The organism is Flavobacterium sp. SOK18b, assembly GCF_014156605.1.
Lineage (GTDB): Bacteria > Bacteroidota > Bacteroidia > Flavobacteriales > Flavobacteriaceae > Flavobacterium > Flavobacterium tiangeerense.
This window is the reverse complement of the sequence record NZ_QKNZ01000079.1, coordinates 1-57,671: the sequence shown is the minus strand read 5'-3', so window position 1 is coordinate 57,671 and position 57,671 is coordinate 1. Positions and strand designations below refer to the sequence as shown.

Genomic DNA, 57,671 nt, shown 5'->3' with positions numbered 1-57,671 from the left:
TTTATATCCTGAAGGTGACGAGTTTCACTTTATGAACACGGAGACTTTTGAACAAATTACATTGAATAAAAATATTTTAGATTCTCCTGATTTATTAAAAGAAGGTGAAAACGTGATGGTAAGTATTAACACTGAAACTGATTTGCCATTATCTGTAGATATGCCAGCTTCTGTTATTCTTGTAGTTACGTATGCTGAGCCGGGAATAAAAGGAAATACTGCAACCAATGCTACTAAATCTGCTACGGTAGAAACAGGTGCTAGTGTAAATGTACCTTTATTTATCAATGAAGGTGACAAAATTAAAATTGATACAGCAAGTGGTTCTTACATGGAGCGCGTGAAAGAATAAGTTCTTACTTGTTCTATTTTTCAAAATATTTTGATTTTAATAAAAAATAGTTAATGAAGTTCCAAAAAAGACATGCTTTACAAGAAATAGCAAGCATCATCAATTGTAAATACATTGGTGATGCTGATTTTCCTGTTTACGGTATGAATGAAATTCATGTTGTAGTACCAGGAGATATCGTTTTTGTTGACCATCCTAAATATTATGATAAAGCATTACAATCTGCGGCAACCATAATATTAATCAATAAAGAGGTTGTTTGTCCTGAAGGTAAAGCATTGTTATTATCTGATGATCCGTTTCGAGATTTTAATATTTTAACAAGGCATTTTAAACCCTTTCAATTTTCTAATGTTTCTATTTCTAGTACTGCTGTAATTGGTGAAGGAACAGTTATTCAACCCAATACTTTTATTGGAAATCATGTTGTCATTGGAAATAATTGTTTAATACATTCTAATGTTGCTATTTATGACCATACTGTAATAGGTAATAATGTCATAATACACGCTGGTACTGTTTTAGGGGCTGATGCTTTTTATTATAAAAAACGTCCAGAGGGTTATGATCAATTGGTTTCTGGCGGTAGGGTTGTTATTGAAGACAATGTTGGGATAGGTGCTCTTTGCACCATTGATAAAGGAGTGACTGGAGATACAAGTATTGGTGAAGGAACAAAAATTGACAACCAAGTGCATGTAGGGCATGATACCGTTATTGGTAAAAAATGTTTAATTGCATCTCAAACTGGTATTGCAGGTTGTGTAATTATTGAAGATGAAGTAACCATGTGGGGACAAGTAGGTACTACAAGTGGAATCACAATTGGTACAAAGGCAGTAATAATGGGTCAAACTGGAGTAACAAAATCTGTTGAAGGAGGAAAGTCATATTTTGGGACTCCAATTGAAGAATCAAGAGAGAAATTAAAACAGTTGGCCAACATTAAAAAAATTCCCGAAATTTTAAATAAAATTAAATAATATGTCTGCTAAAGAAATTGTTCAGAATTTTTACAAATCAGATGCTTTTATTGATAGTACAGTTTTAAAAGATTTTTTGCATCCAGAAATTGTTTTAGAATGGAATAGTAGCAAAGGATTTGTAGAACACAATTTTGCGTCTTTACTGTTACTTTCGGATGAATTAAGTAAAGCCTATGTACGATCAAAAGTTCGAATAAATCATGTTGTTGCTGAAAATGATTTAGTATCTGTGCGTTATTCGCATTTTGTAAAAACAATTGAAAACCCTAGAGAAGAGATGCTTTTGGCACATTTTATTGTGATTTGGCAAATTAAAGACGATAAACTCTATCGCGGTTTTCAAATGAGCCAATTATCATAATATTTAGTGTCAAAAAAAATATTTTTGAATACCAATTACTGATTAGTATTTTATACTTTTGCATAACGATTTTAAAAACTACATAAATAATATATCATGAGTGTTTTAGTTAACAAAGATTCCAAAATAATAGTTCAAGGTTTTACAGGAAGTGAAGGGACTTTCCATGCTTCTCAAATGATTGAGTATGGTACTAATGTTGTAGGTGGTGTAACTCCTGGTAAAGGAGGAACAAGTCACTTAGACAGACCTGTATTTAATACTGTAAAAGATGCTGTTGACCAAGCGGGAGCTGACACAACTATCATTTTTGTACCACCAGCTTTTGCTGCTGATGCTATTATGGAAGCTGCTGATGCTGGAATTAAAGTAATCATTGCAATTACTGAAGGAATTCCTGTTGCTGATATGATAAAAGCAAACAGTTATGTAAAAGAAAGAAATGCAAGATTGATAGGACCTAACTGTCCTGGAATTATTACTCCAGGTGAAGCTAAAGTAGGGATTATGCCAGGCTTTGTTTTCAAAAAAGGAACTGTAGGTATTGTATCTAAATCAGGAACATTAACCTATGAAGCTGCTGATCAAGTTGTAAAACAAGGATTAGGAATAACAACTGCTATCGGTATTGGTGGTGATCCAATCATTGGAACAACTACAAAAGAAGCTGTTGAATTGTTAATGAATGATCCAGAGACTGAATGTATCGTAATGATAGGTGAAATTGGGGGTCAACTTGAAGCTGATGCTGCAAAATGGATCAAAGCTGATGGAAACCGTAAGCCAGTTGTAGGTTTCATTGCAGGAGTTACTGCTCCAGCAGGACGTACAATGGGGCATGCAGGTGCTATTGTTGGTGGTTCTGACGATACAGCTGAGGCTAAAAAACAAATCATGAGAGAATGTGGTATTCACGTTGTGGATTCACCAGCTGAAATTGGTAAAAAAGTAAAAGAAGTTTTAGGATAATCTAAGCTTTTTCTAAATAATAGTAAAGCCTCACAATTTGTGAGGCTTTTTTATGATAAATAGAATTAAAAAAAATACCTTTGCACTTTATTGAAAATCTGATTTTATATCAAAATCAATAAAATACAAATGAACTTGTTATGGTTTATTTTACAACTTGTAAGGTAATGTTCATGGCTAGTTCCTAATAAATAATATATATGTACAAAGAATTAGAAAAATTCAAAGTTACCAATCAATTTTCTTTCACAATCGAAGATAGTCTTGCTGAAGTTTGCAATGCTTCGGATGGATCGGGTGTATTTTTAGTATATGCTATAGGTGATTCAAAAGAGTTAATTATGGTAGGTTCTACAGGAACTGTTCAAAATAATGGAACCTTGAAAATTAAAAACGGTGGTCTTAACGAAAAAATTGTTGAAGGTCATCAATTTGCAAAAACGGGAAGAAAATATTCTTGGCCTGCACAAATGAAAATTGAAGATATCACCACACTTGAAGTAGTTTGGTATGAAACATTTAATACAGACTCAAAAGGAATTCCAACTGCAGTTGAAGGTGTAATTTTACAAAATTTCTTTGATGAAAATGGAAAATTACCAAGATGGAATGTAGCTTTCTAAGTTCATTTTGATTAATAATTAAAAGTCCCCAAAGGTATATTTGGGGACTTTTTTATTATTTGAAAGGTGTTGACCATTTTGCGTCTACATAGACATTTGTTCCAGTTAAGGTTTTTACAAAGGCGATTAAAGCATCTACTTCTGTGGCTGTTAAATTCAATTTTTGACCAAAACCATTTGGCCTTAACCTAGGATCTAGATTTGTATTTCCAGGGGCTAGGTTTATTGTGCCGTAATGGCCTATTACATTTTGAAGCGTATTCAAATTTGCGGTATGCATGAAAGCTCCATTGCTACTTCCATCTGCTTTTACCAAGTCTCTAAGTGATGGAGATTTAGTATTTGTGATGTCAATTCCATTTCCATTTAGTATCCCGATTATTCCATTATTTCTACTGTTTGGGTCAATACTAAATTCAGGAGCTTGATGACAACCTGCGCAGCCTACTCCTCCAGCAATTCTATTTCCAGTAGCATCAAATACTGGAGGTGTTAAAAATAAGTTTTTACCTTGGTTTTCTTGTGCAGTAAAATTAGGAAACTGTTGATTGTCATTTGCAACAAGTGCTCGGCCAGCATCATATTTCGCATCGAATGATTGAATACTTCTTACAAATTGTGATAATGCTAACTGAATTTTATTTTCGGTAATATCTTCTGATCCATATACAAACTTGAACAATTCTTTATAATATCCTATGTTTTGTAGTTTAGTAATTAATGCAGTAAAGTTGCCATCGCCTAATGTCCCGCTAAACCCCATTTCAATATGATCTTGAATAGGTTGGGTTACTTGATTTTCTAAAGTTGAAGCTCTCTCATCCCAAAAGAATTTATTTTCATTTGAAAATCTAGTATTTATTAATCTCATGGAGTGTCTACTAGTTGTCCCGTTTACTCCAGTACTAGCTGCTGCAACATCTCCAAAAGCATTTGCTTGTATGTGACATGAAGAACATGAAATTGTGTTTTTTGATGACAGATTCTTATCGTAAAATAAAACCCGACCTAATGTTGCGCCTTTATCTGTAATGGGGTTCCCTGCAGTATTGTCTTTAGTTATATAATTAGGAATTGTTTGACTAGCATAATTATCCAGTTTGTTAACATTTATTTTTCCGGTAAATGTTGTTGTAATATTAGGATAGGGATCGATTGCTACATAGTTATTTGCATCGTCATTTTTACTGCAACTTGAAGCGAAAATTAAACATATTATTAATAAAACTTTTTTCATAAATATTCTACTAGTGTTAATATTTCAATAATTATATCTTTTATTTGGATGTTTATTAGACTATGTTTATCAAAAATAGTTTAATTAACGATAATATTTAATTTTACAACTCTTTTTTTTGATAAATTGTTGATTTTACAATAAATTTCCGTTTGTTAAATATTGCATAATATTTTAAATTTCAGAGTGTTTGTTTAATATATGATAAAATTTTAATTACTTTTGCACCCGTTATCACGAATCCTTAAATAGGATAGCAACCTGCAACAACAAGCAAGGTGCTAAAACGATAAGCCAAATCTTTTGGAAAAAATGTTGTTTACATTCCCAATACCAGCTTTGTTTTTCGTCATAACGCTTAATTTAAAATTATTTTTATGACAAAGTTTACTAAGGAATCTGGAAATCCTTTTGCATTGATTCCGCTATTTATTTTTATTTTTACTTTTTTAGGAGCAGGTATTTTACTTAATGATTTTTATGCTTTTCCTTCTCCTGTTGCTGTTTTGGTAGGCATTGTTGCTGCTTTTATTTTATTTAAAAACAGTACAGAAGACAAAGTTGATACTTTAATTGCTGGTTGTGGTGATAGTAAAATTATAACCATGTGTTTGATTTATTTATTTGCAGGCGCTTTTGCAGTTGTTAGTAAGGCAATGGGTGGAGTTGATGCAGTAGTGAACCTAGGTATTAATACCATTGATGTAGCGTATTTTCCACTGGGAATTTTCTTGATAGCCTCGTTTTTATCAACTGCTACAGGTACATCTGTTGGAGCTATAGTTGCAATAGGACCTATTGCTATATCACTTGCTGATAAAAGTGGTGCTTCTATGCCATTGATAGCAGGCGCTTTACTTGGTGGCTCTATGCTAGGAGATAATTTATCAATGATATCAGATACTACTATAGCTGCCACTCAATCCCTAGGTTGTGATTTAAAAGATAAGTTTAAGATCAATTTGTTTATCGCACTTCCGGCGGCAATTGTTACTATTTTAATTTTCTTTTATTTGGGATTTAATTCAGATGTTATTTCTGTGGATATTGCAAAAAGTGATTATTCATTATGGGCTATCTTGCCTTATGTTTTAGTGATAATTTTAGCAGTTGTAGGTGTCAACGTTTTTTACACCTTACTATTAGGTACCATAATTGCGGGTTTTATTGGTTTTTATAATGATTCTTTTACAGTAATGGAGTTTACTCAGAAAATTTATGAAGGATTTACGAGCATGACCGATATTTTTCTACTTTCAATGCTTACAGGTGGATTAGCAGCTATGGTGGACAAGGCTGGTGGTATAACATGGGTTTTGAATCAGATAAAGAAAAGAATTAAAAGTAAAAAATCAGCACAAACAGGAATTGGTGTTTTAGTAGGTTTTGCAAATTTAGCTATTGCAAATAATACGGTTTCTATTGTTATTACGGGGCCCATAGCAAAGGAAATTAATGATGAATATGGGTTGAGTGCTAAAAAATCGGCTACTATATTAGATATTTTTTCGTGTGTAATACAAGGGATATTGCCATATGGTGCTCAGATATTGTTGATATTAAACTATGCAAATGGTAAATTAAATTTTATAGATATTTTAAGTAATGCGTGGTATCATTTGTTTTTGCTAGTATTTACATTGATTGCCATTTATGCTGCTTTTTGGGATAAACTAGCATATCGTTTTTTGAAGGTTTAATTGTAAAAATTATTGTTCATAATCAAAGCTAAATTTTTTTTAAAAAAGGAAATAGTATATATTTGGCAAGTCGTTTTTAGCCCTGATAGCAACGGAAATCCTTTTGGGTACGCGACAGCGGACCTAAAAGATTGCAGTGAATAGCAGGAATAGCTTCAAATAAAAAATAAACTAATTTTTGAATATGAAATTACTAGAAGGAAAAGTTGCCATTATCACAGGCGCAAGTCGCGGAATTGGAAAAGGGATTGCAGAAATTTTTGCTAAACATGGAGCCAATGTTGCTTTTACATATAGTTCATCAGTAGAATCTGCGATGGCTTTAGAAAATGAGTTAAACGCTCTAGGTATTAAAGCAAAAGGATATCAATCAAACGCTGCAGATTTTAACGAAGCGCAAACATTTGTGGATGCTGTTTTGGCTGATTTTGGAACGGTTGACGTATTGATTAATAACGCTGGAATCACAAAAGATAATTTATTGATGCGTATGTCTGAAGAAGATTTTGACAACGTGATGGATGTGAATTTGAAATCAGTTTTTAATATGACAAAAGCGATTCAACGTACTTTTTTAAAGCAACGTGCCGGATCGATTATTAATATGAGTTCAGTAGTAGGTGTAAAAGGTAATGCAGGACAAACGAACTATGCGGCATCTAAGGCTGGAGTTATTGGTTTTTCAAAGTCTGTAGCACTGGAATTAGGATCTCGTAATATTCGTTGTAATGTAATTGCACCTGGATTTATTGAAACTGAAATGACTGCCAAACTAAATGAGGATGTTGTAAAAGGCTGGAGAGATGGAATTCCGTTAAAAAGAGGTGGTTCTACCGAAGATGTAGCTAACGCTTGTCTTTTCTTTGCATCAGATATGAGTGCTTATGTAACAGGGCAAGTATTGAATGTGTGTGGAGGAATGCTTACCTAGGTTAGTGAAATGAGTATTTAATTCATTCTACACTTTTATTGAATTCTGGATTACATTTAAGTTTTCAAATTTAAAATATTTTAATAAACACTACATGACAACATCTACCTTGCTACTATTAGTTTTATCATTATTAATAGCGGGCATATTGTCATATTTTCAATATTTATATAAAGCTAAAAACAAGTCAAAATTGAGTTTGTTTTTAGCTTTTTTTCGATTTGCCTCTATTTTTTGTCTGTTTTTATTATTGTTAAATCCAATAATTACTCGGGATAATTTAGTCATCACAAAGACGCCTCTTGCTGTTGTGGTTGATAATTCAAGTTCTATAGCTTTTCTTAAAAATGAAAAGAAAACTAAAGCAATTCTCCAAAATATTCAGAGCAATACGGCTTTGAATGATAAATTTGACGTTCAAGTTTTTCAATTTTCTGAGGATTTTAGTCCGTTATCAAATATTGATTTTAAAGGCAGTCAAACCAATATTGATCTTGTAGCGAACAATCTAAAAAGTATATTTAAAAATACAGTTTTCCCAACGGTTTTGCTTACTGATGGAAATCAAACATCAGGTAACGACTATGTTTATAGTTTTGATCCATCAAATAGGGTATTTCCTCTTGTAGTAGGAGATACTGTTACTTATCTTGATTTTAAAATCAATCAGTTGAATGTTAATAAGTATGCTTTTCATAAAAATAAATTTCCAGTAGAGGTGTTTTTACAGTATTCAGGTTCAAAAACTATGGATGCTGATTTTTCATTGTCTCAAGGAAAAACTATTTTGAATAAGCAAAGCATGCGTTTTTCTCCTTCAAAACGAACACAATCCCTAACGTTGTTTTTACCTGCGGATAAAATTGGACTTCAACTTTATAAAGCGACAATTACTTCAAAAGTAAAAGAAAAAAACACCTTTAATAATGTAAAGAATTTTGCAGTTGATATTATAGATCAAAAAACAAATATTGCAATAGTCTCAGCAATAAATCATCCGGATTTAGGAGCTTTAAAACGAGCAATAGAAGCTAATGTACAGCGTAAAGTTACTGTTGTTAAACCAAACGATATTAAGGATTTAACACCATATTCGGTTTTGATATTGTATCAGCCAAATTCAGAGTTTAAATCAGTTTTTGATGCCAATACAAAATTGAAAATTAACAGCTTTATTATCACTGGTAATAGCACGGATTTTAATTTTTTGAACAATCAGCAAACGTCTCTTAATTTTAAAATGAGTGGACAAAAAGAGGATTATTTACCGGTTTTTAATAATCAATTTAATTTGTTTGCTGCTGAAAATATTGGTTTTGAAAATCTGCCTCCCATTCAAAATCCATTTGGCACTATAACTACAAATGCTGGTGTTACCGTATTGTTATCGTCAAGAATTAGAGCAATTGATACGCAAATGCCTTTACTGGTTTTTGCAGAAAGTCAATCCGGTAGAAATGCTTTTTTAATGGGAGAGAATAGCTGGAAATGGCGTTTACAGTCTCATGTGACTAACAAATCTTTTGAAAAATACGATTTATTCCTTGATAAAATTATTCAGTTTCTAGCTTCAAACAATTCCAAAAAATCATTGGTGGTTGAGCATGAACGTTTTTACAACTCAGGAGAACCTATTGAGATAACGGCTCAGTTTTTTAATAAAAATTATGAGTTTGATGAAAAAGCTCGACTATCTATTTCTTTAAAAAATAAAAGCAATAAGCAAACTAAAAATTACGATTTAGTTAAAGGGAACAATACTTATAAAGTCAATCTTGATGGTTTAAAGGCAGGATCTTATGATTTTGCAGTTCAAGAATTGAATTCTAAAACATCTTACACAGGTAGTTTTGAAATTTTAGATTTTGATATTGAAAAGCAATTTGTAAATTCAGATGTTGAAAAACTAAGCCAATTAGCAACTCATACTAGTGGAAAAGTATTTTTTGCAAATCAAGAAGAACAATTAATAAAAACCCTACTCGATAGCCAAGAATACAAAGCCATTCAAAAAAGCAATAGTGTTAAAACACCATTAATTGACTGGATTTGGTTACTCATAATTATTGCTATTTCACTTGCTACAGAATGGTTTGTACGTAAATATAACGGTTTACTATAATTCAGATTTATTATGGATTTTAGACTAAAAGTTTTTTATACCGTTGCCAATCGATTGAGTTTTACTAAAGCTGCAGCTGAATTATTTATAACTCAACCTGCCATTTCAAAGCACATACAAGAGTTAGAAGAACAATACGGAATTAAATTATTTGATAGAAACGGTTCTAAAATAGCATTGACACACGCTGGAACTGTATTGTTAAAACATGCCAAAAATATTTTTGAAATGTATCGTGAGATCGATTTTGACATGAGCACGCTTATCAATCAGCGCTCAGGATTGTTGCGATTGGGTGCGAGTACAACAATTTCACAATATATTATCCCGCCATTATTAGCTAAATTTCATTTAAAACTAAAGGACGTTAAAGTAAGTTTGTTAAATGGCAATACAGAACAAATTGAGCACGCATTGGTACAGCAAGAAATTGAAATGGGCATTGTAGAAGGGCAGTCTAAAAATAAATTAATAAAATACATACCATTTTTAAAAGATGAATTGGTTTTAGTTTGTAATATTTTAAATCCGCTGGTGCAACGAGATGAGATTGAGCTAACTGACCTTAAGAAAATGCAATTTTTAATGCGTGAACAAGGTTCAGGAACACTTGAAGTAATTGAGCATGCTTTAAAACCTTTTGAAATTAAAGGTTCTGATTTGCAAGTAGAAATGCAATTGGGAAGTACTGAAAGTATTAAATCGTATTTATTGAACTCTGACTGTGTTGCTTTTATGTCAATTCATGCGGTGCAAAAAGAGCTTCAAAACAATGAATTGGCTATTCTAGACATTAAAGACTTAGTAATCGAACGTTATTTTTATATCATTACATTACAAGGAAAAACAGATTCTTTGTCTGAATTGTTTATTCAAAATATTTCGAACCATTATAATTTAAAGTTATAGTAGATTATAATTTGCAATTGGTGCTTTTAGATTATTGTACGCACCTTTGTAAAGTACTAATTCAACAACTTTACATTGGAAACTCCTCATAAACATATTCATAAACAATCCTATTTGTTTTTTAGCGAAAGTAGTAACCTTATACAACAACTTTTTTTTGTTGGGATGCTTTTACTTTGTACCACCGTTTTTGTTTCTCCTCCAATTGCTTTAGGATTAGGCTTGATTGTAGCTAATGTATTTGGGCATCCTTTTTTAGCATGGAATCAAAAAGCCACCAATTACTTATTGCAATTTTCAGTTGTTGGTTTAGGATTTGGTATGAATGTTCAAAGTGCAATAAGTGCTGGAAAAGAAGGCTTTTTATTTACCATTATTTCAATCTTAAGCACATTAATTTTAGGAACATTGTTAGGTAAATGGTTTAAAGTTGAAAGTAAAACATCACATTTGATTTCTTGTGGAACAGCAATTTGTGGTGGAAGTGCTATAGCAGCAATTGCACCAGTAATCAAATCTGACGAAAAACAAACCTCAGTATCTTTAGGAGTCATATTCATATTAAATTCGGTTGCTTTATTTCTATTTCCAGCTATAGGTCATTATTTTAATGTGTCTCAAAGTGATTTTGGAATGTGGTGTGCCATCGCAATACATGATACCAGTTCTGTAATTGGCGCAGCAAGTAAATACGGTCCAGAGGCTCTACAAATAGCGACAACCGTAAAGTTAGCTCGGGCATTGTGGATTATTCCAGTTGCTTTATTCACCGCTTTTGTATTTAAAAACAAATCGGGTAAAGTTAAAATTCCATACTTTATAGGATTCTTTATTTTAGCATTAGTTGCTAATACTTATCTCCCAGAGGTACAAACTTTTGCACCGCAATTGGTTTCCGTTTCTAAAATAGGACTAACGATTACTTTATTTTTGATTGGAGCAGGTTTAAATAGAAAGGTTTTAAAATCGGTTGGATTTCGACCCCTTTTGCAAGGAATAACACTTTGGGTATGTATTGCGAGTTTTACTTTTATATGGATTGTCTTGTTTTAAATTTAAAAATATATATTTAGCTAATCATTATATTTCAATCAAATTTTTTTAGAAATGATTTAACATAATCTCAAAATGTTTTTCTTTATTATCACAAATTAATGAAATACATTTGCTTTTCTAAAAATATAATATTTAATGAAAAATTTTAAATTTAAAGCTACATTTATTGCATTATCGTCAGTTGGACTTGCATTTTTTTTAATTTCATGGGGCGTTATCGGTCATGAGCGTATCAACAGAGCAGCGGTGATGGCATTGCCAAAACCATTGCAAACTTTCTTTTACAATCATATTGATTTTATTACTCAGGAATCTACTGTTCCGGATTTAAGACGCAATGTTTTAAATGATAAAATGGAACCACCACGTCATTATTTTGATATGGAAAACTTTGGTGATGCAGCTTCTTTTCCTAAAACAATGGAAGAAGCTAAAGGAAAATATGATGAAAAGTTTTTAACCAAAAATGGAATCTTACCTTGGCACATTCAAGATTTAATGGTAAAATTAACAAAGGCATTCAAAGAAAAGAGAAAAAACGAAATCCTTTTTATTGCAGGTGATTTAGGGCATTACATAGCAGATGGTCACATGCCTTTGCATACTTCAGACAATCATGACGGTCAAAATACAAACCAAAAAGGAATTCACTCTTTGTGGGAAAGTCGTTTGCCAGAGTTGTTTGCCAAGGATTATAAATTCAATGTTCCTCAAGGTGTTTATTTAGAAAATGTGGAGAAAGCTACTTGGGATCTGATTTTTGACACACACAGTTTAGTAGAGCCGTTATTAGCCATTGATAAAAAATTAAGAACTGCTACGGCTGAAAACAAAATATTTGTTACCGATACTGCCGGTGAAATTGTAAAAAATAAATACGGAGGAACCCTCTATTCCGATGAATATGCTAAACAATTGCATGCTGATATGAACGGAATGGTTGAAAAGCAAATGCGAAAAGCCATAACCGTTACGGCAAGTTTTTGGTACACGGCTTGGGTAAACGCTGGTAAACCTGATTTGAGTGGTTTAGATACTCCAGAATTGACTAAAAGAAACAGCAAATTGCTAAAAAAAGACGTGAAGACGTACTTGAAAGGTAATCTTTTCGGACTAACGAGCGATAAAGAATAAAGCTGTATTAATTAAAAAAAAGCGGGTGATACATATGTTTCACCCGCTTTTTTATGCTAATATATTTTTTGATACCTTTTGTTCTTTAGTATATCGGATGCTGATTGGTAATAGGAAATTGTTTCTTTAACAAGATCGGTTCTCTCTTTCTTTATTGGAAGTTGGTCGTAATAAATTTGAAAAATTGGATCCACTTTTTGGTCTGTTTTTAAATGTAACTCAAATTGTTTAACCCTCTGTTTTGGTGAAATAATGGTTAGAACGTTATCTTTAATTAATCCTAAATCTTGATACGTAGCAATCAAAGCTCTTGGTTTATAGTCTGCTTTTAGTACGTCTTGTCCATAAAATTTACTTTGGTAATCAAAATTTAGAAGTCCAAATACCGTAGGCATAACATCTATTTGTGACATTAGGTTAGTGTATTGAGCTGGTGCAATATAACCAGGACTGTAAATCATAGCAGGAATACGGTATTTATCAACCGGTAATTCTGTTTTTCCTGCACTTGATGCACAATGATCAGCTAGAATTACAAAAACCGTGTTTCCAAACCAAGGCTGTTTTTGTGCCATTTCAAAAAATTTGCGCATAGCATAATCCGTATACTTCACGCCGCCATCACGAGATTTAGCATCGCCAGGAATGTCAATTTTACCATTCGGATACGTAAATGGCCTGTGATTGCTAACAGTCATGATGTGATTGAAAAACGGTTTCCCTGTTTTTACTTCCTGATTCATTATTTTAATAGCCTTGTGATACATATCTTCGTCACAAACGCCCCAAATATTGGCAAAAGTGATTTCTTTAGGTTCAAATGTTTTTTTATCTACAATGTCATAGCCATTGCCTGTGAAAAAATCCTCCATATTATCAAAAAAAGCATCACCTCCATACATGAATTTAACTGCATATCCCTTTTGCTTGAAAATGCTCCCTGTTGAAAATTTATTTTTATTGTCTTCGCGCTTCACAACACTTTCGCCTGCAGTAGGAGGAAAGCATAGGGTTACGGCTTCAAGGCCTCTTACGGTTCTATTTCCAGCCGCATAAAGATTGGTGAAAACCAAACTTTTTGTCGCCAAACTATCTAAAAAGGGAGTAATACCATTTTCGTTACCATACATTTTCATAAATTCAGCACTGTAACTTTCAATCGTTATTAAAACAACATTTTTATTTTGTTCAGCAGCTACATTTTGAATGTCTCGTAAAGAGCTATTGTCTGTAATATTTGGAATTTGTTGCTTTAGCTGAGAAAATGCTTCTTGAGTTGGTATCGTTTTATAAAATTTGAAGTAATCCAATTCGCTGTGTACGAAAGCAAAATAAAATTTATAAATGCCGTTGGCTTGTAGCTCATTCGCAAATACATTTCTCGAATTTTCTTTCGTCGATAAATAAGGCAAAGCAAGCAATGCAACACCAAAAAGGAAGAGATAGATTCCTGATATTTTAATTTTTTGTGTAAAAGTAGGAATGTTTTCTATATAACTTTTTGTTTTTTGGACAATGAAATACGTAATGATACCTGCTAAAGCGAACAAAGCTGAAAACAAGGGGATAACGGGATAAGATTCCATTATATTTCCAATTACTTCATTAGTATAAATTAAATAATTGACTGCAATAAAATTGTAGCGAACACCAAATTCATTCCAAAAGAAGTATTCACTGATTCCATTTTGCAAAATCAACAGAACATATAGTAAAATAACAAAAGAGAACAACCAAAACCGAATAGTATTGCGATATTTCGGTAGAAAAAGTAAAAGGCCAAAAAGGAGCGTTTTGATAGAAAGAAAACCAATTGCAATTTTTGGTAACGCGCTACCATATTCGTTCAAAATAGTATTTCCAAAAGCTACGTAACAAAGTAGCGCCACAAAGAATCCCAAAATTACATATCCGTATGGGGAATAGTATTTCGCATTTGATATAAATATAAGGTAAAGCCATAAAAATAAACTTAAGAGCACAAAAATTAATGCATCCGATAGAAATCCTAAAATGAATATTGAAAAAGTTTCAATAACAGTAAAGGAGGTTTGAGTAATTGGATGAAAAAATAAAATCAACCGGACTATAAAGCTAATACTGACAAAAAACAATACTAAATAGTTGAAAGGCGACGTTATCTTAAAAAGCTTCATATTTTATTTTTTATCGTAAAAGTAACTTTTATTAATGTAGTATTATTTTAAGATTTGCTTAATGTTAGTAATAAGATTAATATTAACTTAAGAATAGCCGTTAGGCAAACTAGTAATCAATAAAATAAATAATTTTACAAAGAATTCAAATTCAAGTTCAAATGAAAAAATGCAGTATTGTTTTATTCCTTATGATAGGAACAATAGGTTTTTCTCAAAGCTGGAAAACATCTTTTACAGAAGCGAAAGTTCAGGCAGCTGCCGAAAACAAAAACATACTTTTAGTTTTCTCAGGATCTGATTGGTGTGCTCCTTGTATAAAATTAGACAAAACCATTTGGCAATCGGAAGAGTTTAAAAGTGAATCTGCTCAAAAATGGGTGATCTATAAAGCTGATTTCCCAAAGAAAAAAGCCAATTTATTACCAGCAGAGTTAACGGAAAGCAATAAAAAGTTAGCTGAACAATATAACAAAGCAGGGAATTTTCCGCTAGTTCTTTTATTAAATCCTGCAGGTTCAGTATTAGGAATTAGTGGTTATAAGAACGTGAGTCCAAAAGAGTATATTCAATTGATTCATTCTTTCGAACAAAAATGAAAAAAATAGTCTTCTTAATAGTAGTTATTTGTAGTCTTTCGGCACAGTCACAAATCATTCACAAACGCAAGTTGTTTATGTTAGGGAGCCCGTTTGAGGTTACTGCTGTTGCAAAAGATACAATTGCTGCCAACGAATATATTGATTTGGCTATAGCTGAATCAAAACGAATTGAGAATTTAATCTCAGATTGGATTCCCACCACCCAAATTTCTCAAGTCAATAAGAATGCGGGCATAAAACCCGTTAAAGTCGATGCTGAAGTTTTTGAATTGGTCGAAAGAGCTATAAAAATTTCGAAGTTAACTAATGGAGCTTTTGATATTTCCTATGCCTCTATGGATAAAATCTGGAAGTTTGATGGGTCGATGAAAGTAATGCCAACAGAAGAAGCAATCAAACAATCAGTATCGAAAATTGGGTATCAAAACATTATATTAGACCCTAAAGAGCAGACTATTTTTCTGAAATTTGAAGGAATGAAATTGGGTTTAGGAGGAATAGGACAAGGATACATTGCCGACAAAATAAAAAGTTTATTATTTTCTAAAGGATGTTTGTCAGGAATTATAAATGTTTCGGGAGATATTAATGCATGGGGAAAGCAACCTGACGGGAAACCATGGACAGTAGGAATTGTAAACCCCGTAAATAAAAATAAAATTTTCGCTACTTTTCCACTTACCGATAGTGCTGTTGAGACTTCAGGGAGTTACGAGAAATTTGTTGTTTTTAATGGCAAAAGATATTCACATATTATCGATCCAAGAACCGGTTATCCTGCCACCGGAATTGTAAGTGTTTCTGTCTTTGCAAAGCAAACAGAAATTGCAGATGCATTAGCTACCGGAATTTTTGTGCTAGGAGTGGATGTTGGCTTGGACTTAGTCAATCAAATAAAAGGAATAGAATGCATCATTGTAGATGATACAGGTAAAATTTATTCATCAAAAGGAATAGATGCAAAAAATACAATCAATTAAATAGTAATGCGATGATAAAGAAATTAGGATTAATGCTGGTAGGATTGTTTGTTTTGCAATCCTGTACTGCCGTAAAGGAATATGAAAAAGAAAAGATTAACGATCCTGATATGAAACTATCAGCGAGAATGGCAGAGCGTTACGAAACTTCTTTTCAAATCTACCGGGAAGCTTCAGCTGGAGCGAATGGCGGTAAATCAGGTGGTGGTTGTGGTTGCAATTAAAATTGCAAATATTTGACTTTAATATCAATTCAATTAAAAATGAAGATAAAAATTGTAGCACTTTTGCTAATTGGAACGGCAACTGCATTTGCGCAAGATACAGCCAAGGAACCAGTATTTAAAAAACGCGTATTAGAAACTACCGAAGTTGATTTTTTGGCAAGTTACTATGCCCAAGATGGTTCAAGATCTGCTGTTTCTGGTGGACTTGGTTCTGAAAAACTTACTGATGTAGCTTCAAATATTGTAGTAGCAATGCCATTAAATGATGACGATGTCTTGACTATTGACCTTGGTATTTCGGCTTATTCGTCAGCGTCTTCTAGTAATATCAATCCGTACGATACTGCAAACGGCACGCCTTGGCAAGCTTCCTCAGGTGCGTCACAAAGTGATCAACTTACATCTGTCGTAGCTAATTACAGCCATAGTAGTGACTCACGAGATGTTATTTGGAACGCGGATGTATCCTTTTCTAATGAGTATGATTACACTTCTGTTGGAGTAGGTGGTGGAGTAGCACGTTTGTTCAATGAAAAAAACACAGAACTTAGCGTAAAAGTTAATGCATACTTGGACCAATGGAGACCTATTTACCCAAAAGAATTATCTGATTTTGATAGTAATGGCGCTGGTTTTTTAAACCAAGGTATTTTTAATGGTAGAACTATTTGGGATCAAAACGGACAAGCATCGACGGCTTATTTACCAAGTGCCTTTAAGCCAGTTACGGCAGTTAATAGAAATTCATTTTCGGCTTCATTTGGATTTTCACAGGTTTTAACCAAGAAATTACAAGTTTCATTTTTCTTTGACGTTTTACAACAGCAAGGACTTTTATCTTCACCCTATCACAGAATGTATTTTGCGGATAAAGCAAACTTTTATGTGGGACAGCCACAATTTATTGCTAATTACACCAATGAAAACAACAAAGGAGCGTATCAATTAGCCGATGATATAGAGCGATTGCCTGATACTCGTTTTAAACTTCCAGTTGGAGCACGATTGAATTATTATGTAAATGAACGTGTTGCTTTGCGGACCTATTACCGTTATTATTCAGATAATTGGGACATTCAATCTCATACCGCGAGTATTGAAGTTCCAGTAAAATTGACGGAGAAGTTTACGGTATTCCCAATGTACAGGTATTATACACAAACACAGTCTAAGTATTATGCGCCTTACGAAACCCATTTGTCAACTGAAAAATTTTATACCTCAGATGCTGATTTAGCTACTTTCGATGCCAATCAATATGGTTTTGGAGTGAATTATACAGATATCTTTACAGGTGCAAAAGTTTGGAAATTTGGACTAAAAAATATTGATTTTAGATTCAATCATTACAAGCGAAGTGACAATCTAACAGCCGATATTGCAACCGTTGCATTTAAATTTATAATGCAATAAAGCTTAATTTTACAAAAAAAAGAAACATGCACTTATTAATTGTAGAGGATGAGGCTGGGATTATTCAGTTTTTGCAACAAGGCTTAGAAGAAGAAGGCTATACCGTGAGCAGCGCTGTTGATGGGAGTCTTGCATTTGAGAAAATCCAAAAGGAAAATTTTGACCTCATTTTATTAGATTGGATGCTGCCCAAAATGACAGGTTTAGAGCTGTGCAAAGCCATTCGGTTAAAAAACAATACTACACCTATTATTTTTTTGACAGCTAGAGATACGGTTCAAGAAACCATTGAAGGGTTGAAAGCAGGAGCTAACGATTATATTAAAAAACCATTTAGTTTTGACGAATTATTAGAACGAATTAAGATCCATTTTAGGAATCAAGGTGAGATAACAAAACTGACCTTGGGAAGTATAACAATTGACTTAGCGCAGCATAGGGTTTTAGTAAACGATGCGGAGGTTGCCTTTACACAACGTGAATTTGAGCTTTTGACATACTTAATTAAAAATAAAGGTAAAGTTTGTACCAGAACACAAATTATTGAAGATGTTTGGGACATTCATTTTGAATATGATACTGGTGTTATTGATGTTTTTATGAATGCTATTCGTAAAAAATTGAATTTAAAAAATGAACAAGACAATATAAAAACTGTCCGAGGAGTAGGCTATATTGCTAATGATTAAATAAAAATGCAACAACTTTCATTTAAAAATAGAATTGCTTTCAATTATATTGTCACCACTGCTTTATTGATTTTTGTAGTGTTTTGTATAATATATTCTATTGTAAGATTTAGCGTGTATAGTCATGTCAATACTGATATTAATAGCGAAGCGGACAAACATTTAAGTGAAATTGAAACAGTTGGCGATTCATTTCATTTGATTCACAAAGAGGAGTGGAAGGAGCGCGAACACAATACACTTGATGTGAATCCCGTTTTTATTCAATTTATAGATCAAAATGGAAAATTAATAGAAAAATCACCGAATCTTAAAAAAACTACTTTGTCTTTTAATTCAAAGTATGGTGCAAATGTACTTTTTGACACCACTTTAGCCAATAGTGCCATCAGGCAAATACAAGTTCCTATTTACAATAAATCTAAAATTATTGGATATTTAATCGTTGCTATGTCTCTTGAGGATTCAACAATGGTACTCGAAAATATATCCGAAGTATTGATTATTACTTATCCCATAATTTTAATTGTACTTTTTTTTCTAGCTCGTTTTATTGCTGGTCGTTTTATAAAGCCCATCAGTTCAATTATAACAACCTCCAATGATATAACAAAAGACAATCTATCATCGCGTATATCGCTACCTCCACAGCAGGATGAATTATATGTTTTATCGCAAACCATCAATAATTTATTAGATCGTATTGAAACCGCGGTTGAACGTGAAAAACAATTCACTTCAGATGCTTCGCATGAACTTAGAACTCCGTTAACGGTGATTAAAGGAACGCTCGAAGTTTTAATCAGAAAACCGAGAGAACATTCTGAATATACAGAGAAAATAAACTTTTGTGTCAATGAAGTAAATCGATTGAATAACTTGGTGGATCAATTACTTTTGTTAGCCCGTTTTGAAAATCAAAAACAAACGCTAAAAACAGAAAAAGTATATTTAAATGCCTTATTTTTAGATACTATTTCTCGATTTTCATCGATCATTCAAAGCAAGAAAATCAATGTTAGCACCAATTTTACTGCGGAACATTACACAGAAACAGATGGTTATATATTTTCGATAGTAATTAATAATTTAATTTCGAACGCTTTAAAATATTCAAATCAATTCGGAAGCTTAACAATAGTTTTAAAAGAAGTTAACTCTATAATTGAATGCCACATTAGTGATACCGGGATAGGAATTCCTGCTGAAGATGTGGATAAAATTTTTAATCAATTTTACCGATCTCAATCCAGTAGTCATCCCGAAATTAAAGGGACTGGTTTAGGACTTTCTATTGTAAAAAAACTATGTACTTTACTCAACATTGATATTGCAATTAGCAGTCAAGAAAACAAAGGAACCACTATTATTTTAAGATTATTTGAAGCATAACTTAAGTAGTTCTTAAGGAATTTGTTATCTTTCAACCTTACTTTTGGGTTATAAAAAAGATCAATAATGCTTGAAAAAATAATTGCTTTCAGTTTAAAAAACAAACTCATTGTTTTACTATTCACACTCGGAATTTTTGGATTTGGTCTCTTTTCTGTTTTCCAAATTTCAATCGGTGCTGTTCCAGATGTGACCAATAACCAAGTACAGGTAATTACAACTTCACGTAACCTTTCTACACAAGACATTGAACAATTTATCACTTATCCGGTTGAAATTGAAATGGCTAATTTGCCTGGGGTAAAGGAAATTCGATCGATTTCGAAATTTGGTTTGTCTGTTGTTACCATTGTTTTTGATGAAAATTTAGGAACGTATCTTCCACGACAACTTATCGCAGAGAAAATTAAAACGGCTTCGGAAAAAATCCCTCAAGGTTTTGGAACACCAGAAATGGGTCCAATTACCACTGGACTTGGTGAAATTTACCAATATACATTAGAAGTAAAACCAGAATTTAAGAATAATTATTCTGTAACAGATTTACGCACCATTCAGGATTGGGTAGTAAAACGCCAGTTATCTGGAATCAAAGGTGTTGTAGAAATTAATACTTGGGGAGGATTTTTAAAACAATATGAAATTGCAATTAGTCCATCGAGTTTAAAAGCCATGAATATTTCGACCGCTGATGTTTTCACCGCTCTCGAAAAAAACAACAGTATTGCGGGTGGTGCCTATATTGAAAAAGTGAATCAAAGTTATTTCATCAGAGGTGAAGGAAAAGTAAATTCATTGGTAGATATTGGCAATATTGTAGTCCAAAACAATAATGGTTTGCCTGTATACATCAAGAATGTAGCGCAAATTCGTTACGGTCATGCCAACCGTTTTGGTGCCATCACTGGCAATGGCGAAGGTGAAAAAGTTTTGGGACAAGTAATGATGCTCAAAGGCGGAAACTCTAAACAAGTTATTGATGATGTTAAGAACAGAGTTGCCGAAATCCAAAAATCACTGCCTGAAGGGGTTTACATAAACGGATTTTTAGAACGAAGTGAATTAGTAGGAAAAACAACTTTTACCGTTGCCGAAAACTTGATTTTAGGATGCTTAATTGTGATTTTTGTTGTGGTGCTATTGCTAGGAAACTGGCGTTCTGGTTTGGTAGTGGCCTCTGTAATTCCGTTGTGTTTGTTGTTTGCTATTTCGTTCATGAATATATTTGGTATCGATGCCAATTTAATGAGTCTAGGAGCGATAGATTTTGGAATTATCATCGATGGTGCTGTTATTATTGTTGAATTTATTGCCTTTCAAATAGCCAGCAAATCCGCTCATTTAGGGAATCTTAGTAAAGAAGAACGCCAGCTAGAGATTGATCAAATTACCTATAAAAGTGCTTCCAAAATGATGAATTCGGCTATTTTTGGCCAGTTGATTATTCTGATTGTTTTTATTCCAATTCTATCCTTATCTGGAATCGAAGGTAAAATGTTCAAACCAATGGCACTGACGTTTAGTTTTGCTTTGTTAGGCGCCATGATTTTTTGTTTTACCTATGTTCCTGTGGTTTCTTCATTGTTTTTGAAACCAAAAGAGGAAAATCCAAACTCTATTTCAAATAAGTTAATTCATAAGTTGAATTCGTGGTATTTGCCTATTATTACTTGGGCTATAGCCAATACCAAAAAGGTTTTATATGGTGCTCTTGGTTTATTATTGCTGGCTGCGGGTCTTTTTGCAACAATGGGAGGAGAATTTATTCCCACATTAGATGAGGGTGATTTTGTGATTCAGCCCGTTTTAAAAACAGGAACGTCATTGACTAAGACGATTGCAATAACTACAAAAATTGAAAAAATAATCCTTAAAAATTTTCCAGAAGTTACACAGGTTGTCAGTAGAATTGGTGCTGCCGAGGTACCTACAGATCCTATGTCTATGGAAGAAAGCGATGTCATTGTGAAATTGAAACCCAAATCTGATTGGACTTCGGCTGCTACCAAAGATGAATTGGCAGATAAAATAAAAGAAGCTTTAGAAAATCAAATTCCGAATATGGAAATCGAATTTACCCAGCCGATAGAAATGCGTTTCAACGAATTAATTTCGGGAACCCGATCTGATGTGGCGGTTAAAGTTTTTGGCGAAGACTTGGGTATTTTGGCTCAAAAAGCAGAGGAAATTAAAAATGCTATTGCAAAAGTAGAAGGCGCTTCGGATATTATCATCGAAAAAACGGAAGGCTTACCGCAAATGTCCGTAGTTTATGATCGTTCTAAAATTGCCCGTTATGGGTTGAATATTGCCGATTTGAACGAAATGATTGCTCTTGGCTTTGCCGGAAAAACCGTTGGAACTGTTTTTGAAGGCGAAAAACGTTTTGATATGGTCGTGCGTTTGGATCAAACCAACCGACAAGACATTGAGGATTTACGTAATTTGTATGTTTCAACTCCAAACGGCGAACAAATTCCGTTACGCGAGTTGGCTTCGATCGAATATACTGAAGGTCCCGCAAAAATTTCTAGAGATAATACGAATAGAAGAATTGTAGTAGGAATCAACGTTAGGAATCGTGATTTACAGAGTGTAGTTACTGATATTCAGAAAATTGTTGAAAGCAAAATCAAATTACCATCAGGCTATTACGTGAAATATGGTGGACAATTTGAAAATTTACAAAGCGCTAAAGCCCGCTTGATGATAGCAGTTCCTATCGCATTATTTTTGATTTTTATCCTTTTGTATTTTGCATTTGGCTCTGTGAAAGAGGCGTTAATGGTCTATTCAGCAATTCCTTTGTCAGCAGTAGGTGGAGTCTTGTTTTTATGGATGCGCGATCTGCCGTTCAGTATTTCAGCAGGCGTTGGTTTTATTGCACTTTTCGGAATTGCAGTTTTAAACGGAATAGTGCTCATCGAACATTTTAAAGAACTCAAACACCAAGGAATGAAAGATATTGATGCATTAATTTTAAAAGGTACTACAGATAGATTGCGTCCGGTATTATTGACTGCAGCTGCTGCCGCACTAGGATTTTTACCGATGGCAATATCATCCTCTGCAGGAGCGGAGGTGCAACGACCTTTGGCAACGGTTGTCATTGGAGGATTGTTTACGGCAACTATTTTAACGATGATTGTGTTGCCTATTTTATACAAAGTTTTTGAGAATCAGTCTTTCAAAAAAGCGAAACTAAAGAAAACTCAAAATGCAACTTTTGTCATTATGTTAATGCTGAGTTCTTCATTTGCTTTTTCACAAAATACTAATCCAGAATTAGATAGTTTATTGTCCAAAGCAATGCAAAACAATAAAGGTATTAAAGCGGCTCAACTGCAAGTCGATAAGACTAAAGCCAATATCAAATCGGCCAATACCTTTGATAAAACTAATATTTATTACAGTTACGATCAAAATAATTTGGCACTCAATAACCAACCTTTGCGTGTTTTTGGTGTGCAGCAACGTTTCGCTTTTCCAACGGTTTACGGAGCGCAGAAAAAAGTATTTTCTTCTGAATACGAAAAGGAGAAAGCTAGTTTTGAAATTCAAAAAAACAAACTTTCTTTGGCTGTAGCCAAATCTTATCAGCACATTGTTTATTTGCAACATCAAGAAAAACTGTATCAGTATTTAGATAGTTTGTACCAAAATTTCTCGAAAGCCAGCGACAGACGTTTTGAATTAGGAGAAACAAATTATCTGGAAAAAATTACGGCTCAGGCCAAGTTTAGGCAAATAAGAGCCAAGCTTTCACAAATTGAGAATGACAAAAAAGCACAGTATGAACTGTTGCAATCCTTACTTCAAACTGATGAAACTATTGTGGTAAAAAGCAACAAAATTACACCTTTACAATCTTCTATAAATGAAACAAGTAAAACATTATATACTGCGTATTTAGAAAGTATTACATCTAATTATAAAAGCCAAATTATTTTGCAAAAACAACATTGGCTACCGGATATTAACGTGGATTATTTTCAAGGAAAAAATAACGGATTGTCGCAGTCTTTGTATGGTTTTCAAATCGGAGTTGCTATACCAATTTTATTCTCGGGACAGGTTGCAAAAAGTAAAGTAGCACAACTTGAATTGCAAAGTTGGGAGCAACAAAAACAAAATGAAGCCATAAAAATAGAGAAGTACATCACTCAAAAAAAGAATGAATTAGCGAAACATCAGGAGGCTATAAACTACTACAATTCATACGGTAAAAAGTTATCGGATGAGATTATAAAGGTGGGAAATAACAGCTACAAGCATGGTGAGATCGATTTCTTTCAATACATCCAAAGTTTAGAAAATGCCACTACTATTCAGGTGGATTACTTAGATACTATTTTGCAATTCAATCAAACCCAATTAGATTTACAATACCTCAATTTTTAATATTTTACCAATGAAAAATGCACTCTATATAATTGCTATATCTCTTTATTTATTTTCTTGCAAAGAAGCGAAAACGGAAGAATCAGAACCAAAAGATAATGGTTTAATCACAGTATCTGCCACTCAATTCAAAACCTCAGGCATGGAGATTGGGAGTCCAACAGAACAGGATTTTGATGTTACCGTAAAAGCATCCGGGAAAATTGATGTACCGCCACAAAACCGAGCTAAAGTGAACACTTTTATGGGCGGTTACGTAAAATCAACGACGCTTTTGGTAGGAAATAAAGTAATTAAAGGACAAGCTTTATTGACTTTACAAAACACCGAATTTTTAGATATTCAAAAAGAGTATATGGAAGTGGCGGAGCAACTTAATTTCTTGAAATCAGAATACGACCGCCAAAAAACCTTGTACGATGAAAAAATTACTTCGCAAAAAAACTACTTAAAAGCTGAAAGCGAGTATAAAAGAGCCAAAGCCATGCATCAAAGTTTGCGAGCCAAATTGTTGCTTTTGAACATTAATCCTAAAAATGTGGAGAGAGGAATTTTGACTTCAACTATCACTATTTTTTCTCCAATAACAGGTGATATTGTGATTATGAATGCCAATGTAGGTATGTATGTAGCGCCTTCGGATGTGATTTTAGAAATTGTTGATACGGATCACTTGCATTTAGAATTAGCTGTTTTTGAAAAAGATATTTTGAATGTGAAAATTGGACAAAAAATACATTTTAAAGTTCCAGAAGCATCCAAAGATGTTTTTAATGCCGAAGTACATTTGGTAGGAAAATCAATTGAAGGAAACGACAGAACGATTAATATTCATGGACATTTAGACGATGTTATAAAGCAAAAACTGTTGACAGGCATGTTTGTAGAATCTGAAATAATTATCGATTCTAAAAAAGGCTTAGCGATTCCTACTGAGGCATTGGTGACAGAAAACAATAAAAATTTTGTACTTTTAGTCAAGAATGAAAAAAACGGGTATTCGTTCCAGAAAGTAAGTGTTACTATTGGATCGAAGTCTGAAAAGTTTGTCGAAATACTGCCAAATGCTTCAATATCTGCTTCATCAAGACTATTGACAAAAGGAGTTTTTGATTTGGTTAATTAATAAAAAATGAAATAATGGACTTGAATAAACTTAAAGATCAATTGCAAACAGAGGTTGATACCGCCTTTTTGTACGATAGTATTGCTGCCATTCAGTCTGATGAAAATCTTTCAAGAGTTTTACTTAGTTTAAGTGAAATCGAGAAAGGACACGCAAAACACATGTTAGATAAAGTTCGTACCATAGAACCGAATTTCAACATGCCTTTGCCATCTGGTAGAGCCAAATTTCAATTGAAGTTGGGTAAAATTTTTGGATACAGTTCCATAATTAGCTCCTTATCCTCAATAGAAAAACAGTTTGCCGAAAATTCGGTTCGAAATAAAATTAAAACGGGTGAAAAACCAACCGGTTTTGAGCACAATCATCTAAATATCATTGAAGCTGTAAATAATAATGATGCTCTAAATGTTTCTGGGGGGCTGTTGTCTAAATTTGAAAGCAGGCATAAATCCGTTGGAGGAAATGCCTTGCGAGCGGCAGTTTTAGGTTCTAATGATGGATTGGTTTCTAATATGAGTTTGGTCATGGGAGTTGCAGGAGCAGCCGTTTCTAATGATACGATATTGCTAACCGGAATTGCAGGACTTTTGGCCGGTGCGATATCAATGGCACTAGGCGAATGGCTTTCGGTACAAAGTTCCAGAGAATTAAACCAGCGCCAAATTGATTTGGAAACCGAAGAATTAGAAGCTTCTCCCGAAGAAGAGAAAAAAGAATTGGTTTTATTGTATCAAGCCAAAGGAATGAGTGCAGTCGAAGCACAAAAATTGGCTGACAAAGCTTTTGAAAATCCACAAACAGCGATTGATGCCATCATTACCGAGGAATTAGGAATTGACAAAGAAGAATTAGGAGGATCAGCCTGGGAAGCAGCTACAGCATCGTTTGTGCTCTTTGCTATCGGAGCGATTATTCCATTATATCCGTTTATGTTTTTAGACGGAAAAAATGCTATTTTATTAAGTGTCGGAAGCAGTGTGGTAGGGCTTTTTGGGATAGGTGCCGCTATTACTTTATTGACGGGGAAAAGCATTTTATTTTCGGGATTCAGACAAGTGGCTTTCGGTTTGTTAGCTGCAGCAATCACTTATGGAATTGGCTCTTGGATAGGAGTTTCCTTAGCTGGATAATATTCTAAAAATTTAAATATCATTAACAAATACTAACTAAAATTATAAAATTATGAATGATGCACACCTACACCTAGTTGTAAACCATTTTCCTATTATTGGAACAATCCTTGGACTTGGAATTTTAATCGCTGGAATAGTGCTTAATAACAAATCCGTACAAAATACTGCTTATGTATTATTTGTTATTTCAGCTGTTTTTGGCTTTTTTAGTATGTCGACTGGCGAAGGAGCAGAGGAAATGGTAGAAGATTTTCCTGGAATAGGAAAAGCAATTATTCATGAACACGAGGAAATGGCTGAAAAATTAGCAATTGTTTTATATGCGTTGGCAATTACATCATTGTTTGGTCTCTATTCTAATTTGAAAAATAAACCAAAAGCAAAGCTAGTTTCATATATTGCTACAGTAGTTGCAATCATTGCCGTATTTTTTGCGCAGCAAACGGGTACAACAGGAGGTGAAGTTCGTCATACTGAAATTAGAACCGATAGTGCCAATGTAGACCATAATACAGAGCAAACAACTCCTACAAAAGAGGAAGAAAAGGAATGAAAATATTATTTTAACAAAAAAATAATATTAAGTTAAAGTATTAATTGCTTTTTAATTAAAAAAGCTTTTATCTTTGCATAGAAAAATAAAACACATGTTTACAATACAATTACATCATCATCATTTTCATTATTGCTCTCAAGCGATGTGTTAATGGTATGCATGTAAATCATCATATTTAAAAACCCGTTTGAGTACATCAAACGGGTTTTTTATTACCTCAAATTGTACTCAAACATTATCATTCTAAAAAAACAAAAAAACAAAAAAATGAGTACATTAAAAATTGCAATTCAAAAATCAGGTCGTTTAAACGAAGACAGCATTCAAATTCTAAAAGATGCTGGTATCTCCATTGATAACGGAATCGACCAATTAAAAGCCGAAGCATCTAACTTTCCTCTTGAAGTTCTATATTTAAGAAATTCAGATATTCCTCAATATTTGATGGATGGTGTAGTAGATATTGCCATTGTTGGAGATAATTTATTGGTTGAAAAAGGCGGAAATATTGAAGTCATTCAAAAATTAGGTTTTTCAAAATGCAAAGTATCTGTTGCTGTACCTAAATCATTTGAATACAAATCTGTAAAAGATCTTGACGGGATGCGCATTGCTACATCGTATCCTAAAACGGTACTGGATTTCTTCAATTCAAAAGGTGTTACAGTTGACATTCACCAAATTTCAGGTTCGGTTGAGATTGCACCAAACATTGGTCTTGCTGATGCTATTGTAGATATTGTATCAAGTGGAAGTACGTTATTTAAAAATAATTTAAAAGAAGTTGAAGTCATATTTAAAAGTGAAGCAGTTTTAGCTGTTTCTCCAAAAGTAAGTCCAGAATCTCAAAAAATTATCAACACTTTAAAATTCAGAATCGAATCAGTTTTAAGAGCAAGAAAATCAAAATACATTTTGATGAACGTTCCTAATGACAAGATTGAAGCAGTTGGTAAAATTTTACCGGTATTACGTAGTTTAACGGTTTTACCATTAGCACAAGAAGGCTGGAGCAGTGTACACTCTGTAATTGATAAAGATACCTTTTGGGACGTTATCGATCAGTTGAAAGAGGCTGGAGCCGAGGGGATTTTAGTATGCCCAATTGAAAAAATGGTACTGTAACAATTTTGAATTATAAGTTATGAATTATCTGCTTAAGAACTGAATAATTCTATTTTTTAAATTTTGAATAAAATTATAAATGAACAAAATATACAATCCAAAACCAGAAACGTGGTCCAGTATTTTAGAAAGACCTACAAAAACGGTAGATGACATTGAAGCTACTGTAAAAGAAATTTTCAAGGAAGTTCAAAAAAAAGGGGATGAGGCTGTCGCCAAATATACGTCGCTTTTTGATGGAGTTACAGTTGATACAATTGAAGTTTCAAAAACTGAAATTGAGGCGGCTGTTTCGAGTGTTTCAGATGAATTAAAAGCAGCAATTGCTTTAGCTAAAGAAAATATAACCAAATTCCACACAGCTCAAAAAACAAACCGAGTAGCAGTTGAAACTATCGAAGGAGTAAGTTGCTGGCAGGAAAAACGACCTATTCAAAAGGTAGGTCTGTATATTCCTGGAGGAACAGCGCCTTTGTTTTCAACAGTCTTGATGCTTGCCGTACCTGCTAAAATTGCAGGTTGTAAAGAAATTGTCTTATGCTCTCCACCAGATAAAAATGGGCAAATTAATCCTGCCATTTTATTTGCAGCACATTTGTGCGGAGTTACAAAAATTTTAAAAGTAGGAGGCATTCAGGCTATTGCAGGATTAACTTTTGGTACAGAAATTATTCCTAAAGTATATAAAATTTTTGGACCTGGAAATCAATTTGTAACCGTTGCAAAACAGTTGGCTACACAATTTGGCGTAGCAATCGATATGCCAGCAGGCCCATCGGAATTATTGATTGTTGCTGATGATTCAGCGGTTCCGGCTTTCGTAGCATCTGATTTATTATCGCAAGCAGAACATGGAGCAGACAGTCAGGTTATTTTAGTTTCAACATCTAGAAAACTGATTGATGCCGTTGAAGATGAAATTCAGCTTCAAATAGAGCTATTACCACGTAAAGAAATTGCCGAAAAGGCAATCGCTAACTCCAAATTAATTTTTGTCGAAAATGATGAAATTGCTTTGGATTTAATAAACGAATACGGTCCAGAACACTTTATTGTATGCACCGCCAACGATGATTTTTACATTGACGAAATAGAAAATGCGGGTTCTATTTTTATAGGAAATTATACACCAGAGAGCGCAGGCGATTACGCATCGGGTACTAATCATACCTTACCTACTAATGGATATGCTAAAAACTATAGTGGTGTAAATCTAGATAGTTTTACCAAAGCAATGACGTTCCAAAAAATTTCTGAAAAAGGAATTCAAAATATTGGTAAAGCTATTGAAATCATGGCCGATGCCGAAGGTTTACAAGCTCACAAAAATGCAGTTACATTACGATTAAAAGCAATAGAAAATGGAAAATAATTTTGATATCAATAATTTGGTTCGGGAAAATGTAAAAAACATGAAGCCCTATTCATCTGCTCGCGATGAATTTGAGGATTTTGATACTGCCGAAATGATATTTTTGGATGCCAATGAAAATCCGTTTGAAAACGGAGTAAATAGATATCCAGATCCACAGCAAGCGAATGTAAAAGAGGTTTTGGCAAAGCAAAAAGTTGTCAAATCAAATCAGATTTTATTAGGAAACGGAAGCGATGAAGTACTTGATTTACTTTTTAGAGCTTTTTGTGAACCAAAAATAGACAACATAATTACATTGCCACCAACGTACGGAATGTATGGTGTTTTGGCCAATTTGAACGCAGTAGAAAATAGAGAAGTTCTTTTGAGCGAAGATTTTCAGCCAGAGATTGAAAAAATCATGGAAGCGGTTGACGCCAATACCAAAATGATATTTTTATGTTCGCCAAACAACCCAACGGGGAATTCGTTTTCTGACGAAAGTGTGGCGTATCTTTTGCAAAACTTTAAAGGGTTGGTGGTTATTGATGAAGCCTACATTGATTTTTCTAAAAAGGACAGTTGGATCAATGAATTAGATGAATATCCTAATTTGATCATTACTCAAACGCTTTCAAAAGCATATGGTTTAGCTGGAATCCGATTGGGAGTTTGTTACGGGTCTGCAACAGTAATTTCGGTTTTGAATAAAATAAAACCACCATATAATGTAAACGAACTTACTCAAAAAAGAGCTTTAGAGCGATTAGAAAATAGAGATACAATAAAATCTGAAATAGATTCAATAATAGAACAAAGAGAAGAGTTACTTAAAGTTTTACTTGATGTGAAATTTGTTCAAAAAATCTATCCAACAGAGGCTAATTTTATCTTAGTAAAAGTAGATGATGCCAATAAAAGATACGCTGAATTAATTGCAAAAGGAATTGTAATTCGCAATAGAACTACACAAGCACTTTGCGAAAATACGTTGCGTTTGACAGTAGGAACAGAACAAGAAAATAAAAAATTAATTGAGGTGTTAAAACAACTTTAAACCTTAAACTTTAAACTTTTTTTAATGAAAAAAATACTTTTTATAGACCGTGATGGAACGATGGTTTTAGAACCACATGATTACCAATTAGACAGTTTTGAAAAATTAGAATTTTATCCAAATGCTTTCCAATATTTAGGTAAAATTGCTAAAGAATTAGACTTTGAATTGGTAATGGTGACCAATCAAGATGGTTTAGGCACGGATTCTCATCCTGAAGAAAATTTTTGGCCCATACATAACTTGGTGATGAAAGCTTTTGAAAATGAAGGTGTTGTTTTTAGTGACGTTTTAATTGATAAAACCTTTCCGCATGAAAATGCTCCTACACGCAAGCCAGCAATAGGATTACTGACTAAATACATTGATAATCCAGCATATGATTTGGTAAATTCTTTTGTTATTGGTGACCGAATTACAGATGTGGAGTTAGCTAAAAACCTTGGTGCAAAAGGAATTTTCATCAATACGAATGAAGCCTTAGGAAGTGACGAAATAGCCTCAAAAAGAGAAGAATTAGATTCAATAATTGCCTTACAAACTACTGATTGGAAAACGATCTATGAGTTTTTAAAATTAGAAGAACGCTCAGCAACCATTTCTAGAAAGACAAATGAAACTGATATTTACATCAATTTAAACCTAGATGGAACTGGTAAAAGTAAAATTGAAACCGGGATTGCATTTTTTGATCACATGTTAGACCAAATTGCGCGTCATGGGCAAATGGATTTGGAAATCCTTGTAAAAGGTGATCTAGAAGTAGACGAACACCACACCATTGAAGATACTGCAATAGCTCTTGGAGAAGTTTTTGCAAAAGCGTTGGGTAATAAATTAGGAATAGAACGCTATGGTTTTTGTTTACCAATGGACGACTGTTTAGCACAAGTGGCTATTGATTTTGGTGGTAGAAATTGGCTGGTTTGGGAAACCGAATTCAAACGAGAAATGGTAGGTAAAATGCCAACTGAAATGTTCTTTCACTTCTTTAAATCGTTTTCAGACGGAGCCAAAGCCAATATCAACATTAAGGCTGAAGGTACCAATGAGCACCACAAAATTGAAGCGATTTTTAAAGCTTTTGCAAAAGCAATAAAAGTAGCCGTGAAGCGTGATACCGAAAAAATGATTTTACCAAGTACGAAGGGGATGTTGTAAAATTGTTTCAAGTTTAAAGTTTCAGGTTGACTCGAGCAACTTTAAACGTTAAACTTGAAACTTGAAACAAAAGTTAAATGAAAATAGTAATTATAAACTACGGAGCCGGAAATATACAAAGCATTATGTTTGCTATAGAACGTTTGGGTTTTACAGCAGCGCTTAGTAACGATTGGAAGGAAATAAAAGCTGCAGATAAAGTTATTTTTCCTGGAGTTGGTGAGGCAAGTTCTGCGATGAAAATGCTTGTAGATAGCGGTTTAGATGTATTAATTCCAACCTTGAAACAACCTGTTTTAGGGATTTGTTTGGGTATGCAATTGATGTGTAACAAATCCGAAGAGGGAAACACTGCTGGTTTGGAAATTTTTGATGTAGATGTGGTCAAATTCACTTCAAAAGTAAAAGTGCCGCAGATGGGCTGGAATCAAATTTATAATTTGAAATCAGATCTATTTAAGGGAATTGCTGAAAAGGAGTACATGTATTTGGTACATAGTTTTTATGCGCCAAATTGTCCCGAAGCCATTGCTACCACAAATTATGAAGTAGAATATGCCTCAGCATTGAAGAAAAATAATTTTTACGGTACACAATTTCACCCTGAAAAAAGCGGTGATGTTGGCGAACAAATTTTAGGGAATTTTTTAAAATTATAGGATTGAAAAATTCAAAGATTTAAAAATTCAAAGATTGAAAAATGAGGGAGTCCAATATTTCTTTGATCAACAGTATTAATCTTTAAATAATTCAATTATTAAATCTTTAAATTAAAATAAATGAGAATAATACCAGCAATAGACATCATCGACGGGAAATGTGTACGTTTGTCAAAAGGAGATTACAATACCAAAATTATTTACAACGAAAACCCGTTAGAAGTTGCTAAAGAATTTGAAGCGCACGGAATTGAATATTTGCATTTAGTAGATTTAGACGGAGCAAAATCGAGTCAAATCGTGAATTATAAAATATTGGAACAAATTGCAACACAAACAAGTCTAAAAATTGATTTTGGAGGTGGTTTGAAAGCAGATTCCGATTTGAAAATTGCGTTTGAAAGTGGTGCCAATCAAATTACTGGTGGTAGTATTGCTGTAAAGAATAGAGAACTATTCGGAAAATGGATTGCAGAGTATGGTGCGGATAAAATCATTTTGGGAGCAGATGCTAATAATGAAAAAGTAGCTGTTTCAGGCTGGTTAGAAGATTCAAATGAAGATTTGATTCCCTTTATTCAAGACTATCAAAGTAAAGGAATTCAATATGTAATTTGTACCGATATTGCTAAAGACGGTATGCTTGAAGGACCATCATTTGATTTGTATGCTAAAATTTTGGCAGAAGCCAAAGGAATAAAACTAATTGCTTCAGGAGGAATTTCGACTTTTGATGAATTACCAATACTAGCGGAACTGGGTTGTGAAGGAACTATTATTGGCAAAGCTATTTACGAAGGACGTATTTCATTGAAACAATTGGAACAATACATATTAAACAAATAGATTATTTCGCAAAGTAACACAAAGAAAACGCAAAGATCCACTAAAAATTTTGTGTGTCTCTTTGCTTTCTTCGTGAATCTCTGTGTAAAAACAAAAATTATGCTTACAAAAAGAATAATCCCTTGTCTTGACATAAAAAACGGAAGAACCGTAAAAGGTGTCAATTTTGTAGACTTACGTGATGCCGGCGATCCGGTTGAATTGGCCAAAATCTATTCGGATGAAGGAGCTGATGAATTGGTTTTTCTAGACATTTCGGCAACGGAAGAAAGAAGAAAAACATTAATTGATTTGGTTCGGAAAGTAGCTGCAACTATTAATATTCCATTTACAGTTGGTGGTGGAATTTCCTCTGTCAAGGACGTTGATGTTTTATTGCAAAATGGAGCTGATAAGGTTTCGATCAATTCATCAGCGGTAAAAAATCCGCAGTTGATTAATGATTTGGCACAAAAATTTGGAAGCCAATGTGTTGTTGTTGCAATTGATGCAAAGCAAATTGACGGACAGTGGATTGTACATTTAGTAGGTGGAAAAGTACCTACCGAATTGAATTTATTTGATTGGGCAAAAGAGGTCGAGCAACGTGGCGCAGGTGAAATATTATTTACCTCGATGGATAATGACGGAACTAAAAATGGCTTTGCTAATGAGGCTTTGGCCAAACTTTCGCAACTGGTTAATATTCCAATTATTGCTTCGGGTGGTGCAGGAAACATTCAGCATTTTGTAGATTCATTCTTAGTCGGGAAAGCCGATGCAGCCTTAGCAGCAAGTGTATTTCATTTTAAAGAAATTGAAATCAAAACATTAAAAGAAGCTCTTAAAAATAATAATATTGAAGTACGAATTTAAATTAAGGCCTAAATTTTAAGTATGAAGTATTAAAAATTAGTTATTAAGTATGAAGTTTTGAGTTGCTTATTTATCTTTGAATGCTATACTTACAACTTTCAATTTAATACAAATTACTTACGACTTAGAACTTACAACTTAAGCCTTACAACTTAATACTTAAAAGAAAATGAACATAGATTTCTCAAAAAATACAGACGGATTAATTCCAGCCATTATACAAGATAGCGATACGAAAGCTGTTTTAATGTTGGGCTACATGAATGAAGAAGCATATCTTAAAACCATTGACACACAAAAAGTAACCTTTTTTAGCCGTTCCAAGCAAAGACTTTGGACAAAAGGTGAGGAGAGTGGTCACTTTTTAAACTTGGTTGATATAAAAAATGACTGCGATGGCGATACTTTATTAATACAAGCAAAACCAGTTGGACCAACATGCCATACAGGTGCAGATACCTGCTGGCAGACAGAAAATAAAGCTGATTATGGGTTTATATCACACCTAGAGCAAACTATCGAAACTCGAAGAGAAAAAGCTGATTCTGAGAAAAGCTACGTTGCATCTTTATTCCAATTAGGAATCAATAAAATTGCACAAAAAGTTGGAGAAGAAGCAATAGAAGTAGTTATTGAAGCCAAAGATGATAATGATGATTTATTCTTGAGTGAAAGTGCTGATTTATTGTTTCATTATTTGATTTTGCTTCAAGCCAAAGGATTCAAATTGAACGATGTTATTGAAGTGCTAAAAAGCCGCCAGAAATAATCTGACAAAAAAATAAAAAATAACCCAATAGAAAAATTTAATCTATTGGGTTATTTTTTTTAAAGTAGTTTTAATTTTTAGTAAACCTATTACAAGGGATAGAAAAACGATATACTAACCTCTTTATTAATCATGTTAAATAACATTTAGGAAACATTACTTTTAAATCTCGCTTTAGAATGTTTTTATATCTTCGTACATATGAATTGCACTGTAATAACCTTTTGAATCCACTTTTTATGAAAAAAATTGTTTGTATTTTTAGTTTTTTAGGATTGTTAAGTTGTAAATCACAAATTCCTTCAACAGCAAGTCAACCATTAAAAATCAATGAAAATACTAGTTATACAATCGCTTTTGGTTCTTGTGACAATCAAAAAATTAAAAATGAACTTTGGTCTGAGATAAATAAAAACAATCCTTCAGTTTGGATTTGGGGTGGTGATAATGTGTATTCGGATACAGAAGACATGCAGTTTCTTAAAAACAATTATACTATTCAGAAACAAGATCCTGAATATCTAAAATTCATTGATGGCAAAATTATTCTTGGAACTTGGGATGATCATGACTATGGCGCTAATGATGCAGGAGAAGAATATCCATACAAAAAAGAAAGTCAGCAACTATTTTTAGATTTTTTAGATACTCCAAAAGATGCTCCAGAACGAAGTAGAGAAGGAGTTTACAGTTCAAAAACGATTGATGTTGATGGAAATAAAATTAAAATTATCGTATTAGATACCCGTTATTTCCGAACAGCTTTAACCAAAGATCCTAATTCAAAAAAACGTTTTCAACCCAATAAATACGGAGAAGGAACGCTTCTCGGAGAAGCTCAGTGGGAATGGTTATCAAAAGAGCTATATAATTCAGATGCGCAATTCCATGTGATAGTGAGTAGTATCCAATTTTTATCCAACAAGCATGGCTTTGAAACTTGGGGCAATTTCCCACATGAGGTCGAAAAACTGGAACAATTACTAGTTTCCTCAAAAGCAAAAGGAGCCTTTATAATATCTGGTGATAGACACATTTCGACATTTTCCTCAAAAAATGTAACGGGTTTGTCTAATCCTCTTGTTGATTTTACTTCAAGCGGCTTAACTCACACCTATACTGCATTCTCTGGTGAAGAAAATCCTTATGTACAAGGCGAAGTTGTGAAAGAGATTAATTTTGGTTTATTAAAATTTGATTTTAAAAATCAAAAAGTCCTAATGGAAATTCGCGGAAAAGAAAATAAAATATTACAAGATTATACGCAAACCTATGCAGAAATTAAGAAAAAGTAGGTAGTTTTTTATTTCTAAAGTCTATTTTTGTACTAAATAATTGCACTATGAAAAAATATTTAGCTTCTATTTTTATATCCTTTTTACTTTATAATTCGGTCAATGCTCAAGGTTTATTAGATGAAAAAACACCTTTATTTACTAGACAAGATACCCTTCGAGGGAGTATTACTAAGGAAAGAGCTTGGTGGGATGTAAAAAGGTATCATCTTGATATTAAAGTAAATCTTAAAGACAGCACGATCACAGGCTCAAACACTATAAAGTATCAGGTTGTTCAGGAATACAACAGCATGCAAATTGATTTGCAAACCCCAATGAACATTTACAAGATTACCCAAAATGGGAAAAACTTGGAGTTCAAAAGAGAAGGCAATGCTTTTTTTATTGCATTACAGGAACCTCAAGTAAAAGGAAGCATTAAAGAACTTACTGTTTTTTATGGCGGAAAACCTAAAATGGCTGTAAATCCACCGTGGGATGGAGGAATTACTTGGAAAAAAGATAAAAATGGCAATCCATTTATAGCCTCATCATGTCAGGGATTGGGAGCAAGTGTTTGGTGGCCAAATAAAGATCACATGTATGATGAAGTTGAAAATATGCTCATTAGCGTCAATGTACCTGCTAATTTAACAAATGTTTCTAACGGTCGCTTGCAAAGTGTAAAAACCTTGAAAGATGGAACTAAAACCTATAATTGGTTTGTAGCTAATCCTATAAATAATTATGGTGTAAACATCAATATTGGGGATTATGTTACTTTTTCTGAAAAATTCAAAGGTGAAAAAGGAAATTTAGATTGTACGTATTTTGTTTTGAGAGACAATTTGGCGAAAGCTAAAAAACAATTTCAAGACGTTCCTAAAATGTTAAAAGCGTTTGAACATTGGTTTGGACCTTATCCATTTTATGAAGATAGTTATAAATTAGTTGAAGCTCCATACCTCGGAATGGAACATCAAAGCAGTGTTACGTACGGAAATGGCTATCAAAATGGATACCGTGGAAGGGATTTAAGCGGAACTGGCTGGGGATTAAAGTTTGATTTTATTATCATCCACGAGTCTGGTCACGAGTGGTTTGCCAATAATATCACCTATAAAGATATTGCAGACATGTGGATTCACGAAAGTTTTACGAACTATTCTGAGAGTCTCTTTTTAGAATATTACTATGGAAAGGAAGCTGGATATACTTATGTTAGAGGTCTTAGAAATATTATTGAAAATGATAAACCTATCATTGGTAAATATGATGTAAACAATGAAGGTTCAGGGGATATGTATCCTAAAGGAGCAAACATGTTGCATACTATACGTCAATTAGTGAATAATGATGAAAAATGGAGAGGAATACTAAGAGGTTTGAATAGTACTTTTTATCACCAAACGGTAACAACCAAGCAAATTGAGGATTATTTAAGCAAGCAAGCAGGTATTGATTTGTCGATGGTTTTTAATCAGTATTTAAGAGATACTCGAATACCAAAATTAGAATATACAGTAAAGAATAACCAGTTAGCATATCGCTGGACAAATAGTGTCACAGGTTTTAATATGCCAGTAAAAGTGACTCTAAATGGTAAAGAAGAATTGCTTCATCCAGAAACAGAGTGGAAAACTATCTCACTAACTAGTGACAACCTAAAAGTGGTAGTAGATCCAAATTTTTATGTTACTAATTAACTAAAAACACATTACTGATAAAAAAAGGGATGCATAAAGTATCCCTTTTATTATTCGTAATATCTTATAATCAATATCTAATATTGATATTTTGTGTATTCTTTTGTTAAGTTGAATACTCTATTTTAAAACTGGATTTTCAAACAGTTGTACTTGACTTTTTAACCTTTCAACCAGCATGCTCATCATTCGTTTGTTTAAATTAGAGCTATTATTGGTGTAGATTTCATATTCAGAAATGGTAAATAATCCCGAAATCATTCCTTTGAGCGCATTTCTAAATTTAATGTCCTTTTGAACCGCATTATCTATAGTTTTCATTTTCTTATCTAAAGAGAAATTATTGAAATCTATTTTATTTTTTTTTAAATAATGTGAAAAAGAAGAACATATTATTTCGTTCTGTAATTTTAAAATAGGACGAAGTACTTCATTTTGAAACGTTTCTTCAAGGGTGGATTGATTTGTAATCATCCCAATTGATTTTCCTCTGAATTCTTCTAGAAATAGATCTCTTGCTTCCATTTTTTTTCTTTAAAATTAAAAAATATAAAAGTAAAAAAGGTTTATTTTTACAAGTAAATTTTAAACGATGAGATTTCACACTAGGAAATGGGTAAAACCCGAAGATTTAAATCCCAATGGTACTTTGTTTGGTGGAAAACTGCTTGCTTGGATTGACGAAGAATTAGCTTTGTACACTATTGTGCAGCTAGAAAATGCAAGAATTGTAACCAAATATATGTCTGAAATAAATTTTAGAAGTTCAGCAAAACAAGGGGATATCATAGAAATAGGTATAGATGTTATCAAGTTTGGAACCACATCAATTACTTTAAAATGTGAAGCTCGTAATATGATGACTCGAGAAACCATTATTTCTATTGATCAAACCACAATGGTTAATGTTGATGAGCATGGAAAACCTAAACCCCACGGAAAAACTTCAATTGAGTTTGTAAAAGACAGGTTGTAGAATCTGTATTTTAATTGTTCAATTCAATTTTAGATTCGAATATTTCTAAATCAAAATAACCAACAGCAGCTATGATGTGATCAAAAATATCAGACATGATGTATTCATAGTTTTCAAAACGTTTGTCATAAGAGAATGCATATACTTCTAGAGGAACACCATGCTCTGTAGATTGCAATTGTCTACAAAGCATGAGCATATCTTTGTTAAGTCCAGGATAATTGAATAAATATTCGGTAATGTATTTTCTAAACAAGCCTAGATTGGTCAAATTACGACCATTTATAGCTAGTGATTTATCTATTTTATTTTCAAGATTGTATCTTTCAATTTCATTTTTTCTTTCGTCAATGTAGTGGCTAATCAAGTGTATTTTTTTTAAATCAACTAGCTCTGCTTCTTCAAGAAAGCGAATACTACTTGTTTTAATTAAGATGTGTCTTTTAATTCTTCTTCCATCTGAGTTGAGCATTCCACGCCAGTTTTGAAAAGAATCTGAACTCAAACTATAGGTAGGAATTGTAGTGGTAGTATTGTCAAAATTTCGAACCTTAACGGTAGCTAAATTGATTTCAATTACATCTCCGTCTGCGCCAAATTTATCCATCGTAATCCAATCCCCAATTCGAACCATATCATTTATAGAGACTTGCACACTCGACACAAAACCTAAGATTGTGTCTCTAAAAATTAAAATGATCACCGCAGACACGGCTCCCAAAATAGTTAAAAGTTCGCCTTTGTCAATATCAAATAACTTGGATATAATTAATGTAGTACCGATGACCCACAATAAAATCATGATTACCTGAATAAAACTATCTATCGGTTTGTCACTGTAACGAGGTTTTAGTTTTAAATAATCTCGTAAAGCATTAAAAATAGTTCTGATAATCCACAATACGAGGACAATAATATAAATCCCAACAATTTTTGCAAAAATCCCTTCCCAATATTCAAATCGGTCTAAAATTACGGGTACCGATTTGTAAATAAATAAAAGCGGTATCAAATGCGCAATATATTTTGCAGTTTTATTTGAAACCAATAAATCGTCAAATTTTGTTTTAGTTTTTTGAGCTATAATAGCTAGAATGGTTACTAATATAAGCCTGAATACAAGATAAATAACATACGAAAGTACACACAACACAATAATATTAAGCAGCAAGCTTAAATAGGATGCAGCGCTACTTCCTAAACCTATTTTTCTTAGGAGAGGATAAATAAAAGTGAAAATTTTTTCGATGTATTTAAACATTTTTCAGGTATTTTCTTTCTATGTAAAAAGTACCAAAAGGAGGAATAGAGGCTATGCAAATGATAAAATATTTTTTAAAATCCCATTTTTCAGTAAATTTTAAAACAGTAGCTAAAACTATATAAGCAGTAAATAATACGCCATGAGCCATTCCTATGTGTTTTACATAAATAGGATCATTAAATATATATTTCATTGGCATGGCAAAGAAAAACAGCAATAAAGCAGAAATTCCTTCAATGATAGCGGTGATTTTAAAAATTTTAAGCATTTGTATTTTTTTATTTTGAACACAAAATTAAGTATAAACATTGATTTTAGATGCTAAAATCACAAAACTAAATTACTTTTGTATGCATAAACTTTGATAATGAGCAAACGCGATTTAAAAAAATATTTAGCCGAACTGAATAAAGAACAACTCGAAGAGCAAATCATAGAGTTGTACGAGAAATTTAGTCCCGTAAAAGTCTATTATGATTTCGTTTTTAATCCAAAAGAAGACCAGCTATCAAAAGAAGCTAAAGTAAAAATTGCTTATGAATATTTTCCAGTAAAAAAATCAGGTAGGCGAAGCCGACCTAAAATGAGACGTTCTGTTGCTCAAAAATACATCAAGCACTTTATAGCTTTAGGGGTTGATCCTTTTGTAATAGCTGATTTAATGCTGTATAATATTGAAATTGCACAAACTTTTGCTTCAGAAAATGCAATCAAACAAGATCTTTTTTATAAAAGTATGTTCAATTCCTTTGAGCAAGTCGTAGTTTATTTAATAGCAAATGCCATTTTAGCTGATTTTAAGGCGAGACTCAACCAAATACAGCTTGCTGTTATAGATCAAAAATGGTATAATACTCCTGAATTTGATGCTATTATTGATAGATTAGAGTATTAAAAACTTTCCTTAATTTAAATTAATTAATCAGCTACGGTTTTTTTTAAATAAAATTGACAATTAAACTGTTTTTTAGGTGTATTTTTGCAAAAATCCAATAATTAGCAATGTCCCAAAACACCTTAGAAATAGAAATAGAAGACAAAAAACAACTCTACGCATACCAACAAGGCGATATTGACGCCATTTTTGAGCGTATAGATAATGCACCTCCACAACACCATTTATTATATCAGTTGCCTACTGGTGGTGGAAAAACAGTTGTTTTCTCAGAGATTGTTCGCCGTTATTTATCTCAACATGATAAGAAAGTTGTAGTCCTAACTCATAGAATTGAGTTGTGTAAGCAAACTTCAAAAATGTTGAAAGGTTTTGATGTAAAAAATAAAATCATCAACAGTAAAGTAAAAGAGTTACCAGATCAAAATGATTATTCTTGTTTTGTTGCCATGGTAGAGACTTTAAAAAACCGTATCAATGATGATAAATTACACCTAGATAACGTAGGTTTAGTTATTATTGATGAGGCGCATTACAACTCTTTTAGAAAATTATTAAGTTCTTTCAAGAATGCTTTTATACTAGGAGTAACCGCAACACCATTGAGTTCTAACATAAAATTACCCATGCACGAGAGCTATGATGAATTGATAGTAGGTGATACTATAAGTTCATTAATAGAAAATGGTTTTCTTGCAAAAGCAATTACCTATAGTTATGATGTAGGTTTGACTTCTCTTAAAGTAGGTATAAATGGAGATTATACCGTAAAATCTTCGGATGATTTGTATACCAATATGGCTATGCAAGAAAAATTATTGCATGCTTACACCGAAAAATCATTGGGCAAAAAAACCTTGATTTTCAATAATGGTATTAATACATCACTTTATGTATATGAAACCTTTAGAGAAGCTGGTTATGCCATAAGACATTTAGATAATACCAGCAGTAATGAGGAACGAAAAGACATTTTACATTGGTTCAAATATACTCCAGATGCTATTTTAACCTCAGTAGGGATTCTTACAACAGGTTTTGATGAGCCTACTGTTGAAACCATTATCTTAAATAGAGCTACTAAATCTCTAACTTTATACTATCAAATGATAGGCCGTGGATCTAGAAAATTACCTGGCAAGGACAGTTTTAATGTAATAGATTTAGGTAATAATGCAGCCCGTTTTGGACTGTGGAGTGAACCTGTAAACTGGCAACACATCTTTAAATCTCCTGAGTTTTATCTAGAAAACTTAAGAGACGACACTGAAATCGAAATGTATTTTAAATACACGATGCCACTAGATGTGCGAGCTAAATTCAGTAAAACCGAAGTTGTAACTTTTGATGTAGAAGAGGAACATAAACTTATTATAAAACTAAACTTACGTTCAAAGGAGGTTTTGGATAAATCATTAGATCAACATGCAGCTATGTGTGTTGACAATTCCGAAACGTTACAAGAAGCAAAAGCTTTAGGTAAATTATTAGACGATGATATTGAATGCCGTATCAAGCGCTATGCAAAATGTTTGAGTCAGTGCAGTAAAAATTATAGAGAATGGCTTGTAGATGATTACAAACTCAAATTGGTTCTTTTAACGGGTAAAAAATACCGAGAAAAAATCATGAATGAACCTGATGAAGATTAATTTCTTTATTAGGAGCTAATCCTGCTGTACACTGTATCTTTTGTGGTCTCAAAAAAGAGACCTCAAAAGGATGCCGTTCCCATCAGGGCTAAAATTTCATTACAAAAGAATTATTATTTTAAAATACAAAAACAAATGCAAAAACAATTCTCAGATTTAGGATTAGCAACACCCGTACTTAAAGCAATAACCGAATTGAAAATTGTTATTCCTACTGAAATTCAAGTACAAACCATTCCTTTGCTACTCGCAAATAAACACGACTTGGTAGGTATTGCAAAAACCGGTACCGGAAAAACAGCTGCATTTGGACTTCCTATTTTACAATTGATAGATACTAGTGTAGCAGCCATTCAAGCCGTAATTTTAGTGCCAACTAGAGAATTGGGGCACCAAATCTTTAAAAATTTAGAAGATTTTGCAAAATACATACCTCAAGTTTCTATAGCTGCAACTTGTGGAGGAATACCCATAAAACCGCAAATAGAAAGACTTACTTTGCCTACACACATTGTTGTAGCAACACCAGGACGACTAATCGATTTGATACAACGTAATGCCATTAACCTAAAAGAAACGAGATTCTTAGTACTCGATGAAGCGGATGAAATGGTCACGATTCTAAAAGAAAGTCTTGATGAAATTGTGGCACAATTACCTAGTTCACATAAAACATTTTTGTTTTCGGCAACTATGCCGGGTACAATTAAGCAATTGATTCAAAACTATTTGAATAAGAATGTTGTGCAAGTAAGCGCTAACATGGAAACAATAGGTAATCAAGGGATAGATCACCAATACATTGTAGTGGATCCTATTGAAAAACTAGATGTTTTAATGCATTTTCTTACTACAAAAGAGGGGGAACGCGGAATCATTTTTTGTAAAACAAAAGCAGCCGTAAACAAATTAGCCAAAAATTTAGCTATAAATAGATTTTCATCTGGTGCCTTACACGGTAGCTTGTCTCAAGGTATTCGGGATCGAATCATGGAGCAGTTTCGTGAAGGCCACATTAATATTTTAGTCGCAACAGATCTTGCAGCTAGAGGAATAGATGTAAAAGAAATTTCATATGTTGTAAATTATCATTTACCTGATGTATACGAAGCTTATGTACACCGAAGCGGTAGAACAGCAAGAGCAGGAGCAAAGGGTCTAGCCTTAACTGTGCTACAACAAGAAGAAGTTGTTGAAATTGCTGATTTTGAAAAAGAATTGGGCATCAAATTTTTACCTTTTGCTAAACCGAACAAAGCAAGTATTGAAGAAAACAATACGTTCTTGTGGGCCAAGCAAATTTTTAAGACCAAACCCAATCACGAGGTTGCAGCTGAATTAAAAGAAAAAATAAAAACGGTTTTCCATCATTTAACCAAGGACGAGTTAATTGAAAAACTAATAGCAAATCAAGTGCTACAAACTAAAAATGAAGCACAACAAAAATTAGAAAAACCTATCAAAAAACTAAAAAAGTAGGTTTTCTACAAAAAAAGATACAACTAGTACTCCCTCAATTTAAACAGAGGGTGTACTAGTTTTTTTTATTCTTTTTTTGCCTAAAATCAAGATTATTAGTGCAATTATGGTAGAAGTGGTTAAGATAAAAACCATAGGCAAAATGGAATTCTTAACAAATAAACCTACCGCAAACGATGCCACCGCACCCAAACCTAACTGAATGGCGCCCATTAATGCAGAGGCACTTCCAGCATTTTTTTCAAAAGGAGCAAGAGTCAGTCCCGCAGTATTTGGATTAGAGATTCCTAAACAGGCCAAGAATACAAAAAGCATGGCTATGGTTTCATACAATCCTAGCAAATTATTTACAGCCAATATTAAAAAGACTATACTAATAATGGATTGTATTATTAATGCACCTACAATCATTTGTTCACTTCTAAATTTTCTTAACAATAAAGAATTTAACTGACTTGCACTAATAAAGCTTAAAGACATAAAAGCAAATATCCAACCATACGTTTTTGCATCTACCTTATAAATGTCCATAAAAATAATAGGAGAGGCAGCCACATAAGTAAACAACCCAGAGAAAGCAATTGCTCCAGCAAACGCATAGGTATAAAATTGCGGTACCTTAAGTATTGAGATAAATCCGCTAACAATTGGTTTAGGTTTTAAGGAAATTGATGTGTCAGGTACATAAGTATTAGGTAAACCTATTTGTGCAGCTAGTAAAATTAAAATCCCCATACACATCAAAATAAAAAATACGGTATGCCATCCAAAATCTTCTGTGATATAACCGCCTATAGTAGGAGCTAGCATTGGCGAAAGCCCTACCACTAACATTAACAGTGAAAACACTTTAGGAATATCTTTTACTGGAAACAAATCCCTTACCATAGATACAGACGCCACCGTAGCAGCACAACTACCTATGGCTTGAATAAATCGTAAACCAATAAAAGTATCAATATCTGTAACAAATACGCAGCCTAATGAAGCCAAAATATAAACCAACATTCCTATGAATAATGGCTTTTTTCGACCAAAACGGTCCAATAATGGCCCATATAATAGTTGACCTGCTGATATTCCTATAAAATAACTGGATAATGTCAAGGAAACATTGGCCACAGTGGTATTCAAATCTTTTGCAATACCCGCAAATCCGGGTAGGTACATGTCAATTGAAAAAGGACCAAGGGCTGTTAAAGATCCTAGAATAAGTATTAATTTGATGTATTGTGAACGAGACATTACATTTTGTACCTTCATATTTTATTTTTTGCAAAAGTAGCCAATATAAATGGGATGCTACGGTTGTTTATTTTTTTAAAAGCAAAACAAATCCAGATACAAATAAGAGCGAAAGCATGATTTTTTTTAACATAGTATCATTCAAAAAAAGATATACCTTTTTTCCCAATACTAAAGCCAAAATAAAAAAAGGCAATACATAAAGAGAGTTATACAGTTGTTGCCATGTTAATATTCCTTCAAAAGCAAGAACAGGAATTCTAAATAACGTAATTAAACCAAGAACCCCAAACATTGTTGCTCTCATAATCTTCACATCCGAAGTTTCGTTTTTAACGATGATCAAATATAGTGGTCCACCAGTGGAGAAAAGTCCTGAAAAAAAACCTCCTAAAAAGCCAAAGAGAAACTTCATTTTAGAAAATAATTTGATTTCTTTAGCACTACGCAAACTATTTAATACAAACAAAATAATGAAAATTCCTAAAGCTTTTTTTAATATTATCGGTTGTCCGTAGGCTAAGACAACAATGCCTACAAGCAAACCAAAAAAGGAGGAAACAGCTAATTTTTTTAATAAATCTAAATTAATGTTGTGCCACTCTTTATAAACATGAATAGGAGTAGAAATCATGTAAAAAATAGATAAATATCCCACAGCGTCTGGCAATGGCATGGCAAATAATAAAAAAGGCAATGCAATTAGAGCGCCAGCAAATCCAGTAATTGTTTGAACAAAAAAACCTGTAAAAATCCCAAGTGAAAGTAAAATCATCATCGTATCCATTTTGCAAAATTAAAGGATGAATAACAGTATCAAAAATGTTTTAAATGGTAAAAAAGTTAAAAAACACATTTTTAAATCGTAATTTTGTCATTTAAAAACTTTTTTATGGTTGACGCATTGGATTTAAAAATTATTGAATGTCTAAAAGAAAATGCACGATATTCATTTGTAGAAATTGGCAAGCAAGTAGAACTTTCGCCATCTGCAGTTAGAGAGCGAATCCAAAAACTAGAAGATTTGGAGGTTATTAAAGGATATCGAGTAAGATTAGACAATACAAAATTAGGATTCGGACTTGAAGTTTTCATCATGTTTAAATTATACAGCGGCAAATTGAATGTTTTTTGTGAAAATTTAGATCAATTCCCAGAGATTTTTGAAATTCACAGAATTACAGGAACTCACAATATTTTTATGAAAGTAATTTTAAATAACCAGTTGCATTTACAAAAATATATCGATCGATTACTGGTTTATGGTGAACCAACAACTCATTTAATATTGTCTAATCTAAAAGATGATATTTAGTAATTGGCTATTTTTTTTAGATATATATATTATGAACTATAATTTATATTATGTAAAATAGAAAAAGTCGAAATAAAAAAAACACTGCTTTTGACAATGTTTTTTTTGATTAAAGAAATACTATCTTATTGAATTTAATGAGTCTCTAAACTTACTTAATTTGTATTGGTATATACCAATGATCCCATTTCAAACTTAAAATATTTGCGTTAATTTGATAAGTAAGTTTTTCGGTAATAGGTCTTACAACTTGCGTTTTTACTACAACTCGCAACTGATCATCTTCTTGTTTGTATTTATAAGCACCCCATTGTTTGGCTACTTTATTAAAAATAATTGTACATTCTTTTTCATTTGGAATAATAAAAAAGGAATACTTTCCAGCTGGCAGTTTAGAACCTTCCACAGTTATATCTTTATCTGTTTCAAATGTGGTTGCATCATTTGCACCAGCACGCCAAATTTTGTCAAATGGCACTAATTCGCCCCAAATTTTTCTACCATTCATAGATGGACTTCCGTAGTCAACAGTTATTGTGGCATCTTTAATCTTACCTGTGATTGTTTCTTTACTACTTGTAGGCTTACTTTGAGCTCCCATTACATTTACTACTAGTAATGCAACCACTGCCAAACCAGTCTTGATAATTGATTTCATAATTTTTATTTATTAGTTACTGTATAAAATTAAAAAAACTGTGCAACAAACTTATAAACACAGTCTTATTTTATGAAAAAATTAAGGAATGTATAATTTAATGGTAAACCATTTACAAAGCTATTATATCTGTCTATTATTTGCTATTTTTACACTAGAAAAATAAACATTATGAATTCTATTGCTGAGCAAATTGCAGACTTTTTGAGTGATTACGCGCCTTTTAATTATTTAGCGTTTGAAGAACTTTCACAAATAGCTAGTGATGTAAAAGTTGTTGTTTTAGAAAAAAATCAAACTTTATTTCAAATAAATGATGTTCTTCATGACAGTTTTTATGTAGTATCATCTGGTATAATCAATTTGTCTGTGATCTCTGATTCTGAGGAGACTTTATTGAACAAATGTGCTGCAGGTGATATTTTTGGTTTAAGACCTTTTTTTGCCAAAAATAATTATATGATGACGGCTAAGTCCCGAGAAGAAACTATTGTTTATGCTATTCCTATTGCTTCGTTTAGGCCTTTTGTAGCTAACAATCCGGATGTATTGAATTTTTTACTGGAAAGTTTTGCAATAAATACTAGAAATCCAAAAGACAAGGAAAATTTAATAGGAAAGTTGATATCTGACAATGTTTTTTATTCTGATCAGCAGTCTGAGATGCAGTATTTTCAGTCCTTAACCTATAATTTAAATCCCTTAAAGACTACATTGTATTCTAGTGTTCAAGATGTAGCACAGCAAATGACTGCTTCTTTAACAAACAATATATTAATCTGTGAAAATGATTTTCCAGTCGGTATTGTTACTGATACTGATATGAGAACAAAGATTGCTACTGGAAGATTTCCCATTACAGTAACTGTTGATAAAATCATGTCCTCACCCGTAGTTACTGTTCTTGAAAATGTTTCATTAGCCGAGGCGCAATTATTAATGCTTAAAAATAATGTAACGCACCTATGTGTAACATTAGATGGAACGGATAAATCACTAGTTAAAGGAATTATAAGTGAGTACGACTTGATTGTTGCACAAGCCAATAGCCCTGGAGTACTGGTTAAAGAAATTAAACGCAGCCAAACTGCAAAAGAACTCAAACAAATAAGAGATAGAGTTGCTGATTTGATACAGACATCCATTTCTAAAAACGTTCCCCTATCTCATGTTTTTAATATTACAAGCGAAATTAATTTGGCATTGTTAAAACGCACTGTTGAATTGTCAATATTAGATTTAGGCTCCCCTCCTGCTCGTTTCGCTTGGTTAAGCATAGGTAGTCAAGGTAGAAAAGAACAATTATTATTTACAGATCAAGACAGTATTTTAATATTTGAAGATGTAGCAGCAGAAAAGTATCGTGATGTAAAAGATTATTTTTTGAAATTAGGAAAAAAGACAACTGCTACACTTGAAAAAATAGGATTTTCATCCTGTCCTAATGGTCATATGGGAAGTAATATGCAATGGTGTAAGTCATTGACTGATTGGATTAAACAATACGATAACTGGATGAATACTCCAGGTGAAAATAGTTCAGACTTAAGTAGTATATTTTTTGATTATGAAATCATTTTTGGCGAGCAAAAAATAGAGGATGCAATTACTGATGTCATTTTTAAAAATGTTATGAAGAGTACACTTTTCTTTGATTTCTTAGGTAATGATGCTCTTAGAAATAATTCACCATTAACGTTCTTCAAAAAATTTAATGTTGAAGAAGAAGGTGAACATAAAGATAAATTTGATATTAAAACACGTGCTCTTATGCCATTAATTGATGGAGCCAGATTGTTTTGTATGTCCTTTGAAGTAAAGGGAATTAATAATACTTTTCAAAGATTCAAGCAGTTATCTATTACAGATCCTAAGCATGCTGAAATCTATTTAAACTGTGCCGAAGCGTTTCTTACATTATCAAAATTTAGAACTTTAGAAGGGCTGAAAAACGATAATGATGGTCAATATATTAATCTTGAGGAATTATCTAAAAATGACAAAGAGAAATTAAAAAATGCTCTAGCGCCAATGCGAGATTTAGAAGAGCTAATTAAAAGTAAATTTCAACTTACACAATTTTCATAGTATGTTAGATTGGTTAAAAAATATTAATAAAGAATATCCTGATTTTTGGAAAGCTTATACAGCTAAGTTTGAGAAAAAGTCCTCCAGATTTGTAGTTTTTTCTACTGAAACAACGGGTTTAAATCCTAAAAACGATGTGATTTTGTCCATTGGTTCTTTTTCTGTAGTTAATAATTCCATTGTAATAGGAGATAATTTTGAAGCTGTATTAACACAGTATAAGTACTTTCATGACAATGGTTTAACAAATGAGTTTTTGGTTGAAAGTAAATTAAAAAAAATAAGTGAACCAGAAGCTTTAAAGTCTTTTTTGGAATACATAGGTAACTCAATATTAGTAGGACATCATGTTGATTTTGATGTTGATATTATTAATGAATCCCTTGAACGAATGGATTGTGGAAGGTTGAAAAATGAAGCATTAGATATTGATGTCATGCATAGAAAGCTTCAAGATATTACAGATAAAGAAAGTCCGCTTGATGAACTTTGTGAGTTTTATAAAATTCCAGTAAGTGACCGTAATTCAGCAGCAAACGATGCTTATAAAACGGCGCTGTTGTTTTTAAAATTAAAATCTAGATTGAGAATTAAATAATTTTATTCAATCAACTGTATTCCTTTCCAATATTTACCATGATGCGTTATAGAAATGGGTTTTTCTAGCATTGAATTAGAATCTATTTTGAAGGGAATACCATTCTTTTTTAAAATTTCAATACTAGGATTAATACTTTTGATCCTTCTAAAATGCTCCTTATTTGCAACAGCAATAGTGTAAATTGTATTATTTTTAATTGTGCTTTGGGTAAAATAGCATCGCCCCTTTATTAAAACGCTTCCTAAAATGGCATCTTGGTAAACACATTCTAGTTGTAAAGGAAAAAATCCTCTTATTCCTGTTTCCCTATTATAAATTTTATAGGCAGCTTCTTTTCTAGACCATAAATTCCAGACCATTACGTCTGGAAATTCAGTTGATGCTATTAACTTTTGTTCGGTTATTGTAAATATTTTTTCTAAAAAACCTTTGCGCTTCCAATTGCTTTCTTTTGAAGCCAAATCTAAATCTACGATATCATTCCCTATCATTTTGGAGGTCGGATTACATCTTTTCAGATAATTTAGTTTCAATAATTTCTAAAGCTGCTTTTACGTTGATCATACGTTCCATAGCTTCATTATCAATAATGATGTCATATTTTTCTTCAATGTCCAAAATAACATCTACTAAATTAGCGGAGTTGATTTTTAAATCATTTATAAAATCGGTGTCTTCGGTAAGTGTGTCAAATGCTTCTTGATTTGCGATATATGGTTTAACGATATTCTTTAATTCTGCAATGGTTTGTTCTTTATTCATAAGTAGTATTTTAATAAATGTAATGTTTTTTTGTTTTGCTGCTATTAGTCCTGCTTGTATTTTTTGAAAATCACACATCCATTTACATCTCCAAAGCCAAAACTAGCTTTTGCAATTATATTTAATTCCATTTCAATAGCTTGCTGTGGTATTCTTGTTTGGTCAATTAATGCTGTGATTTCTGGATGTAAATCGGGACAATTAGTATTCGGAAAAATAAATCCGTGATATAATTGTAAGATGGATGCTACACTTTCGATGCTTCCGGCACCTGATAAACAATGGCCTACCATAGATTTTAAGGAGTTGATATATGGGAAATCTATACCATTTCGATCTAAAGCTTCACTCCAATTCTGAATTTCTAAACTATCTTTGGAAGTTGCTGTGAGATGTCCGTTGATAGCATCAATCTCGCTAGCTGTGATTTCGGCATTTTTTAAAGCTGTAGTAATGCATTTTTGTACTGCAACAGGATTGGGTGCTGTCATTGTACCAAGGCCGCGCTGACCGCCAGAATTAACATGGCCACCTAAAACTTCGGCATAAATTTTAGCGCCGCGAGCTATGGCGGTTTCCAAATCTTCCAAAACCAAAGCTCCTGCTCCACTTCCAGGAACAAATCCTGAAGCACTTTCTGACATTGGCCTTGAGCCGTGTTCTGGATCTTGATTGTGCTTAAAAGTACACACTTTCATAGCGTCAAAACCACCCCAAATATATGGTCCTGAATCACTTGTACTTCCTGCTAAAATACGTTTGGATTGACCTGATTTTATGCGGTCATAAGCCATTAAAATGCTTTCTGTACCCGTTGTGCAGGCAGAGGAATTTGTAGTGACTTGATTACCTAAACCTAATTTACCTCCTAAATACGCGCTTACGCCACTATTCATAGTTTGCGCTACGGCAGTACTACCCAAACGACGCGTTTGAAAATCGTCAATTTTATAGATGCTTTCACGAAATTTATCAATTCCAGAGGTTCCTGTTCCGAAAATAGTTCCGCTATCCCAATCTGGTTCTTCATTTATATCTAAAGGTAATCCGGCATCTTTCCATGCGTCAATACCCGCTATTACACCATACAAAATTCCAGATGAATTGAAATTTCTTAATTCTAGTTCTGAAAAATAATTCAATGCTAATTCATTAGAAATCTCCGGTTTTCCCGCTATTTGACAAGAAAATTGCAGTCTTTCCAACTCTGGATCATGTCTAATTCCTGAAATTCCGTTTTTGATGGCATGAGTAAACGCATCAAGTCCAACCCCATTTGGAGCAACAACACCTAGACCCGTAATAACAACTCTTTTTTTCATTTATTTAGAAATTATCATTCCTGCAATTATTCCTGTACAAACCTCTTCACCTTTTTCATTTTTCATGATGACTTTACATTTTAATTTACCGAATCTAAAATAAATTTTCTCGGAAAAAACGGTCACTTTTTCTTTAGGAAAAACAGGTTTTAAAAATTCAATATCTGTTGATGTTAAAGCAATTGCAATATTTTTATTTAAGCTTTCATTTAATAATAATATACCTAAACATACTAGACCAATTTGGGCCATCACCTCTGTTAGTATTACTCCTGGTGTCACTGGATTGTCTTTAAAATGTCCGCTATAAAAGTCAAGATTTTCATCAAAAATATAGGTTCCTTCCACTCCATTTTCGTCGATTGAAATTATTTCATCTACAAATAGAAACGGTTTAGAATACGGTAGCTTAGATATGATTTCTTGGTTTGTCATTGTTTTAAAATAGTAATTTAAAATTGTAACAAAACTCTTTGGGCAGAAAATCCTGGACCAAAACTCAACATTAAACCCTTTTCCCCTTTTTTAGGTTGATTGTCCATTATTCGTTCTAAAACATATAAAACCGTTGCACTAGACATGTTTCCGTACAATCGTAAAACCTCTTTGGTATCGTCTATATTTTTACCCAAACTTGAAAACAAACTTTCTACCGTTTGTACTATTTTCTTTCCTCCTGGATGAAAAATCAAATGATCGATATCTTCCATTTTTAAATTATTTTTTTCTAAAAAAGGATGAATAATATCAGGGAAATGCGAAGCAATCGTTTCGGGAACTTCAATATCCAAGACCATTTGCAATCCAGAATTCGTTAATTTGAAGCCCATCATGTGTATGTTGTCATAAAAATGATACATCTCTTCAGCTAGAATTTCTGGACCTTCATCGTCCTCATGAGAAGATAATAAAACGCAAGCTGCTCCGTCACCAAAAATGGCGGCACTCACAATATTGGCCATAGAAAAATCATCCAATTGAAATGTGGCTGTTGGACTTTCAACTGCAATTACAGCAGCACGTTTTCCAGGATTGGCCTGCAAAAAGTTTTTTGCATAAATAATTCCTGAAATTCCTGCAGCACAACCCATCTCTGTAACGGGAAGCCTCACAATATCTTGACGCAATTGTAACTTGTTGATTAAATATGCATCTAGAGATGGTATCATAATTCCAGTGCAACTTACTGTGATAATGTAATCTAAATCTTCAGGGTTCCAACTGGCTTTTTCTAACGCTTTTTCTAATACTTTTTCGCCTAAATCAATTACTTCACGTACATAGATGTCGTTTCTTTCTTCAAAAGAAGTTTTGGTAAACACTTCAATTGGATCCATGATAGAATATCGCTTATCAACAGCAGCTCCCTCAAAAATTTTCTTTACTTTCCTGATAAATCGCTCATTTTGTCCTGTCAACCAAGTGTCCAAAAAAGGAATAATTTCAGCAGTTGATCTTGAATATTTAGGTAGCTGTTTGGCGACTGTTTTGATTTTTACACTCATATTTTCGAAATTATCCATTGGTAGCGAAAAGCCCATTTCCAATGAATTTTATAGTTTTTAAAATTTAATTTTTTAGAAAAATGAATCAGTTCTTCTTTTTTAAAACCTCTTAAAATAGAAGTCAAGCCATCCTCTCTGGACATATCATTCAATTGAAACACAAAACATAACCCTTGAAATAAGCGGTAAGCAATTGGACTTCGATGTAGATCATTAATTACAATTCCTATCGAGGAATTCGTATGGAAAACTTTTAATAAATCTTCAATTTCATGGTTTTTGAAATGATGTAATGTTAAGGTACACAAGATAATATCGTATTTTAATTCCTTAAAAGAATCCTTAAAAATATCTTCACACCGATAACTAATGTTCGTATATTTTTCGGATAATTGTATTGCATGAGAAATTGTAAAATTGTTAGCATCAATCCCTATCAACTTAAAATTTAGATTATTATTGATACCAAAATCAGCTAAAGTTCGCAGCATATCACCATTTCCACAACCTACGTCAACAATTACAATTTCTTCTTTTTTAGATAGTTGAATAAGTTCTTTTACTCCTCTTAAAGTCAACTGATTTCCACCTAATAGCTGATTGATTTTTGCTATTTTGTCTAAAGCATCTCGTAAAATTTCGCCCTCTAAGGCAAAATCATCCATTATTTCTGGTTTATCAGTTCTGTACTTAGTATTTAATGCCATTTAAAATTGTAAAAGGATTGGTTTTCCGTGTGTTTTTTTAATAATTTTAGGTAATAAAAAAGGAAATATACTTAATAAACGCATTAATACCCCTGAAAGTTTTTGCTTTTGCAAAATATTTGATAAAAACCGACCCATTTTAAGTCGTTCTTTAAAGTTAAAATTCCATTCCTGTATGTATTTTTCTTCTAATTCTTCTCGAGATTTGATTTCATTGCTGTAGTATTCATGAATTAACTCCGAAACAATTTTAGCACTATGAATTGCCATTGCCATTCCGTTGCCGCATAAAGGATGAATAAGTCCTGCAGTATCTCCAATCATTAAAATATGATTCTCAACAGCTTGTTTTTTTTCAAAAGATACTTGGCTTATTGTTAAAGGTTTTTCATAAAGCATTTTTGTTTTATTGAAAATGACGTTCAAATGAGGGTTTTGCGCTAGAACATTACTTTGAAACTCTTCAATATTTTTATATTGTTTAAATGTTTCATAATCTGCTAGATAGCAAATATTAATAATATCGTTTTCCACTTTAGAAACACCACAATATCCTCCCTTGAAATTATGAAGGCCTACTAAATCATTAGGAAAATCACCCGTGTAGTGGGCCTTAACTGCAAGCCAATGGGACTTTTTAGTTATGAAATTACGGTTCATTTTTTGGTCAATATTCGAACGTTTGCCAAAAGCACCAATAACAATTTCAGATTTTAAAATGTTGTTATTAAGTGTAGTAACATTAAATTCATTGTTTGAATAGACAATTTTCTCTACAGTATCTTGTAAAAAGGTACAACCATTTTTGATTGCTATTTGATACAAATTGTAATCCAATGCAAAACGACTAATGCCAAAACCTCCAAGTGGTAGATTGCTTTTAATAGTTTTTCTACTTGATGTTGAAAATTCAAGATGAGTAATGTGCGTAGGATTTAAATGAGATAGGTCAAGACCAAGCCAGTTGAAATAAGGTAAAACTTCGTTAGAAATATATTCTCCACAAACTTTATGTTTTGGAAAACTATTTTTTTCAATAACCGTTACTTGAAGTCCAATTTTAGACAAATGAATTGCAGCAGTCAAACCTGCTAAACCACCACCAATAATAAGTACTTCTTTGTCTTTCATCTGGAAGTAAATTTATGGATAAGTTTATTACCATTTGCTATATAAAACTTAAAAAAACTTACATAATTATGGTCTAAAAAAATAGAGCAACAAAAAAAAGCCGCTTTAAAATAAAACGGCTCTTATTGTAATTAAACTTTTCCTTCTTTAATTTCCTCAACAATTTCAGGATTTAATAAGGTTGTAATGTCACCAAAGTTAGAATAATCTCCTTCGGCAATTTTTCTTAAAATTCGCCTCATAATTTTTCCAGAACGCGTTTTTGGTAAACCAGAAACAAATTGAATTTTATCCAACTTAGCAATAGGTCCAATATGATCTGAAATATGTTGGTTGATTTCCTTAGTTAAGTTCTCCTTATTACGGGTTTCACCTGTTTCCTTTAGGATAACAAAACCGTACAAAGCATTCCCTTTGATATCATGAGGAAAACCTACAATAGCTGATTCAGCAACAGCTGGGTGTTCATTGATAGCATCTTCAATAGGAGCTGTTCCTAAATTATGACCAGAAACAATCACGACATCATCTACGCGACCTGTAATTCTATAATATCCTACTTCATCTCGTAAGGCTCCATCACCGGTGAAAAATTTACCTGGAAAAGCTGAAAAATACGTGTCTTTATAACGCTGATGATCACCCCAAATTGTTCTCGCAATTCCTGGCCATGGAAACTTGATACACAAACTACCTACTACTTGATTTCCTTCAATTTCATTTCGTTTTTCATCCATCAAAACAGCTTGCACTCCCGGAAGTGGTAAGGTTGCATAAGTAGGTTTTGTAGGAGTTACAAAGGCAATTGGAGCAATCATAATTCCTCCCGTTTCTGTTTGCCACCAAGTGTCTACAACTGGACATCTTTTGTCCCCAACATGGTCATTGTACCAGTGCCAAGCTTCTTCATTAATAGGTTCTCCTACAGATCCAATAACTTTGAGTGATTTTAAAGGATATTTTTGTACAAATTCTATATTCTCTTTCGCCAAAGAACGAATGGCAGTTGGAGCGGTATAAAATTGAGTGATTTTATGTTTTTCGATTACATCCCAAAAGCGACTAAAGTCAGGATAAGACGGAACACCTTCAAAAATTACAGTTGTAGCCCCATTTAAAAGTGGTCCATAAAGAATGTACGAGTGACCAGTAATCCAACCGATATCAGCTGTACACCAGAACACATCACTTTCTTCGTAATTAAAAACATTTTTGAAAGTATACGCCGTGTACACCATGTAACCCGCTGTGGTATGCACCATTCCCTTTGGTTTTCCAGTAGAACCAGAAGTGTATAAAATGAATAAAGGATCTTCAGCATCCATTATTTCTGCAACATTATTATCCGAAGCTTCATCTAAAAGAGGTTGTAACCATTGGTCACGACTATCTTGCATGTTGATTTCAGTATGTATTCTTTTGGCAACTAAAACTTTTTCAACCGATGAACACTTTTCTAAAGCTTCATCAATTATACTTTTCAGATCTATTGTTTTGTTTCCTCTAAAACCACCATCAGCTGTAATTACCATTTTGCAAGAACTATCATTAATTCGACTGGCTACTGCCGATGCTGAAAAACCAGCAAAAACTACCGAGTGGATGGCTCCTATTCTGGCACATGCCAACACAGAAACTGCCAATTCTGGAATCATAGGTAAATAAATGCAAACTCTATCCCCTTTTTTAATTCCTTGTTCACGCAAGACATTTGCCATTTTACAAACACGTTGGTGCAAATCATTATAAGTGATATGCAGAGCTTCTTCATCTGGATTATTTGGTTCAAAAATAATAGCGGTTTTTTCGCCTCTTTTTGCTAAATGTCTATCAATGCAATTTTTGACAATATTCACTTTGGCTTCAGTAAACCATTTGATTTCGGCCTCGGCCATATTAAATTCAACTACCTTGTCCCACTGTTGGTACCAGGTGAAATTTTCCTCTGCTATTTTTCCCCAAAATTTTCTAGGTTCACGAACTGATTTATTATAATGCTTGAAGTATTGTTCTAGATTGTCAATTTTGTAGTAACTCATAGTGTAATTTTTTATAAAAGTATTAAATCTGTGCCTATTGAGAAAATTATTTAAATTTAAAGTAAATAGACAGCATACAAAAGGCGTGAAAGAGCGATCTTTCACGCCTTATTGAAAACAAAAATATATAAAAACAATTAAAATTTTGTCGTCAAAATCTTGTTC

Annotated in this window: 54 protein-coding genes and 1 riboswitch (1 of these 55 running past the window's edge); of the genes, 38 read left to right on the top strand and 16 right to left on the bottom strand. The window is 32.9% G+C overall.

The features are described from left to right. From efp to DNC80_RS11955, 5 genes are all read left to right on the top strand, one after another. A protein-coding gene (gene efp, locus DNC80_RS11975; RefSeq protein ID WP_144890905.1) for an elongation factor P crosses the window boundary here: on the top strand, positions 1-352 show its 3' portion. The gene continues 215 nt to the left of window position 1, outside the view; 352 of the gene's 567 nt are visible here — the last part of the coding sequence; its start codon lies beyond the left edge, outside the window; its stop codon occupies positions 350-352. Between the two features lie 53 nt (positions 353-405). After that, on the top strand, positions 406-1,335 hold the full coding sequence (locus DNC80_RS11970) for a UDP-3-O-(3-hydroxymyristoyl)glucosamine N-acyltransferase (RefSeq protein ID WP_182651420.1): 930 nt from the start codon (positions 406-408) through the stop codon (positions 1,333-1,335). 1 nt (position 1,336) lies between these two features. Further along, entirely contained in the window at positions 1,337-1,699 is a 363-nt protein-coding gene (locus tag DNC80_RS11965) for a nuclear transport factor 2 family protein (protein WP_144890901.1), read from the top strand. A 96-nt stretch (positions 1,700-1,795) separates the two neighbouring features. After that, a complete protein-coding gene (gene sucD, locus DNC80_RS11960; RefSeq protein WP_086454387.1) occupies positions 1,796-2,668 on the top strand; it encodes a succinate--CoA ligase subunit alpha in 873 nt (290 codons plus the stop codon). A 200-nt stretch (positions 2,669-2,868) separates the two neighbouring features. Continuing rightward, complete coding sequence (locus DNC80_RS11955; protein WP_182651419.1) at positions 2,869-3,291, top strand: hypothetical protein; 423 nt, start codon at positions 2,869-2,871, stop codon at positions 3,289-3,291. Positions 3,292-3,346: 55 nt separating this feature from the next. On the opposite strand, the gene DNC80_RS11950 is transcribed toward DNC80_RS11955, so the two are convergent. Next, the gene (locus tag DNC80_RS11950; protein WP_182651418.1) at positions 3,347-4,528 is read right to left on the bottom strand and encodes a cytochrome-c peroxidase; all 1,182 of its coding nucleotides are present in this window, start codon (positions 4,526-4,528) and stop codon (positions 3,347-3,349) included. A gap of 226 nt (positions 4,529-4,754) precedes the next feature. Continuing rightward, positions 4,755-4,851: riboswitch (SAM-I-IV-variant riboswitch) on the top strand. A 54-nt stretch (positions 4,852-4,905) separates the two neighbouring features. Between DNC80_RS11950 and DNC80_RS11945 the strand changes: the two genes are divergently transcribed. The 6 genes from DNC80_RS11945 (at position 4,906) to DNC80_RS11920 (ending at position 12,380) form a co-directional block, all read left to right on the top strand. Then, positions 4,906-6,228, top strand: coding sequence for a Na+/H+ antiporter NhaC family protein (locus DNC80_RS11945; RefSeq protein ID WP_182651417.1), 1,323 nt, complete (start codon positions 4,906-4,908; stop codon positions 6,226-6,228). Between the two features lie 184 nt (positions 6,229-6,412). Then, positions 6,413-7,159, top strand: coding sequence for a 3-oxoacyl-[acyl-carrier-protein] reductase (gene fabG, locus DNC80_RS11940; RefSeq protein ID WP_182651416.1), 747 nt, complete (start codon positions 6,413-6,415; stop codon positions 7,157-7,159). 94 nt (positions 7,160-7,253) lie between these two features. After that, positions 7,254-9,281, top strand: coding sequence for a hypothetical protein (locus DNC80_RS11935; RefSeq protein WP_182651415.1), 2,028 nt, complete (start codon positions 7,254-7,256; stop codon positions 9,279-9,281). Positions 9,282-9,293: 12 nt separating this feature from the next. Next, entirely contained in the window at positions 9,294-10,190 is an 897-nt protein-coding gene (locus DNC80_RS11930) for a LysR family transcriptional regulator (RefSeq protein WP_182651414.1), read from the top strand. Between the two features lie 75 nt (positions 10,191-10,265). After that, positions 10,266-11,243, top strand: coding sequence for a YeiH family protein (locus DNC80_RS11925; protein ID WP_370628755.1), 978 nt, complete (start codon positions 10,266-10,268; stop codon positions 11,241-11,243). A 138-nt stretch (positions 11,244-11,381) separates the two neighbouring features. Continuing rightward, the gene (locus DNC80_RS11920; RefSeq protein ID WP_182651413.1) at positions 11,382-12,380 is read left to right on the top strand and encodes a zinc dependent phospholipase C family protein; all 999 of its coding nucleotides are present in this window, start codon (positions 11,382-11,384) and stop codon (positions 12,378-12,380) included. Positions 12,381-12,436: 56 nt separating this feature from the next. Here DNC80_RS11920 and DNC80_RS11915 read toward each other — a convergent pair whose 3' ends face one another. Further along, positions 12,437-14,536, bottom strand: a complete 2,100-nt coding sequence (locus tag DNC80_RS11915; RefSeq protein ID WP_182651412.1) for an LTA synthase family protein — start codon at positions 14,534-14,536, stop codon at positions 12,437-12,439. Positions 14,537-14,697: 161 nt separating this feature from the next. Between DNC80_RS11915 and DNC80_RS11910 the strand changes: the two genes are divergently transcribed. The 20 genes from DNC80_RS11910 to DNC80_RS11815 all read left to right on the top strand — a co-directional run bounded on the left by DNC80_RS11910 (position 14,698) and on the right by DNC80_RS11815 (position 37,867). Beyond that, positions 14,698-15,135: a thioredoxin family protein gene (locus DNC80_RS11910; protein WP_182651411.1), complete on the top strand. Its 438-nt coding sequence runs from the start codon at positions 14,698-14,700 to the stop codon at positions 15,133-15,135. After that, complete coding sequence (locus tag DNC80_RS11905; protein ID WP_182651410.1) at positions 15,132-16,118, top strand: FAD:protein FMN transferase; 987 nt, start codon at positions 15,132-15,134, stop codon at positions 16,116-16,118. The genes DNC80_RS11910 and DNC80_RS11905 overlap by 4 nt, the downstream gene beginning before the upstream one ends. Before the next feature lie 11 nt (positions 16,119-16,129). Beyond that, a complete protein-coding gene (locus DNC80_RS11900; protein ID WP_182651409.1) occupies positions 16,130-16,342 on the top strand; it encodes a DUF4266 domain-containing protein in 213 nt (70 codons plus the stop codon). Between the two features lie 39 nt (positions 16,343-16,381). After that, positions 16,382-17,758, top strand: coding sequence for a DUF3570 domain-containing protein (locus tag DNC80_RS11895; protein WP_182651408.1), 1,377 nt, complete (start codon positions 16,382-16,384; stop codon positions 17,756-17,758). Between the two features lie 26 nt (positions 17,759-17,784). Further along, complete coding sequence (locus DNC80_RS11890) at positions 17,785-18,447, top strand: response regulator transcription factor (protein ID WP_182651407.1); 663 nt, start codon at positions 17,785-17,787, stop codon at positions 18,445-18,447. Between the two features lie 6 nt (positions 18,448-18,453). Then, the gene (locus DNC80_RS11885; protein ID WP_182651406.1) at positions 18,454-19,839 is read left to right on the top strand and encodes a HAMP domain-containing sensor histidine kinase; all 1,386 of its coding nucleotides are present in this window, start codon (positions 18,454-18,456) and stop codon (positions 19,837-19,839) included. A 66-nt stretch (positions 19,840-19,905) separates the two neighbouring features. Beyond that, positions 19,906-24,240, top strand: a complete 4,335-nt coding sequence (locus tag DNC80_RS11880; RefSeq protein ID WP_182651405.1) for a CusA/CzcA family heavy metal efflux RND transporter — start codon at positions 19,906-19,908, stop codon at positions 24,238-24,240. 10 nt (positions 24,241-24,250) lie between these two features. Further along, on the top strand, positions 24,251-25,366 hold the full coding sequence (locus DNC80_RS11875; protein WP_182651404.1) for an efflux RND transporter periplasmic adaptor subunit: 1,116 nt from the start codon (positions 24,251-24,253) through the stop codon (positions 25,364-25,366). 14 nt (positions 25,367-25,380) lie between these two features. Then, on the top strand, positions 25,381-26,499 hold the full coding sequence (locus tag DNC80_RS11870; RefSeq protein ID WP_182651403.1) for a VIT1/CCC1 transporter family protein: 1,119 nt from the start codon (positions 25,381-25,383) through the stop codon (positions 26,497-26,499). 52 nt (positions 26,500-26,551) lie between these two features. Further along, positions 26,552-27,055, top strand: a complete 504-nt coding sequence (locus DNC80_RS11865; RefSeq protein ID WP_182651402.1) for a hypothetical protein — start codon at positions 26,552-26,554, stop codon at positions 27,053-27,055. A 270-nt stretch (positions 27,056-27,325) separates the two neighbouring features. Continuing rightward, positions 27,326-28,183: an ATP phosphoribosyltransferase gene (hisG, locus tag DNC80_RS11860; protein WP_182651401.1), complete on the top strand. Its 858-nt coding sequence runs from the start codon at positions 27,326-27,328 to the stop codon at positions 28,181-28,183. Between the two features lie 79 nt (positions 28,184-28,262). Continuing rightward, positions 28,263-29,555, top strand: coding sequence for a histidinol dehydrogenase (gene hisD, locus DNC80_RS11855; protein ID WP_182651400.1), 1,293 nt, complete (start codon positions 28,263-28,265; stop codon positions 29,553-29,555). Then, entirely contained in the window at positions 29,545-30,594 is a 1,050-nt protein-coding gene (hisC, locus tag DNC80_RS11850) for a histidinol-phosphate transaminase (protein WP_182651399.1), read from the top strand. Before hisD ends, hisC begins: the two co-directional genes overlap by 11 nt. A gap of 24 nt (positions 30,595-30,618) precedes the next feature. Next, positions 30,619-31,755: a bifunctional histidinol-phosphatase/imidazoleglycerol-phosphate dehydratase HisB gene (gene hisB, locus DNC80_RS11845; RefSeq protein ID WP_182651398.1), complete on the top strand. Its 1,137-nt coding sequence runs from the start codon at positions 30,619-30,621 to the stop codon at positions 31,753-31,755. Positions 31,756-31,832: 77 nt separating this feature from the next. Continuing rightward, the gene (hisH, locus tag DNC80_RS11840) at positions 31,833-32,414 is read left to right on the top strand and encodes an imidazole glycerol phosphate synthase subunit HisH (protein ID WP_182651397.1); all 582 of its coding nucleotides are present in this window, start codon (positions 31,833-31,835) and stop codon (positions 32,412-32,414) included. A 120-nt stretch (positions 32,415-32,534) separates the two neighbouring features. Further along, the gene (gene hisA, locus DNC80_RS11835) at positions 32,535-33,260 is read left to right on the top strand and encodes a 1-(5-phosphoribosyl)-5-[(5-phosphoribosylamino)methylideneamino]imidazole-4-carboxamide isomerase (RefSeq protein WP_182651396.1); all 726 of its coding nucleotides are present in this window, start codon (positions 32,535-32,537) and stop codon (positions 33,258-33,260) included. A 99-nt stretch (positions 33,261-33,359) separates the two neighbouring features. Then, positions 33,360-34,115: an imidazole glycerol phosphate synthase subunit HisF gene (hisF, locus tag DNC80_RS11830; protein WP_182651395.1), complete on the top strand. Its 756-nt coding sequence runs from the start codon at positions 33,360-33,362 to the stop codon at positions 34,113-34,115. Positions 34,116-34,284: 169 nt separating this feature from the next. Then, positions 34,285-34,884, top strand: coding sequence for a bifunctional phosphoribosyl-AMP cyclohydrolase/phosphoribosyl-ATP diphosphatase HisIE (hisIE, locus tag DNC80_RS11825; protein ID WP_182651394.1), 600 nt, complete (start codon positions 34,285-34,287; stop codon positions 34,882-34,884). Positions 34,885-35,123: 239 nt separating this feature from the next. Continuing rightward, entirely contained in the window at positions 35,124-36,179 is a 1,056-nt protein-coding gene (locus DNC80_RS11820) for an alkaline phosphatase D family protein (RefSeq protein WP_182651393.1), read from the top strand. A gap of 47 nt (positions 36,180-36,226) precedes the next feature. Next, positions 36,227-37,867 carry a M1 family metallopeptidase gene (locus DNC80_RS11815; RefSeq protein ID WP_182651392.1) on the top strand — a complete coding sequence of 547 codons (1,641 nt, stop codon included), beginning with the start codon at positions 36,227-36,229 and terminating at the stop codon, positions 37,865-37,867. Between the two features lie 120 nt (positions 37,868-37,987). On the opposite strand, the gene DNC80_RS11810 is transcribed toward DNC80_RS11815, so the two are convergent. Next, positions 37,988-38,392 (bottom strand): glyoxalase, encoded by a 405-nt coding sequence (locus DNC80_RS11810; protein WP_182651391.1) that lies wholly within the window; start codon positions 38,390-38,392, stop codon positions 37,988-37,990. 67 nt (positions 38,393-38,459) lie between these two features. Here DNC80_RS11810 and DNC80_RS11805 point away from each other — a divergent pair, with 67 nt between their 5' ends. Then, on the top strand, positions 38,460-38,843 hold the full coding sequence (locus DNC80_RS11805; protein ID WP_144890837.1) for an acyl-CoA thioesterase: 384 nt from the start codon (positions 38,460-38,462) through the stop codon (positions 38,841-38,843). Between the two features lie 10 nt (positions 38,844-38,853). Here the strand turns inward: DNC80_RS11805 and DNC80_RS11800 are convergent, their stop codons facing one another. Together DNC80_RS11800 and DNC80_RS11795 are read right to left on the bottom strand one after the other, a co-directional pair. Further along, the gene (locus tag DNC80_RS11800; protein ID WP_182651390.1) at positions 38,854-40,104 is read right to left on the bottom strand and encodes a mechanosensitive ion channel family protein; all 1,251 of its coding nucleotides are present in this window, start codon (positions 40,102-40,104) and stop codon (positions 38,854-38,856) included. Beyond that, entirely contained in the window at positions 40,097-40,375 is a 279-nt protein-coding gene (locus DNC80_RS11795) for a DUF3817 domain-containing protein (protein ID WP_182651389.1), read from the bottom strand. Before DNC80_RS11795 ends, DNC80_RS11800 begins: the two co-directional genes overlap by 8 nt. Before the next feature lie 99 nt (positions 40,376-40,474). Between DNC80_RS11795 and DNC80_RS11790 the strand changes: the two genes are divergently transcribed. The 3 genes from DNC80_RS11790 (at position 40,475) to DNC80_RS11780 (ending at position 44,133) form a co-directional block, all read left to right on the top strand. After that, positions 40,475-41,002, top strand: coding sequence for a DUF6155 family protein (locus DNC80_RS11790; protein ID WP_182651388.1), 528 nt, complete (start codon positions 40,475-40,477; stop codon positions 41,000-41,002). A gap of 107 nt (positions 41,003-41,109) precedes the next feature. After that, positions 41,110-42,654: a DEAD/DEAH box helicase gene (locus DNC80_RS11785; RefSeq protein ID WP_144890829.1), complete on the top strand. Its 1,545-nt coding sequence runs from the start codon at positions 41,110-41,112 to the stop codon at positions 42,652-42,654. A 135-nt stretch (positions 42,655-42,789) separates the two neighbouring features. Then, a complete protein-coding gene (locus DNC80_RS11780) occupies positions 42,790-44,133 on the top strand; it encodes a DEAD/DEAH box helicase (RefSeq protein WP_182651387.1) in 1,344 nt (447 codons plus the stop codon). A 39-nt stretch (positions 44,134-44,172) separates the two neighbouring features. Here the strand turns inward: DNC80_RS11780 and DNC80_RS11775 are convergent, their stop codons facing one another. Both DNC80_RS11775 and DNC80_RS11770 read right to left on the bottom strand, forming a co-directional pair. Beyond that, positions 44,173-45,396 carry a multidrug effflux MFS transporter gene (locus tag DNC80_RS11775; RefSeq protein ID WP_370628754.1) on the bottom strand — a complete coding sequence of 408 codons (1,224 nt, stop codon included), beginning with the start codon at positions 45,394-45,396 and terminating at the stop codon, positions 44,173-44,175. Between the two features lie 49 nt (positions 45,397-45,445). Then, positions 45,446-46,156: a sulfite exporter TauE/SafE family protein gene (locus DNC80_RS11770; RefSeq protein ID WP_255493237.1), complete on the bottom strand. Its 711-nt coding sequence runs from the start codon at positions 46,154-46,156 to the stop codon at positions 45,446-45,448. A gap of 114 nt (positions 46,157-46,270) precedes the next feature. Here DNC80_RS11770 and DNC80_RS11765 point away from each other — a divergent pair, with 114 nt between their 5' ends. Further along, complete coding sequence (locus DNC80_RS11765; RefSeq protein ID WP_182651385.1) at positions 46,271-46,693, top strand: Lrp/AsnC family transcriptional regulator; 423 nt, start codon at positions 46,271-46,273, stop codon at positions 46,691-46,693. A 151-nt stretch (positions 46,694-46,844) separates the two neighbouring features. On the opposite strand, the gene DNC80_RS11760 is transcribed toward DNC80_RS11765, so the two are convergent. Beyond that, positions 46,845-47,351: a DUF2911 domain-containing protein gene (locus DNC80_RS11760; RefSeq protein ID WP_182651384.1), complete on the bottom strand. Its 507-nt coding sequence runs from the start codon at positions 47,349-47,351 to the stop codon at positions 46,845-46,847. Between the two features lie 171 nt (positions 47,352-47,522). On the opposite strand from DNC80_RS11760, the gene DNC80_RS11755 reads away from it, so the two are divergent. Together DNC80_RS11755 and DNC80_RS11750 are read left to right on the top strand one after the other, a co-directional pair. Continuing rightward, complete coding sequence (locus DNC80_RS11755; RefSeq protein WP_182651383.1) at positions 47,523-49,439, top strand: DUF294 nucleotidyltransferase-like domain-containing protein; 1,917 nt, start codon at positions 47,523-47,525, stop codon at positions 49,437-49,439. A 1-nt stretch (position 49,440) separates the two neighbouring features. Further along, on the top strand, positions 49,441-50,037 hold the full coding sequence (locus DNC80_RS11750; protein WP_182651382.1) for a PolC-type DNA polymerase III: 597 nt from the start codon (positions 49,441-49,443) through the stop codon (positions 50,035-50,037). A gap of 2 nt (positions 50,038-50,039) precedes the next feature. Here DNC80_RS11750 and DNC80_RS11745 read toward each other — a convergent pair whose 3' ends face one another. From DNC80_RS11745 to acs, 8 genes are all read right to left on the bottom strand, one after another. Beyond that, entirely contained in the window at positions 50,040-50,531 is a 492-nt protein-coding gene (locus tag DNC80_RS11745) for a 4'-phosphopantetheinyl transferase superfamily protein (RefSeq protein WP_182651381.1), read from the bottom strand. 13 nt (positions 50,532-50,544) lie between these two features. Beyond that, positions 50,545-50,802: an acyl carrier protein gene (locus DNC80_RS11740; RefSeq protein WP_144890812.1), complete on the bottom strand. Its 258-nt coding sequence runs from the start codon at positions 50,800-50,802 to the stop codon at positions 50,545-50,547. Positions 50,803-50,846: 44 nt separating this feature from the next. After that, on the bottom strand, positions 50,847-52,124 hold the full coding sequence (locus tag DNC80_RS11735; protein WP_182651380.1) for a beta-ketoacyl synthase: 1,278 nt from the start codon (positions 52,122-52,124) through the stop codon (positions 50,847-50,849). Further along, entirely contained in the window at positions 52,125-52,559 is a 435-nt protein-coding gene (locus tag DNC80_RS11730; protein ID WP_182651379.1) for a 3-hydroxyacyl-ACP dehydratase FabZ family protein, read from the bottom strand. A 17-nt stretch (positions 52,560-52,576) separates the two neighbouring features. Beyond that, entirely contained in the window at positions 52,577-53,629 is a 1,053-nt protein-coding gene (locus DNC80_RS11725; protein WP_182651429.1) for a type III polyketide synthase, read from the bottom strand. Beyond that, positions 53,626-54,336 carry a methyltransferase domain-containing protein gene (locus DNC80_RS11720; protein ID WP_182651378.1) on the bottom strand — a complete coding sequence of 237 codons (711 nt, stop codon included), beginning with the start codon at positions 54,334-54,336 and terminating at the stop codon, positions 53,626-53,628. The genes DNC80_RS11725 and DNC80_RS11720 overlap by 4 nt, the downstream gene beginning before the upstream one ends. Then, entirely contained in the window at positions 54,337-55,467 is a 1,131-nt protein-coding gene (locus tag DNC80_RS11715; RefSeq protein ID WP_182651377.1) for an NAD(P)/FAD-dependent oxidoreductase, read from the bottom strand. It lies immediately after the preceding gene. A gap of 131 nt (positions 55,468-55,598) precedes the next feature. Beyond that, positions 55,599-57,506, bottom strand: coding sequence for an acetate--CoA ligase (gene acs, locus DNC80_RS11710; protein WP_182651376.1), 1,908 nt, complete (start codon positions 57,504-57,506; stop codon positions 55,599-55,601). Positions 57,507-57,671: the final 165 nt, after the last annotated feature.

Bases quoted from the DNA above. Each gene is read 5' to 3' on its own strand.
- DNC80_RS11970 (WP_182651420.1), top strand. From the start codon at position 406: ATGAAGTTCCAAAAAAGACATGCTTTACAAGAAATAGCAAGCATCATC.
- DNC80_RS11965 (WP_144890901.1), top strand. From the start codon at position 1,337: ATGTCTGCTAAAGAAATTGTTCAGAATTTTTACAAATCAGATGCTTTT.
- sucD (WP_086454387.1), top strand. From the start codon at position 1,796: ATGAGTGTTTTAGTTAACAAAGATTCCAAAATAATAGTTCAAGGTTTT.
- DNC80_RS11955 (WP_182651419.1), top strand. From the start codon at position 2,869: ATGTACAAAGAATTAGAAAAATTCAAAGTTACCAATCAATTTTCTTTC.
- DNC80_RS11950 (WP_182651418.1), bottom strand. From the start codon at position 4,528: ATGAAAAAAGTTTTATTAATAATATGTTTAATTTTCGCTTCAAGTTGC.
- DNC80_RS11945 (WP_182651417.1), top strand. From the start codon at position 4,906: ATGACAAAGTTTACTAAGGAATCTGGAAATCCTTTTGCATTGATTCCG.
- fabG (WP_182651416.1), top strand. From the start codon at position 6,413: ATGAAATTACTAGAAGGAAAAGTTGCCATTATCACAGGCGCAAGTCGC.
- DNC80_RS11935 (WP_182651415.1), top strand. From the start codon at position 7,254: ATGACAACATCTACCTTGCTACTATTAGTTTTATCATTATTAATAGCG.
- DNC80_RS11930 (WP_182651414.1), top strand. From the start codon at position 9,294: ATGGATTTTAGACTAAAAGTTTTTTATACCGTTGCCAATCGATTGAGT.
- DNC80_RS11920 (WP_182651413.1), top strand. From the start codon at position 11,382: ATGAAAAATTTTAAATTTAAAGCTACATTTATTGCATTATCGTCAGTT.
- DNC80_RS11915 (WP_182651412.1), bottom strand. From the start codon at position 14,536: ATGAAGCTTTTTAAGATAACGTCGCCTTTCAACTATTTAGTATTGTTT.
- DNC80_RS11910 (WP_182651411.1), top strand. From the start codon at position 14,698: ATGAAAAAATGCAGTATTGTTTTATTCCTTATGATAGGAACAATAGGT.
- DNC80_RS11905 (WP_182651410.1), top strand. From the start codon at position 15,132: ATGAAAAAAATAGTCTTCTTAATAGTAGTTATTTGTAGTCTTTCGGCA.
- DNC80_RS11900 (WP_182651409.1), top strand. From the start codon at position 16,130: ATGATAAAGAAATTAGGATTAATGCTGGTAGGATTGTTTGTTTTGCAA.
- DNC80_RS11895 (WP_182651408.1), top strand. From the start codon at position 16,382: ATGAAGATAAAAATTGTAGCACTTTTGCTAATTGGAACGGCAACTGCA.
- DNC80_RS11890 (WP_182651407.1), top strand. From the start codon at position 17,785: ATGCACTTATTAATTGTAGAGGATGAGGCTGGGATTATTCAGTTTTTG.
- DNC80_RS11885 (WP_182651406.1), top strand. From the start codon at position 18,454: ATGCAACAACTTTCATTTAAAAATAGAATTGCTTTCAATTATATTGTC.
- DNC80_RS11880 (WP_182651405.1), top strand. From the start codon at position 19,906: ATGCTTGAAAAAATAATTGCTTTCAGTTTAAAAAACAAACTCATTGTT.
- DNC80_RS11875 (WP_182651404.1), top strand. From the start codon at position 24,251: ATGAAAAATGCACTCTATATAATTGCTATATCTCTTTATTTATTTTCT.
- DNC80_RS11870 (WP_182651403.1), top strand. From the start codon at position 25,381: ATGGACTTGAATAAACTTAAAGATCAATTGCAAACAGAGGTTGATACC.
- DNC80_RS11865 (WP_182651402.1), top strand. From the start codon at position 26,552: ATGAATGATGCACACCTACACCTAGTTGTAAACCATTTTCCTATTATT.
- hisG (WP_182651401.1), top strand. From the start codon at position 27,326: ATGAGTACATTAAAAATTGCAATTCAAAAATCAGGTCGTTTAAACGAA.
- hisD (WP_182651400.1), top strand. From the start codon at position 28,263: ATGAACAAAATATACAATCCAAAACCAGAAACGTGGTCCAGTATTTTA.
- hisC (WP_182651399.1), top strand. From the start codon at position 29,545: ATGGAAAATAATTTTGATATCAATAATTTGGTTCGGGAAAATGTAAAA.
- hisB (WP_182651398.1), top strand. From the start codon at position 30,619: ATGAAAAAAATACTTTTTATAGACCGTGATGGAACGATGGTTTTAGAA.
- hisH (WP_182651397.1), top strand. From the start codon at position 31,833: ATGAAAATAGTAATTATAAACTACGGAGCCGGAAATATACAAAGCATT.
- hisA (WP_182651396.1), top strand. From the start codon at position 32,535: ATGAGAATAATACCAGCAATAGACATCATCGACGGGAAATGTGTACGT.
- hisF (WP_182651395.1), top strand. From the start codon at position 33,360: ATGCTTACAAAAAGAATAATCCCTTGTCTTGACATAAAAAACGGAAGA.
- hisIE (WP_182651394.1), top strand. From the start codon at position 34,285: ATGAACATAGATTTCTCAAAAAATACAGACGGATTAATTCCAGCCATT.
- DNC80_RS11820 (WP_182651393.1), top strand. From the start codon at position 35,124: ATGAAAAAAATTGTTTGTATTTTTAGTTTTTTAGGATTGTTAAGTTGT.
- DNC80_RS11815 (WP_182651392.1), top strand. From the start codon at position 36,227: ATGAAAAAATATTTAGCTTCTATTTTTATATCCTTTTTACTTTATAAT.
- DNC80_RS11810 (WP_182651391.1), bottom strand. From the start codon at position 38,392: ATGGAAGCAAGAGATCTATTTCTAGAAGAATTCAGAGGAAAATCAATT.
- DNC80_RS11805 (WP_144890837.1), top strand. From the start codon at position 38,460: ATGAGATTTCACACTAGGAAATGGGTAAAACCCGAAGATTTAAATCCC.
- DNC80_RS11800 (WP_182651390.1), bottom strand. From the start codon at position 40,104: ATGTTTAAATACATCGAAAAAATTTTCACTTTTATTTATCCTCTCCTA.
- DNC80_RS11795 (WP_182651389.1), bottom strand. From the start codon at position 40,375: ATGCTTAAAATTTTTAAAATCACCGCTATCATTGAAGGAATTTCTGCT.
- DNC80_RS11790 (WP_182651388.1), top strand. From the start codon at position 40,475: ATGAGCAAACGCGATTTAAAAAAATATTTAGCCGAACTGAATAAAGAA.
- DNC80_RS11785 (WP_144890829.1), top strand. From the start codon at position 41,110: ATGTCCCAAAACACCTTAGAAATAGAAATAGAAGACAAAAAACAACTC.
- DNC80_RS11780 (WP_182651387.1), top strand. From the start codon at position 42,790: ATGCAAAAACAATTCTCAGATTTAGGATTAGCAACACCCGTACTTAAA.
- DNC80_RS11775 (WP_370628754.1), bottom strand. From the start codon at position 45,396: ATGAAGGTACAAAATGTAATGTCTCGTTCACAATACATCAAATTAATA.
- DNC80_RS11770 (WP_255493237.1), bottom strand. From the start codon at position 46,156: ATGATGATTTTACTTTCACTTGGGATTTTTACAGGTTTTTTTGTTCAA.
- DNC80_RS11765 (WP_182651385.1), top strand. From the start codon at position 46,271: ATGGTTGACGCATTGGATTTAAAAATTATTGAATGTCTAAAAGAAAAT.
- DNC80_RS11760 (WP_182651384.1), bottom strand. From the start codon at position 47,351: ATGAAATCAATTATCAAGACTGGTTTGGCAGTGGTTGCATTACTAGTA.
- DNC80_RS11755 (WP_182651383.1), top strand. From the start codon at position 47,523: ATGAATTCTATTGCTGAGCAAATTGCAGACTTTTTGAGTGATTACGCG.
- DNC80_RS11750 (WP_182651382.1), top strand. From the start codon at position 49,441: ATGTTAGATTGGTTAAAAAATATTAATAAAGAATATCCTGATTTTTGG.
- DNC80_RS11745 (WP_182651381.1), bottom strand. From the start codon at position 50,531: ATGATAGGGAATGATATCGTAGATTTAGATTTGGCTTCAAAAGAAAGC.
- DNC80_RS11740 (WP_144890812.1), bottom strand. From the start codon at position 50,802: ATGAATAAAGAACAAACCATTGCAGAATTAAAGAATATCGTTAAACCA.
- DNC80_RS11735 (WP_182651380.1), bottom strand. From the start codon at position 52,124: ATGAAAAAAAGAGTTGTTATTACGGGTCTAGGTGTTGTTGCTCCAAAT.
- DNC80_RS11730 (WP_182651379.1), bottom strand. From the start codon at position 52,559: ATGACAAACCAAGAAATCATATCTAAGCTACCGTATTCTAAACCGTTT.
- DNC80_RS11725 (WP_182651429.1), bottom strand. From the start codon at position 53,629: ATGAGTGTAAAAATCAAAACAGTCGCCAAACAGCTACCTAAATATTCA.
- DNC80_RS11720 (WP_182651378.1), bottom strand. From the start codon at position 54,336: ATGGCATTAAATACTAAGTACAGAACTGATAAACCAGAAATAATGGAT.
- DNC80_RS11715 (WP_182651377.1), bottom strand. From the start codon at position 55,467: ATGAAAGACAAAGAAGTACTTATTATTGGTGGTGGTTTAGCAGGTTTG.
- acs (WP_182651376.1), bottom strand. From the start codon at position 57,506: ATGAGTTACTACAAAATTGACAATCTAGAACAATACTTCAAGCATTAT.